Below are 52746 nucleotides of genomic sequence, written 5' to 3'. Positions count from 1 at the left end.
AGATCGATGAAGGTGTTGCCGTCGGCGTCCCGCAGCGTCGCCCCGCGTCCCTCCTCGAAGGCCAGCGGCATGTCGTTGGGGTAGGCGACGGCGCTGCTGTCGATCTCGCGCTGTCTCTCGACCAGCCGCCGCGACTCGGGGCCCGGCACCTCCCCGACGTCGGGCGCGTCGTCGAAGTGGAGCTCCTCGATCGGTGGTCCTGCCATGTGCCACCCCATGGCGACCACCCCTAAATAGCTTATCAACGATTACCGAAATCATCGTACACGGAATTCGATCCTCGACCCGCCGCCATGCCGGATACATCGGGAGAATCGTATCCGAGGTCAACGGTCACTGTGTGCAGTTAAGTGGCGGGCGACGCATGCATCCCGTATGTCGACAGCCAGCACGGGCGGCGAGCGGGGTGGACGATGACGAGCGCTCCCCCGGTGTCGGTCGGGGACGTCGAGGCGGCCCGCGAGCGCCTCGGGGAGGTAGTGCATCGAACGCCGCTGGACCGATCGACGACGTTCGCGGGGATGAGCGGGGCGCGCTCGGTCGGACTCAAACTCGAGAACGTCCAGCGGACGGGTTCGTTCAAGATCCGTGGAGCGTACAACTGCATGGCCCAGCTATCCGAGGAACAGCGCGAACGGGGCGTGATCGCGGCGAGCGCGGGCAACCACGCCCAGGGGGTGGCGCTCGCCGGGCAGTTGCTGGGGGTCGAGACGACGATCGTCGTCCCCGAGATCACGCCCGCGGCGAAGATCGCGGCCACGCGGGGCTACGGCGCGGAGGTGGTCGTCGAGGGCGCGATCTACGAGCGCTCGTACGAACACGCGCTCGATCTGGCCGAGAGCGAGGGACTGGAGTTCGTCCACCCGTTCGACGACGAGCGGGTCATCGCCGGGCAGGGGACGGTCGGACTCGAACTGCTCGAACAGTACCCCGAACTCGATACCGTTCTGGTGGCGATCGGCGGGGGCGGGCTGATCGGCGGGATCGCGACCGCGCTGAAGGCCGAGGACCCCGAGATCAGGGTGATCGGCGTCCAGCCCGAGGGCGCGGCCCACGCGGGGCGCTCGCTCGCGAAGGGCGAGATCCACGAGCGCGAGTCGGTCGACACCGTCGCCGACGGGATCGCCGATACCCGACTCCTCGAAACGACGTTCGAGACGATGCGCGGGCGGGTCGACGGTGTGGTGACGGTCTCGGACGGGGAGATCGCGGCCGCGGTGGCGCTGCTGGCCGAACGGGCGAAGGCGGTCGTCGAACCGGCGGGGGCCGCACCGCTGGCCGCCCTGCTGTCGGCGGCCGACGCCGAGGACGAACACGTCGGGGTCGTGATCTCGGGGGGGAACGTCGACCTCACCGATCACGCCGACCTCGTCCGACAGGGGCTGATCGAACTCGGCCGCTACACGACCGTGTATCTGGCGCTCTCGGACCTCTCGCGGATCTCGGCGATCACGGACCGACTCGACGAACACGGGGCGGGCCTTGCCGACGTCCGCAGGGGTCGCCGCCGTTGGGGAGGCGACCCGAACCGCCGCCCGCTCGAACTCGATATCGAGGGGACCGGCCCCGACCACCTCGAGGAGGCGATCGAGGCGGTCGGGCGTATCGAGGGCGTCTCGGTGACCGGACGCGGCCGCCGTACCGACGCGAGCGACGACGGGACGGAATCGTAGCCGTCGGGGCGCACACCGGCGGCTTATCGGTGTGCATCCAGCGAGACGACGGCGCCAGCGGCCGCGGCGATCCACTCCGTCTCGACCGTCCGGGGGTTGAACAGCACCACGTCGTCCGGCGCGAACGGCCCCGGGAGCCCGGTATCGGAGCCGAGCGCCGAGACGAGCGGGTCCACGGGCGGTTCGGTCGGCCGTTCGGGTTCGGCTGGCGGTTCGATTCCCGAGAGCAGTTCGATCGCCTCCTGTATCGCCGCCTCGGTCTCCGGGGGGAGGGGGCGCTCGCGGACGTACGTTTCGAGCAGTCTGGTCGCCGCCGTGATACGGTCGTCGGTGGTCATCAGGGGTTCGCCGGTGTCGGCTGAACACCCGTACGTAGGGCGCACAGGGCTATAGCGGTTTTCCGAACTCCAACCGAACTCCCGCCACAACGCTTAGCACGTCGGATGCCGTTCCGCCGGTATGGCCGAGACCGCCGGCCGTCCCTGTCCGCTCTGCGGAGCGTCGATGTACCGCCGCCACTGCAAGTACGTCTGTCCGAACCACGGCGTCGTCTACGACTGCTCCGATACATTCTACTGAGGCCGTCGCTCGCTGGCATCCCTCTAGCACCGATACGGGCAGCCGGTCGCCACGATAGCGCGATCCGTCCCGATCGAGCGCCGCGCCGTGTGAGAAGTGCTTTGTGGCCCGCCTCGATACTGGTGGTGATGAGCGACCCGGTCGAGGTGGGCTGTGAACTCCTCGAGAAGTGCGAGGAGGAGTCCCTCTCGCTCTCGGAGGCGGTCGACCGGATCGAGACGGTCACGACCGACCCGCACCTCACCCGCGAGATTCTCGACACCGCCGAAAAGCGCGGGATCATCGCCCGCGAGGACGGCCTGATCCGCCCGCAGAGCGGTGCGTTCGTCCGTTTCGAGAGCGAGGTCGTCACGAAGGAGGGGGATTTCACCTGTCGGCGCTGCGGGGCCGGCCTCTCGACGGGCCACTTCATCCGGTTCGAGTCGGGCGAACTCGGGCCCTTCGGCTCGTCGTGTATCCGGAAGGTCACCGGTCGGGAGTGATCGCCTCGCGCAGGCGGTCGAGTTCGCGGCGCTGGCGGTCGAGGAGGTCCTGTTGGGCGTCGATGGCGTCGCCGAGCGCGTCGAGGCGTGCGAGCGTCGACGGGTCGTCCCCTCCCTCCCCGAGTTCGTGGAGCGAGACGGCCCCTCGGGAAGCGTCCGCCCCCTCGATCGACCCCGAGAACGCCGCGTCGTCGGTTTCGGCGTCGGGAGCGTCCCGTTCCTCGGACTCGTCGGGAGCGGGGAGGTCCGCGAGCGTCTCGACCCCGTGATGGGCCAGCAGGGCGCTTTCGAGGCGCTCGCGGACGGCACGGGCGCGCTCGTTGGGGACCTTGAGCCGTTCGGCCCGCCCCGAGACGGTGAGGACGAACCCCGTCGTGACCCGGCCCTCCTCGGTAGCGAACCCCTCCACGTCGGCGAACCGGAACTGCTCGAACTCCTCGTCCCAGACCGCCCGACCCACGTGTTTGATCAGGCGGTCGTCGGTGACGACGAGCGTGAGTTCGCTGAATCGAAACGGTTCGTGGACCGTCTCGTCGGGGTCGATCACGCCCGCCGCGGACAGCACCCCCGCGAGTACCGGGTGGAGAACGGCGTCGAGGCGGTCGTTCGGCACCGTGAGTTTCCGGGTGCCGTCGAGCCCGTAGTCGAGTTCGATCGCCGTCTTCCGGCGGCCCGACGAGAGCGAGAGGCGCTCCGCGGAGTGGGGGAACTCGTCGACCGCCTCGTCGCTGAGGAGGCTCTGGGAACGGTACAGGAGGGTTCGCGTGGGCGAGACGAACAGCGCGTCGTCGTCGCGAAGCCCGACGTGCGCGACGACCGACTCCCCGTCGAGGACCGACTGGACGAGCTCGGGCGGTGACATACGGTCGAATTACTCTCAGAATTAATAACTATTCCGGCGGGGGCGGGCCGAGATGAGAACCTTAAAGGTCGCAAGCCGACAACCGACGGACGCGCCCGGGTGGCTTAGCTGGACATAGCGCCGCACTCATAGGGTTTCGGAGTCGAGGCGGCTGCCTTGGAAGCCTCCCATGCCCGCGCCGTGCCACGGCTCGAATCTGGGTCATGCGGAGATCGAGGGTTCGGAGCCCTCCCCGGGCACTGGCTTTCTACGCGAGTCACGAACGCCGGTGAGTGACGAGTCCCGTTCACGGCGTTCGCGGCGCTTTGCGGTCCGACGAGCACGCGAACCGACGGACATCCGTTTCGGCCGTCGTCGCCGACGTGACTGGTGGGCCGACGCCGTTCGGCGTAGCGTCGGACCTGGGTCCGGCCACGAGCACCGACGACCCGCGCCACGGACCGGGTGACGCGATCCCCGACGCCGCTGCCGACGAGGATGGACGTGTCGCGACCGAAGCCCGTCCTCGCGTCGGCGACGTCTCGGAGGTACTCGTGGTCTACAGAGGCTCCTCGCCCGTGACGGGGGCGGCGGCTGTTGGCCGGGGTGGCGCCCGACCGATACGGGGAGGGATATAAAGACGATAGATGACGAAGTGGAGCGCTTACCGGAATCGATGGCGGACCACCTGTTGATGAACTATCACCATCAGCGAGCGAGGGTCGAGATCCCCGACGCGCTCGACTCCGCCGGTGTGAAACTCGTCTACCTCTCGCTCCGGATCGAGGGGGAAGCGACGATCGACGAACTCCAGGCGGCCCTCGGACTGAAGAGAATCACGCTCTACCCCCTGTTGAAGACGCTTACGACGACCGATCTCGTCGAACGGTCGGGGGTCACGTACCGCTGTCGAGAGCCGGCCAGTCACGAGGACGACCGATGACGACGAACGACGCCCGTGTGACCCTGCGGTTTCGCACGTTGGGACCCGGCGGGATCAACCCGGTCCAGTCGAGGGTCATCGATCGCCTCCAGACGCTCGGCGAGACCGAATCGGTCGCCGAACTCGATATCGACGTCTGGGGGCCCTCGATGGGGGGCTGGTCGCCGGCCGATCGGGATCCGACCGGAACGCGCGAAACGGTCGCCGAGTTCGAGCAATGGGCGAACGACCACGGCTGTACGCTCCGTCCGGCCCTCGATCGACGTGGTGCGGGGTCGGGAAGCGACGACGGGGGGACACGGGGTGGGGACGTCGTTTTGCCGTTGCTCTGTCTCGCCATCTACGACGGCGAGACCCTCCGAGCGGTCTATCCTCACGTGGACGGTGAGGAGGTGCATACGATCCACGACGGGATCGAGGTGCTCGAATCGCTGGCCGCTCGAGATGAGTCAGACCGGGAAGCGGTGGCTTCCCTTTCGTGAGGCGCGTCGCCGGGGATGACCGAGTCGGTCGAGGGGTCGATATCGCGTCTCGCCTCCGGTACACTTCTCGCAACGACGCTTTTTGTCACTCCAGAGACCGTCGGATGGATCCGAAAACGCGGTCGCGTGGGATCGGATCCGCGTCACTCCGAAGCGGATCGCATCCCCTGGTGAGCGAGCACGACCCCGACGACGAACACGACCGTCGCCAGGTAGATCGGGCCGAGGTGCGTCACCCAGTCGTGGGCGAACCCGCCGGTGTAGTGCATCGGCAGGGCGATCGCCAGACCGACGACCGCGACCACGACGGCGGTGGCCCACGCCCACCGCAGCCGTTGGCGGACGCCGTACCAGGAGAGCGCGGTGACCGCGATCCCCGTGGAGACGATGAACGCCGCCGTGGCGACGTGCAGGTGGCTGATGTAGTACGCGACGGTGGGATTCAACTCCGCCGGGGTCAGTCCATCGAGGTGGCTGACCCCGAGTTCGAAGCCGCCGCCCACGAAGTTCAGGACCAGGAAGACGATCCCGTAGCCGACGAACGCGACGCCCGCGAGCGCCATCAGCAACGATCCGTTTCGCAGCTTCGTATCGAGTTCGAGCTGTTCTACCTGTTCGCCTGCAGTCGGTCGTTTCGTTGCTCCCATGGTCACTTCCGAGCGCCGAGCGAGACGCTCTTCACGCCGTACTTCCGACACGCGTTCGCCGCCTGATCGGAGACGAACTCGTACTTGGTGTTCTCCCGGACGTCCAGCACCTCGAACCCGGCGGTCTCGACCATCGTCGTATAGCGGTCGATCTGTTCGGCCCCGCCGATACAGGCCGCCCAGAGGTCCGCGTCGGTCTTGATGGACTCGGGCATCCGTTTCTCGCTGATGATGTCCGAGAGCGCGAGCCGTCCCCCCGAGACGAGGACCCGGTTCGCCTCCTCGAACACCCGTCTTTTCTCGGCGGAGAGGTTGATGACGCCGTTCGAGATCACGACGTCGAACGACCCGTCCTCGAACGGGAGATCCTCGATGTAGCCCTTCTCGAAGGAGACGGCGTCCAGCCCCGCCTCGTCTCGCAGTCCTCGGGCCTTCCGGAGCTGTTCGTCGGTCATGTCCAGCCCGGTGACGCTCCCGGCCTCGCCGACGTGGAGCGCCGCGACGAAGGCGTCCGTGCCCGATCCGCTGCCCAGGTCGAGCACGTCCTCGCCCTCCTCGATGGCGGCGAGGTCGAAGTGGTATCCCACGCCCGCGAACGACTCCAGGGCGGCCCCGGGGATCCGGTCGAGGTCCTCGGACGGGTAGCCGAGGCGTTCGGCCAGCGGTCGGCCCATCTCGAAGTGATACTCCTCGGTCGGCGCCTCCGCGACGTCGCGATAGACGTTCTTGACCGCCCGTTCGAGCCGCTCTACGTCGAGTGAGTTCGCCATACTCCATCACCTCAGTCGTCGGCCCGCACCTCTGCGGGGGCGTTGACCGTGAGTTCGAGGTCCTGTGCGAGCGAGACGAGCGTGTAGACCGGCGCCCGACGGGCCCACTCGTCGACGAGGTCCTCGTCGAGGCCCTCGCCCTCGATCTCGATCTCGGCGGTCATGTTCCCGTAGACGCCGTCGGCCTCGTCGAGGTCCTCTAGGCTGAAGAGGACCCTCGGATCGAAATCGGCCCGGACGCGGGTCTGGAGATGCTCGACGTCCACGCCGTTCGCGACGGCGTTGATGGTGATGCCGACGTTGATGCACGAGGCGAGCGCGGAGAGCGCGGCCTCGATCGGCTCCAGCCGGTCGGTCGGGCCGACCCAGCCGCCCGCGTCCAGCACTTCCTTCCAGGCCCCGTAGGGGATCGTGTACTCGCGCGTCTCGCGGGCGATCGTCTCCCCGCCGAGTTCGTAGCTGTCCACTTTCGCCAGGCTGTGGGCGCACGTCCCCTCGTAGGTCGAGCGGGCCCCGAGCCCGAGCTGTACCTCGTCGGGGTTTTCGGCCGCGTAGTCCGCGAACCCCCCGAACTTCTCGGTGTCCACCCCGTGTGTGACTTGCTGATCGTTCGTCATGATTTCGTTTCGCCTCCCGGCGGGAGACGCTACGAGTACGAGGGTTAGGTAGCTATCTGGTGCCGAGCCGGCAGCCGCTGCCGTCCGTGCAGACGATGGAAAGCGGTCATCACCTGGGGGCGAGCGCCCCCGCCGTGCGGGGCGTCGCTTCGGCGGAGCGGGTCGCCACCCCCTCGCCGTCGGTACGATGTGTTTGTGGCCCCGTCCGTGGCGCCGGTCACTCCACGATCGTCTCCAGCGGGATCGTCGGCGTCGTGCGTCGGTACGACTCGTACACCGAGTTCGCCCACTCCCGCGCCCCCGGGTCGTCGGTATCGATCAGCACCCGGACCGTCACGCCGTCGGGGTCGTAGCCGCTGATCGCGATTCGACGATCGAAGAGGCCGACGCCGTAGGGTGGTAACTCGTCGTGCAACCGGACCGTGAGGTTGCCGCTCGCCAGGGTCTCGGAGAAGAGCTCCGGACAGGTCGAGCGGATGTAGTTCGCGACGCGTGGCGGATCGATGATCTCCGTCCGCATGCCGTCGGTGACCCGCCGACAGAGCTCCTCCTTACACGGCTCGAACAGGGCCACGTCGAACCCGACGAACCGAAACCGGTCGGTCCCTTCGAGCAAGGAGGCAAAGCGGCTCACCGGCCGGTACGGGTCGTCGGCGTCGGCGACGGTCACGACCGCGTCGGCACACATATCGATCGTGAAGCCGCTGTCCTCGCCCGGAAGCCAGTGCCAGACGTCCCGGAGCTTCCGTTCGGTTTCGAGCCGCTCGATCAGGTTCGCCATCGCGGAGGCGGCGTACGCGCCCAGCCGCGTCGCCTCGTACTGATAGCCGTTCCTGCGGATCCAGCGGCGGTCCTCGAACTCGCGCAGCGTCCGTCGGATCGTCGACGAGGAAACCCCGGTCATCTCCCAGAGCTCGGCCCGACTCCGGGGGCGGACCGTCAGCGCGACGAGCATCGGAACACGGTGGTCCGACCGCGCGAGATACGCGATATCGTCGATCGGTGACCCTGTCGCGCTCGGGGTCGTGCTGTTTCGACTCATGGTAGAAGTACTCACGGTGGTGCTATAACTATTCGCTCGCGTGGAACGCGCGGCGCGTAGCGGACGGCAAAAGGGAGCGGATCACGCGGGCGACTACACGATCTCCAGGTGTTCGTCTCGGAGTTCGTCGTCCGTGTAGTCCCGCCCGTGGACGTCCCGCATGTGGTTTCTGGCCAACTCCAGCGCTTCCCCCTCGTTTTCCGACTGGACGATGAACCGACAATCGGCGGCTTCCCTCTCACAGTCGAGTCGATGAGCTTGTGCCATGACGTATCTCCTCCCCGCGAGGATACGGGCACGGGGATTAGATAGCTATCTGGTGCCGTTCCGGCAGCCACTGCCGCCCGTGCAACCCGTGACGGAGGGTCACTAATCGCACGCGACCCCCGTCGAATCCCGCCAGCCACCGCGAGACGCTCACCAGAGCCGTCGCCTGCGAAGCCTGAGATACCACGACGCGGCGACTTCCGCGAGCATCAACCCGGCGACCAGCGGGACCAACGTCGTCATCGTCTGTGTGGGGATCATCGTTCGCCTCCATAATATTATGTATTCGACTAGAATAAAAATATTGTGTTTCATCGGAGAAGTAAGCCGGGCGGTCCGCCCCGTTCCGGAACGGACGCGACGGCCGCGGCGAGCGGCGAGAGGGGCGTGTTCGACGGCTGATAGTGGACTGGCAGTCGCAGGGGGAACACCGAGGCTCACGGAGGGAGAACGAACGGACATGATCGCCGAGGCGCCGACGACACCGGGCGAGTGGAGGTGGAAGCGAACGGAAACCGACCGGATCGAACTCGGCCGGGACGGCGGCCCGACCCTGTTCGGCGAGCACACGGGTCGGGACGGGTGGCGACTCGGCTATCGGGTCGAGCGCGAGGGAGCCGTGTTCGTCGACGCGCTCGGAAACCTCTCGAATCGGGACGACCCACGAGCGGTCCTCGCCGAGACCGCCCGCTACATCGAGGACCACGACCTCCCGGAGGAGCACGCCGGCGAGTTGCTGGCCGTCGAGGACGGCTCGATCCGGTGTCGCCGGTGGCGGATCCAGTGATCCGATCCCGCGGTCGGGCGAGGCGTTTTTAGGCGGCGGGAGCACAGGGTTCGGTATGGACGTCGGCATCGTCGCCCAGAAGGACAACGCCCGCGCGGCGAACCTGGCCGACGAACTCAGGGAGACGCTCCGCGAGGAGGGCGTGGCGGTACAGGTCGACTGTGCGACCGCGAGCGCCCTCTCGATGGCGGGCGTCGACCCGGGCGAGATGCGCGACTGCGACCTCGTGGTGAGCATCGGGGGCGACGGCACCTTCCTCTTCACCGCCCGCGGGGTGGGCGCGACCCCGATTTTGGGCGTGAATCTGGGCGAGGTCGGCTTCCTGAATGCCGTCTCGCCCGACAGCGCCGTCAGCGCGGTCCGGGAGGAACTCGAGTACGCCCGCCGGACCGGGACCGTCCGCTCGCGGTCGGTCCCCCGGATCGAGGCCCGCGGCGAGGACTGGACGCTCATGCCCGCGGTCAACGAGGTCGTCGTCCAGGGCCCCCAGCGGGGCCACGGACAGGGCTGTACGGTCGAGGTCCGCGTCGACGGCTCGCTGTACACGGGCGGGCACGCCGACGGCGTGTTGCTCTCGACGCCGACCGGCAGCACCGCCTACAACCTGAGCGAGGGCGGCCCGCTGGTCCACCCCGGGGTCTCGGGGATCGTCATCACCGAGATGTGTGCCACCGAGGCGATGCCGTCGCTGGTCGTCGGCGACGATCACACGCTGACGGTGCGGGTCGACGACGCCGACCTCGCGTACGTCATCAGCGACGGCAAGGAACAGCGGGCCATCGAACCGCCGGCACAGGTCGAGATCGGCCTCGCCGAGGAACCGGCCCGCCTCGCCGGTCCCCCCGTCGACTTCTTCGAGGCGCTGGGCAAACTCGACTGATCGACCGAGATGGAAACGTTGAATCGCCGTCGGCCCTAGCGCCCATATAATGAGCAGGCAACTGCCGGACGTCCAGGCCGATCGACCCGACGTGACCGTCGGACTGAGCCAGGTCGGCGTCACCGGCGTCGAGAAACTCGTCAAGATCGCCCGCCCGGACGAGCGCCCCATCGTCCTCATGGCCGACTTCGAGGTGTTCGTCGACCTCCCGAGTTGGCGGAAGGGCGCGGACATGAGCCGGAACATGGAGGTCATCAACGAGGTCCTCGAGGAGGCCGTCAGCGAGCCGAGCTACCGGGTCGAGGACGTCTGTGGCGACGCCGCCGAGCGCCTGCTGGCCAAACACGACTACACGACGCGCGCGGAGGTCTCGATGGAGGCGGAGTACATGATCCGCGACCGGACCCCTGAATCCGAGCGCGAGACGCAGGGCACCGCCGACATCATCGCCGGGGCCACTGCCACCGAGGAGGGCACCCGCGAGGAGATCGGCGCACGGGTGACGGGCATGACCGTCTGCCCGTGTTCGCAGGGGATGTCCGCCGCCCGCGCACGACGGACCCTCGAGGACCTCGACGTCGACGACGGGACCATCACGGAGTTCCTCGATCGGGTGCCCCAGGCGGGCCACTCCCAGCGCGGCCACGCCACGCTGACCGTCGAGAGCGAGGGCGCCCCCGAGGTCGACCTGAACGACCTGATCGACGTCGCGCGCGACTCGATGAGCGCGCGGATCTACAACCTCGCGAAACGGCCCGACGAGGACCACATGACCTACGAGTCCCACGCCGACGCGAAGTTCGTCGAGGACTGCGTGCGCGCGATGGCCGAGGGCGTCATCCGGGAGTTCCCCGACCTGCCAGAGGACGCGGTGGTGACGATGAAACAGTCCAACGACGAGTCGATCCACCAGCACAACGCTCATGCAGAACGTGTCGCGGAACTGGAGACGCTCAAAGCCGAGTTCAACGGCGACTGAACGGACCAGGCGAAAGAAACCTAGAGGCTGTTCTGCCAGGACGAATCCTTAAATGGGTTGCATACATATCTGTATGCATGGGGAGTACGTCGATCCGGGTGTCCGAGCGAACGAAGTCCCAGCTCGCGTTGCTCAAGCGCGAGGGTGAGAGCTTCGATGACGTCATCGCTCGACTCGCCAAGAGAGAAGGGAAATGGACGGGGTTCGGCGTTCTCGCGGACGACGGTCGCGATACGCGGGAAGGACTGCAGAGAGTGCGCGAGGAGATACGCGATGGGTTATACAGTGATCTCGAGGGGATGGAAGACCGGTGACGCTCTGTCTGGATAACACGGTTCTCAGCGATTATCTCGACGGAAAGGAGGAGGCGAGGCGATTCTTACGGCGATACGAGGATCGCCGGTGGACCGTCTCGACGGTCGTCGTCTACGAGGCGTTCATGGGATCGCTGTACGGATATATCGGCGGGGACGTACCGACCATCGAGTCCGCCATCACCGCTTCGATGGACGTCCTGCCGGTGACGATCGAAACGGCGCGCGAAGCCGGCGAGCTACAGCGCGAGTTGCTCGATCTCGGCGTCCCCACCCACCTGCCTGACGGGCTGATCGCCGCGAACGCGCGGGAGCACGGGGCAGCGTTCGTTACCGGCGACGAGCACTTCTGGAAGGAGGGAGTGCGAGAGGTGCTGGACGTTATCGAGTACGAAATCTGAGTGGGAGATCCGTCTCCACGTCCGCTTTGAAGCGGCTGACTGTACGGATATCGGTCTTCGACCCCACAAGGATTCGTCTGAAACCGCGCCAGTCGACACTGAGCCACTCCTCGGCATCGCTTCAACCCCACAAGGGTTCGTCTGAAACCATTCGTCGGGGCTGGCGTCCGCGCCGAACTCGTCGCTTCAACCCCACAAGGGTTCGTCTGAAACCACTATCAATAGTGGTGGTTCGGAGGGATGGGAAGAAGCTTCAACCCCACAAGGGTTCGTCTGAAACGAGGATATCAATCAATTTGTTGTCGAGCCACAGAAAGCTTCAACCCCACAAGGGTTCGTCTGAAACGACGGACGACATCTCGCTCGTCATCTTCGTCGAGTCGCTTCAACCCCACAAGGGTTCGTCTGAAACCGTCCGGCTTGATTGTAACGACCAATTCGCTGTCGGCTTCAACCCCACAAGGGTTCGTCTGAAACCGTATACTCGCCGGACGTCAGCCGATCGTAGAAGTTGCTTCAACCCCACAAGGGTTCGTCTGAAACGATATACCCCGGATACTCGTCGTTATCCCAGTTGTTGCTTCAACCCCACAAGGGTTCGTCTGAAACCTTCGATACCCATCTCCGTGTCCTCGCCCCGGTCGAGCTTCAACCCCACAAGGGTTCGTCTGAAACCCGTGCCCGATTCGCGGGCGACAGCGTCCACAACACGCAGCTACGACTTAGTATTTCCGTCGACCGTCAGTAGTCGACGAACCCCCGGGGGTCGACGACGAGCCGAACCCGTTTAGGCACCTCGTCGACAATCCCGGCCATGACCTTACGCGTGACCTTTCTGGGAACCAGCGGCGCGGTTCCCACCGCCCAGCGGAACCCGAGCGCGATCCACGTCAACCGCGAGGGCGAGGAGTTGCTCTTCGACTGCGGGGAGGGCACCCAGCGCCAGATGATGCGCTTTCGGACGGGGTTCTCGATCTCGGCGATCTTCCTCACCCATGTCCACGGCGATCACGTCCTCGGGCTGCCGGGACTCCTCCAGACGCTCGATTTCAACGACCGGGCCGAGCCGCTCGCCATTCATACCCCTCGTGGGACCCGCCATACGGTCGAGGACCTGGTGGGCGCGCTCGACACCCGCCTGGGCTACCCCGTCGAGGTCCGCGAGGTCGCCCCCGGCGAGGTCGTTCACAAACGCGAGGAGTACGAGATTCGGGCGTTCCGCACCGAACACCGCACCCGGTCGGTGGGCTACGCGCTCGTCGAGGCCGATCGGAAGGGCCGGTTCGACCGCGAGCGCGCCGAGGCGTTGGGCGTGCCCGTCGGCCCGAAGTTCAGCGCGCTGCACTCCGGGGAATCGGTCGAACTCGACGACGGCACCGTGATCGATCCCGAACAGGTCGTCGGCCCGCCGCGGTCGGGCCGCAAGGTGGTCTACACGGGCGACACTCGCCCGAGCGAGGCGGTCCGCGAGGTCGCCGATCGCGCGGACCTGCTGATCCACGACGCGACGTTCGGCGACGACTGGGCGGGTCGCGCCCGCGAGACGGGCCACGCGACCGCGCGCGAGGCCGGCGAACTCGCCGCAGGCGCCGGTGTGAAACGGCTCGCGCTGACGCACGTCTCCTCGCGGTACGCGGGCGACGCCTCCCGACTCGCCCGCGAGGCGCGCGAGGAGTGCGAAGGGGCGTTCGTCGCCGAGGACGGGATGGAGATCGAGGTCTCGTTCCCCGATTAGCACCGAAACCGGTCCCCGGTCGGCGTATCGTTAATATATCTCGCTTCCCTACCGACGGTCGTGAGTGCGCGAACGAGTGCCCTCGATACGCTGATTTTCGGCGTCGACATCCAGAGCGGCGACGTCCGGGGCGACGCACCCTCGTACGCCGTCGTCGCGTTCGATGGCGAACACGTCGATCGTGACGTGGTCTCCTACCGGAAGCTCTGCCGGCTGATCGAGCGCGAGAAACCGGACATCCTCGCGACCGACAACGTCTACGAACTCGCTGCCGACAAGGACGCCCTCGTGGGCCTCCTCCGGGACCTGCCGAGCGGGACGACACTGGTGCAGGTCACCGGTGCCGAGCGACCCGAACCCCTCTCGCGGGTGGCCTCGCGCCACGGCGTCCCCTACGGGAAGAAGCCGATGAAGGAGGCCGAGGCCGCCGCCCGACTCGCGGCGGGCAACGTCGGCCACGAGGTCAGGGCCTTCACCAACACCACCCGGATCAAGGTCTCGCGTGGCCGCTCGACCGGCAAGGGGGGCTGGAGCGCCGACCGCTACACCCGCCGGATCCACGGCGCGGTGAAGAAGCGCTCGCGCGAGATCGAATCGGAGCTCAAGGGGGCGGGCCTCGACTACGAGGTGAACCCGACCGAGAAGTACGGCGGCTACTCGAAGGCCGTCTTCGTCGTCAAGGCCGAACCGGGCGAGATCCCGGTCTCGACGGGGCGGGCCGGCGACGTCCGCGTCGAGATGGAGCGCGAACGGACCGACGGAATCGAGTTCGAACCGCTCGCGAAACGCCGCGATTACGTGCTCGTCGGGATCGATCCCGGTACGACGACGGCCGTTGCCATCGTCGGCATCGACGGGGGGGTCCTCGACGTGCTCTCGACGCGAACCGCCGACACCGCCGCGGTCATCGAGTGGATCGTCGAGCGCGGCCGGCCCTTCCTCGTCGCGGCGGACGTCCGGCCGATGCCCAACACCGTCGAGAAGATCCGCCGGAGCTTCGACGCGGCGAGTTGGATCCCCGGGACGGACCTGCCGGTCGACGAGAAACAACACCGCACTCGAAACGAGGGCTACGACAACGACCACGAGCGCGACGCGATCGCGGCGGCGCTGTTCGCCCACGACGACCACGCGGAGCAGTTCGAGCGGGTCGCACGGAAGACACCTGCACGAATCGATACCGGCGAGGTGATCGCCCGCGTCGTCGGCGGCGAGAGCGTCGAGGCGGTCCTCGACTCCCACCGGGAGGACGAGAGCGACGACGAGGAGGCCACCGCCCACGCCCAACCCGAGCGGAGCCCCGAGCAAAAGCGCATCGCGGACCTCGAACGGCAGGTCGACCGGCTCAAGGCCCACGTGAGCGACCTGAAGGACACCGTCGAGGAGCGCGACGAACGGATCGACGACCTCGAAGCCGACCTCACCGAGCGCCGCAGCGAGGAGCGAAAGGAGGTCCGGCGGAAACGCGAGATCACGCGCCTCGAACGCGAGACCGACCGCCTCGAGCGCGAGCGCGACGAGGCCCGCGAGGAACGCGACGCGCTTTCGGAGAAGCTCGACCGGCTCAAGGAGCTCTGGAAGCTCGATCACTCGAACTTCGCGGATGTCGAGGGCGAGGAGCGCGATCTGGTCCCCGTAAAGCCGATCGAGAAGTTCACCCTCGACGCGATCGAGGCCGCCGAGGAGGCCTACGGCCTCTCGAAGGGCGACGTAATCTTGCTTCGGGACGCGAGCGGCGCGGGACCGCGAACCGCGGAGCGCCTCGCCGCGGTCTCCCCGCGGGTCGTCCTCAAGAACGGCGGCCTCTCCGAGAGCGCCGACGAGGTCCTCTTCGAGGAGGGGATTCCCGTAGGAGCCGCGAGCGAGGTGGCGATCCGGGAGGTCGACGAACTCGCCGTCGCCCGCGAGAGCGAGGTCGAGGCGGTCGTCGAGGGCTGGCACGAACGGGCCGAGCAGCGCCGGCGCGAGCGGAACGCCTCGATGGTCGATCAGCTCATCAGCGAACACCGCGCCGAGAGCCGCTGACCGGATCGATGGCTACACCATCCTGTCCCGAACCGACGAGCATCCCCGAGAGCAGCGCTTTCACCGCGAGGCCGACCCACGAGGACGGGCGCGAGGCCACCGGCGAGGCAGAAACGATATCGGGGGTGGGCAAGCGGGCGGTGTACACCCCTGACGCGTGCCTCCGGCGGATTTAAACCGCGTCCTATCGAATCCAGAGACATGAGCGACGACGGCAACGGGGGACGAAACGACCTCCGGATGCCCGACGAGGGCGAGGTGTTCGCCACGGTAACGGAGATGCTCGGCGCGAACAGGATCAAGGTCCGGTGTGCCGACGGACGGGAGCGAACCGCACGGATCCCCGGCCGGATGCGAAAGCGGATCTGGATCCGCGAGAACGACGTCGTGCTCGTCGAGCCGTGGGACTGGCAGGACGAGAAGGCCGACGTGACCTGGCGCTACGAGAAGGGCGAGGCCGACCAGCTCCGGCGCGAAGGCCACATCCAGTGACCGGACTCGGACTTTTATCGCTGGCACCTGTAGTGGGGACATGAGCAACACGGAGGGCGAGTTCGGGCTGCTCGATCCCGAGGGCGCGGAGGGCGTCGGCGACGAGTGGGAGGAGATCGACGTCTCGGACACCGAGGCCGACCGCGTCGCCCGAAAACGCGACCGGGAGTTCGACCAGTTCAGAAAGCGCATCAAGGACGCGGACCAGTTCAAGGTCGAGGCGTCGGTGTTCGACGACGCCACCCTGGGGGCGCTCTATCAGCTGGTCCAACACGGCCACATCCGGGCGTTCGGCGGGCCGATCTCGACGGGCAAGGAGGCGAACGTCTACGAGGCGCTGGGCGAGGACGAACAGGTCGCGGTGAAGGTCTACCGGATCAACGCCAGCGACTTCCGGGACATGCGCGAGTACCTCATCGGCGACCCCCGGTTCGAGGAACTCGGCGGCGACAAGAAGCGGGTGGTGCTGGCGTGGACCCGAAAGGAGTACGCCAACTTGGAGCGCGCCCGCAAGGCGGGCGTCAGGGTGCCGACGCCGATCGCCGTCGAGCGAAACGTGCTGGTGATGGAGTACATCGCGACCGACGGCGAGCGCGCGAAGCGGCTCAACGAGGTCAGGATAGAGAACCCCGAAACCGCGTACAACGTCGTCCGGGAGTACATGCACCGGCTCAACGAAGCGGGACTGATCCACGGCGACCTCTCGGAGTACAACATCGTCTTCCACGACGGCCAACTCGTCTTCCTCGACATGGGCCAGGCCGTCACCGTCCACCACCCCAACTCGGAGGCGTTCCTCCGGCGGGACTGTGAGAACGTCGCGAACTTCTTCGCCCGACAGGGCCTCGAAACCGACGCGGACGACCTCTACGCGTTCGTCACCGGCGAGCCGTAGGTCCGGTCGAAGCGACCCGACGCGTCACGAAGCCCCGCTCACCGGTCGCCGAACCGCTCGGGCCACGATTCGAGCGCGCCCGCCGCGGCGGCGGTCGTCGAGCCCGTGTGCAGGATCTGGTAGCCCTCATCGATCTTCTCGGCGACGTCCTCCTCGCCGAAGCCGAGGCCACCGATCGCGACGTCGGCCTCGCGGGCGGCCGAGACGACCGTCTCGACGGCCTCCTCGACCTCGGGGTGGTCGATCTCGCCCGGGTGGCCCGTCGCCACCGCCAGGTCGAGCGGGCCGACGAAGATGAACCCCAGTTCGGGGACGTCGAGGATCTCGTCGATCCGCTCGACGGCCGTCGGCTCCTCGACCGTGACGCCGACCATCGTCTCGCGGTCCTCGACTTCGACGTAGTCCTTCGTCCGGCCCCACCGGCTCGCACGCGGGTTCGCGAAGCCCCGCTTGCCGGGCTCGCCGTCGTACTCGAAGCGGGCCGCCTCGACCGCCGCTCGGACCTCCTCGGCGGATTCGACGTGTGAGACGAACAGGTTTCTCACCCCTGTGTCGAGCGCCTTGCGGATCGTCGCCGGGTCCGGCGAGGGGACCCGGACGAGGAGTTCGGTCCCCGTGAGTTCCGCGGCCCGGAGCAGGCCCGCGAGCGCGTCGGCGTCGCGGGGCGATGGGCCGGCGTGTTCGAGGTCGTGCCAGACGAAGTCGAAGCCCAACTCGCCGTAGATCTCGACCATTTCCGGACTGTAGAGGTCGTCGAGCACCCCCAGCGCGACGCCGCCGTCCTCGACGGTGGCCCGGAGGGAGTTCCGTCGCACGCGGTCGTCGCCGGCGTCGGGATCGGGTGTCATGGTTCGTTCCCACTACGCGTAGGTGGCGGATAAGTGCGGGGACGGTTCGCGCCTCGTGGGCGTCCCGCCTTCGACGGCCCGATGGATCCGTCGAGCGATGGCCGAACGCTTAACCTAACCGAGCTAGTAGCACCTCCATGAACCACGTGAAGATTCCGCAGGACCGCGTCGGCGCGCTCATCGGCGCCGGCGGCGAGACGCTCCGCGAGATCGAGGAGCGCGCGGAGGTCCGCCTCGACGTCGACTCGGAGAACGGGGCGGTGCAGGTCGAGAGCGTCGGCGACCCCGTGACGGGGCTGAAGGGGCCGGAGATCGTCCGGGCGATCGGGCGCGGGTTCGCGCCCGAGGACGCGATGGAACTCCTCGAGGACGACGTGATGCTGTTCGACCTGATCGACATCGACGCCGCCGCCCGCAACAAGAAGGACCTCCAGCGAAAGAAGGGGCGCCTGATCGGCGAGGGCGGGCGCACCCGCCAGATCATGGAGGAACTCTCGGGGGCGAACGTCGTGATCTACGGCTCGACGATGGGCGTCATCGGCCGGCCCGAGCAGGTCTCGATGGTCCGCGAGGCGGCGGAGATGCTCTTAGAAGGTGCGCCACACGGTGCGGCCTACTCCTTCCTGGAGCGCAAACACAACGAGCAGAAGCGCGACGACCTGAGCTACCACCGCTTCCCCGGCGGGGAGTCGGCGTAGCATATAAATCCCGCCACGAACACCTGTCACACCCCAGGTAGGCAGAGGTTCTCACGGTTTCGTTCGACAGGTTCCGGTGCTTTTATATAGAATGGCAAACAATCCCTCTCCTGACCATGGCTCAGCAGATGGGTAACCAGCCCCTCATCGTACTCTCGGACGACAGCCAGCGCACGTCCGGGCGCGACGCACAGTCGATGAACATCACGGCCGGGAAGGCCGTCGCGGAGGCCGTCCGCACCACGCTCGGCCCGAAAGGGATGGACAAGATGCTCGTCGACTCCTCGGGCGGGGTCGTCGTCACGAACGACGGGGTGACCATCCTCAAGGAGATGGACATCGAGCACCCCGCCGCGAACATGATCGTCGAGGTCGCCCAGACCCAGGAGGAGGAGGTCGCCGACGGCACCACCTCCGCGGTCGTCGTCGCGGGCGAACTCCTGAAGCAGGCCGAGGATCTGCTCGAACAGGACATCCACGCGACCACGCTCGCGCAGGGCTACCGACAGGCCGCCGAGAAGGCAAAGGAGGTCCTCGAGGAGATCGCGATCGACGTCGACGAGAGCGACACCGAGATCCTGACCCAGATCGCCGCGACCGCGATGACGGGCAAGGGCGCGGAGAACGCCCGCGACGTCCTCGCGGAGCTCGTCGTCGACGCCGTCCAGTCGGTGGCCGACGACGAGGGCATCGACACCGAGAACGTCAAGATCGAGAAGGTCGTCGGCGGCGCGACCACGGAGTCCGAACTCATCGAGGGCGTCATCGTCGACAAGGAGCGCGTCCACGACAACATGCCCTACTTCGCCGAGGACGCGAAGATCGCGCTGCTCGACGGCGCGCTCGAGGTCAAGGAGACCGAGATCGACGCCGAGGTCAACGTCACCGATCCCGACCAGCTCCAGCAGTTCCTCGACCAGGAGGAATCCCAGCTTGAGGAGATGGTCCAGCACATCAAGGACGTCGGCGCGGACGTCGTCTTCGTCGGCAGCGGCATCGACGATATGGCCCAGCACTTCCTCGCACAGGAGGGCATCATCGCGGTGCGCCGCGCGAAGGACTCGGACCTCTCGCGGCTCGCCCGTGCGACGGGCGGCCACGTCGTCTCGAGCGTCGACGACCTCGAGGAGGACGATCTGGGCTTCGCCGGCTCGGTCGCCCAGAAGGACATCGCCGGCGACCAGCGCATCTTCGTCGAGGACGTCGAGGAGGCGAAATCCGTCACGCTGATCCTGCGGGGCGGCACCGAGCACGTCGTCGACGAGGTCGAGCGCGCCATCGAGGACTCCCTCGGCGTCGTGCGCGTCACCCTCGAGGACGGCAAGGTCCTGCCCGGCGGCGGCGCGCCCGAGGTCGAACTCGCACTCCAGCTCCGTGACTTCGCCGACAGCGTCGGCGGGCGCGAACAGCTCGCGGTCGAGGCCTTCTCGGAGGCCCTCGAGGTCAACCCGCGCACGCTCGCGGAGAACGCCGGTCTCGACAGCATCGACTCGCTGGTCGAACTGCGCAGCCAGCACGACGGCGGCGCGACCGCCGCGGGGCTGGACGCCTACACCGGTGACGTCATCGACATGGAAGCCGAGGGCGTCGTCGAGCCCCTCCGAGTCAAGACGCAGGCCATCGAGTCCGCCACCGAGGCGGCCGTGATGATCCTGCGTATCGACGACGTCATCGCCGCGGGCGACCTCTCCGGCGGGAAGGTCGACGGCGACGACGGCGGCGACGACGAGATGCCCCCGGGCGGCGGTATGGGCGGCATGGGCGGCGGCATGGGTGGCATGGGCGGCATGGGCGGCATGGGCGGCGCGATGTGAGGTAGGCCCGACGCCCACTCCACCATCGACGACCGGAACGACCAAGAACCGACTTCTTCCCGTTTCCGATCGATCAGCGGCGCGGCTCGTCACTCAGAAACAGGCTGTCCTCGTTCTCGCCGAAATAGACGTCGAGCGCCCGCAGTACGCCGACGTAGACCGCACTGGCCAGCAGCACGAACCCGATCAGCCCCCAGAAGATCACGCCGATCATACGCTGACGTACCGCTCGTCCGATATATCCGTCGTGGCCGTTCTGGAACCGATCCGGTAATCAGTTCCGCCCGACCAGCGAGACGGCCACCAGCACGCCGCCGAGCGCCAGAAGCGAGAACGGGAGTCCCGGGACGGCGACGTGGGTCGAACACTCGAGACCGCCATCGGGTGTATAGCGGAGTTCGGTTCCGTCGAGTCCGTACAGCGCCGGCCCGCCCGCCGGTCGATCGACCTCGACGACCGGGACACACTCGGAGAACGGAAGCGGCGGCGACAGCGCGAGCAGAGCGAGCAGTCCCGCGCACGCGAACAACAGCGCGGTGATCCCCGCCTGGAACGCCAGTCCTCTCATGGTTCGGGCGAAGGAACCGGACGGACATGTAGGTGGGGGGCCGGTTGCGAAACGCAACGTTCCGGCGGAAATCGGTTCTACTCCTCGATGTCGAGGGGGAACTGGCGGTTCTCGACGGGGGCGTTCAGCACGACGCTGGTGTTCGATTCGCGGATGTCGGGGTCGACCAGGAGGGACTTGATCCCGTCGTTCATCGCGTCGGTGTCCTCGAACTTCGCGATCGCGATGATGTCGTGATCGCCGGTGACCTCGTAGACGCTGATCATCCGGTCGGACTCCTCGAGGCGGTCGGTCACGTCCGGCAGCGCGTTGCCCTCGACCTTGAGTTGGAGGATCGCGGTGACGTCGTAGCCGAGCATCCCGTAGTCGATCTTCGGGGTGTAGCCGGTGATCGCGCCCTCCTCCTCGAGGTCCGAGAGGTGATTGGAGATGGTCGTCACCGAGACGTCGAGGTCCTCCGCGAGGCTCCGCAGGCTCGCCCGGCCGTCGTCCAGCAGCGCGTTCACCAACTTCGAGTCTAGATTTTCGTACGTCATCGTACTCACACACCCACCCCACGCATTAGAAGTTTACGAATATCCAGTTCTATTTCCGAAACGGAATACTTGCGCAGAGCGATAGTGTTTTGGTGGCAACTGTGTTCAGGGAGAGTGACGAGAACGATGGCAAACGGAAACATTACATCTGAAGAACAATCGGTGCTCGAGCGCATCGACGAGGAGGACGTCAAGTTCCTCCGCCTGCAGTTCACGGACATCACCGGCACGGTCAAGAACGTCGCGATCCCCGCGAGCCAGGCCGAGAAGGCCTTCGACGAGGGGATCTGGTTCGACGGCTCCTCGATCGAGGGATTCGTCCGGATCCAGGAGTCGGACATGCGCCTCGAACCCGACCCGGCGACGTTCGAGGTCCTCCCGTGGCGGTCGAACGGCGACGACGACTACGCCAGCGCGCGCCTGATCTGTGACGTCGTCAACACCGACGGCACCCGCTTTGCGGGCGGCCCGCGTCAGGTCCTCAAGCGCGTCCTCGACAGGGCGAACGACATGGGCTACACCGTCTCGATCGGCCCCGAACCCGAGTTCTTCCTCTTCAAGACCGACGAGGAGGGCAACGCGACGACGGTGCCCCACGACTCGGGCGGGTACTTCGACCTCGCGCCGAAGGACCTCGCGAGCGACGTGCGCCGGGACATCATCTTCGCGCTGGAGGAGATGGGCTTCGAGATCGAAGCCAGCCACCACGAGGTCGCGGAGGGCCAACACGAGATCAACTTCAAGTACGAGGACGCGCTCGCGGCGGCGGACAACATCGCCACGTTCTGCACCGTGGTCCGTGCGGTCGCCGCACAGAACGACCTGCACGCGACGTTCATGCCCAAGCCGATCGCCGAGATCAACGGCTCGGGGATGCACACCCATATCTCGCTGTTCGACGAGGACGGCAACGCCTTCGCCGACGACGACGACGAGTTCAACCTCTCGGAGGTCGCCTACCAGTTCATGGGCGGCATCCTGAACCACGCGGAGGCGTTCGCCGCGGTCACCAACCCGACGGTGAACTCCTACAAGCGCCTCGTCCCCGGCTACGAGGCCCCCGTCTACATCGCGTGGTCGGACGTCAACCGCTCTGCGCTCATCCGCGTGCCCGACGCCGCGGGCGCGAGTTCGCGCTTCGAAGTCCGCAACCCCGACCCGTCGTGTAACCCCTACCTGGCGCTCGCGGCGATCATCGGTTCGGGCCTCCACGGCATCGAGACCAACGCGGACCCCGGCTCCCCAGTGAGGGAAGACATCTACGAGTTCGACGACGCCAAACGCGAGGAGTACGGCATCACGACGCTGCCGCCGGACCTCGAGGCCGCGGTCGACGCGCTCGAAGCCGACGAGGTCGTCACCGACGCGCTCGGCGAGCACGTCACCGGGAAGTTCATCGAGGCCAAACGCGCCGACTACGCCGACTACCGAACCCACGTCAGCAGTTGGGAGATCGAGAAGTACCTCGAGAAGTTCTAGACCGTCTCAGCACGTCTTTTCTCAGTCCCCGCGCCAGTTGCGGATGGCGTCGTTGACCCGGCCGGGGAAGCCGAGCACGCCGAGTCCGGTGCCGACCAGCACCATCAGCACGTACAACCCGAGCGTCGAGAGCCAGAGGACGAGCATGGCGGCGATGGCCCACCCGCCGGTGAGGAAGATGAAGGCCCCGATGGTCATCGCGGTCCCGTACAGCAGGACGAGATACGGCCCCCAGCCGGTGGCGTGACCCCGACGGATCCGCTTTCTGACGTACTTCTTCAGGTCGGATTCGACCGCGTCCTTGTCGACGGTGCGGTCCTCGACGTCGGCCCGAAAGCTGTCGAGGTCCGTTCTCAGGGAACGGATCTCGTCCTGGAGGCCGACGACGTCGGGTGCGGGCCCGCGTTTTCCGGTTCCGGCCTCGTCGTGGGCCGTCCGCGTCGAGTCGGTCGCCTCCTCGGCGTCCGCCCCGATGTCGGGGCTGGGTTCTCGGGGGGAGTCGCTCGCCGCACGCGCCTCCTCCGTCTCCGAGCGCTCGCCCGACAGCGGCCCGGTGGTTTCGCCTGTCTCTTCGCCTCCGTCGTCCGTGTCGTTGTCGCGGGTCATGAGTACTGAGTTGAGTACCGCACCGAGGATGATGAGAACGCCGCCGATGTAGAGCCACGTGAGCAACAGCAGGATCCCGCCGACCACGCCGTAGGCCTCGTACTGGCCGGCGTTCGAGGCGTACAGCCCGAACAGCGAGTGCAGCGCCGCCCAGCCCGTACCGGCGAGGACGGCACCCGGGATCGCGTCGCGGATCGTCAGTTCGTCGACGTCGGGCATGAAGTAGTACATCGGGAGGAAGACGACCGAGAGGGCGACGAGGACGAACAACGGGGTGACGTAGCCGACGAAGGGGATCGCGGGGAGGAGCGCGAAGAGGGTCCCGAGGACGAGCATCCCCACCACCGCCAGCAGGATCGAGAGGAAGACGATCAGCGCGTTGACGATCTGGGCGACGATCGACTTGTCGAGCCCCGAGTCGTAGACGATCGAGAAGGCCGTATCGAGGCCCCGAAAGAGCTTCAGCGCGCTCCACAGCAGGACGACCGAGCCGGCGAGCGTCGCCCCGCCGCGGCCGGCCTCGCCGGTGATCGCCCCCTCGATCGCCTCCTGACCCGCGGGGGCGAGGAAGTCGCTCGTCCGGCCGACGATCTGGTTGGCGAGTTCCTGCCCGCCGATCGCGCTCACGGCGACGAAGCTGAACAGCAACAGCGGGATGAGCGAAACGAACGCGTAGTACGCGATACTCGCCGCCAGGAACGTCGCTTCGTTCTCCTGCACCTCCGCGACGACGTCGCGGCCGACACCGATGGCGCTCCCCATGCGGCGATTCACACCGGGATTGGGACGGGCAGATACAAATACTCGGGGGATGTCATTCGCAAGCCCCCACCACCGCGTCGCGGATCTCCGCGACCGTCGCCCCCGTCTTGAACGCCGTCCCGTGGTAGTGCGCCCGTGAGGCATCGAATCCCGCCTCGCGGAGCGCGTCGAGAAACTCCTCCATCGACTCGGCGGGCCGGCCCCACTCCTTGCAGAGGCGATGCTGGTCGTAGTGCGTCGGGTACTCGAGTTCCCCCCCGAGGGTGTCGACCAACCGGCGGGCGCGCTTCGCGCTGCCCCACCCCTCGTCGATCCCGTCACCCACTCGTTCGGTGAACGCGCGGTCCCGGATTGGCCCGAGCCAGACCGGCCCCGCCGTCAGCACTCGGTTCGAACCACACAGCGGGCAGGCGTCCCACGGGTCGGCGATCAATCCCTCACTGTGCTCGCGATGGAGGCAGTCCTCGCAGTGATCGAGGTAGCCCAACTGCTCGATCGCCTCGTTGCCGTCGGTCGCGCTGTGTTCGAGGTCGAGGTAGGTGCGGACGTAGTGGCGCGTCACGTGGCTGAAGATCGGGACGATCCCGACGTCGTAGCGCGCGGCGGTGCGTGCGAGCGCCGACAGCAGGATCCGCAGGCCCATCTCGGGGTGGTAGTCGGTCTTTCGGGGAACGGCGCCGTACTTCCTGACCCCGCTCTCGAAATGTGCGCCACACAGCGGGGCGGTGTCGGTCGCGGTGACGCAGACGAGGTTGCGGGCGTTGGCGAAGGCGGCGTCCGCGAAGGGGATCGGCGTGCCGTAGGGGTCGAGATCCACGACGTCGAACAGCCCCTCGTGGAGCAGGGCGTTGGCGTCCCGATTCACCACGTCGCCCTCGAGCCCGTTCCGTTCGAGGTTCTCCCGACAGAGCGCGGCGTTCGCCTCCTTGTAATCACACAGCGTCGCCTCCCAGCCGTCGGCGGCGGCCCGCACCCCCCTGATCCCCGAGGCGCTCATCGCGTCGAGATACCGCTCGGCCCGCGGTTCGCGCTCGCGGTACGCCCGGAGGACGGCGATCGTGAGGTCGCGGTTCAGCTCCTGATCGGGGTTGTAAAAGGCCTCGCCCGTCTCGATCCGGACCCCGCCCTCGCGTACGCGCATGGGTGTAGTCGGCGGCGAGCGGGGGAAAAGCCATGCGATCCACACGGGAGAACCGAACCGGTTTAGCCACCCCCTCCCCAAGGGCGGGTGTGTCCGACCCGGTCACGGCCTGGCGGGACGACCTCGCGAGCGCCGGCGCGATCACCGGCCCCGTAGCCGAGCGGATCATCGAGGTCCACGGCGATCGAGGGGTTCGGGCGATCGAGGCCGTCACCGAGGGCCGGGTCAAACGCTACCGGGATTTCACCGTCGTGGTCGGTCACGACGAGGAGTACGTCGTCGAGGGGCGGGGCTGTACGTGCAAGGACAGCGAGTACAACCTCGATCCCGACGATCCGGCCGAGCGCTGCTGGCACGCGCTCGCCGTCCTGATCGCCGAGGCCACGGGACGGGTCGACGAACACGACATGTGGTACTCCGAGGTCCGCAGCTTCCTCTAAAGAAAGCCCTCGGCGGCCCTTGGCAGGGCCGCCTCGCCCTTTTCATTTCCACCAGGACCAGCAAGGCCGCGGCGCGCGATCGCGCGCCGCTTCCGGGAACCAGCCTTTCCCCGCTCCGCTCACGGAGCCGTCGGACGTGACGGCTCCGCTCGCGCCGGCCACCGCACCGCGATTCGGTCCACGGAAGGGAGCGAGCCGAGTAACGACGCAGACGGAACGACAGCACCGGTCGATCCGCACTCGATCTCATAGGGATCATCGTAGAAGTCCAGAGAGTTCCTGCCCGGGGACCGAACCACGGTGTCGGCTCTCGGGAATCGACGTATCCGGATGGCTCCGATACTCCCTCTCAGAGGACGACCGACCACAGCACCACACCGGCGAGAAACGAGACGACGATAGCCAGCGCGATCCCGACTAACCGGGCGCTCGACGGCTCTGCGTCGATATCGACGTGACGGCCGTCGCAGGCGACCTGCACGCCGAACCACACGAGCGACCCGCCGCCGATGACGGCCGCGCCGGCCATCACCCACGCGGTCGCCCCGCCGTCGAGCGACGAGGCATCGAAAACGGCGAGGACGAAGGTGGCCGCCAACAGTACGTAGGCCGCGCCGACGAGGACGTTCCACCCTATCGTCCGCGAGCCCACGTGAATCGACTCTCGCATCCCGCCGACGAGCAGGAGGACCGCGGCGAGGACCATCCCACCCACCGAGGCGACGATGCCGGGATCGGTGAACGCCTCGGCACCGAAGGCGACGACGTAGATACCGACGACCGCGAGCAGGAGAACGCCGAGCCACGGCGCGAACCGCTTTATCATGCTCGGGCTACTGTCGGAACGAAATTATATCTACCGCTCGGCGCAGATCCCGACGAAGTTCCGCAGGATCGAAAGTCCCGTCTCGCCCGACTTCTCGGGGTGGAACTGCGTCCCGAAGACGTTGCCCTCGGCGTTGGCGACGATCGCGGGGAACTCGATCTCGTAGTCGGTGGTGGCGACGATCGTTCGAGAGTCCTCGGGTTCGGCGTAGTACGAGTGGACGAAGTAGGCGTACTCGCCGTCGACGCCCTCGACGAGGGGGTGCTCCCGTTCGACCGAGAGTTCGTTCCAGCCCATGTGGGGCACCTTCTGGCCCTGCGAGAACCGGAGGTTCGTCCCGGGGATCAGGTCCAGCCCCCGGACGTCGCCCTCGCCGTCGTGGGCGGCTTCTTCACTCTCCGTCAGCAGCATCTGCATCCCGAGGCAGATGCCGAAGACGGGTTGGCCCCGCTCGGCCGCTTCGAGGAGCGGTTCGCGGTACGGTCCGGCGTTCTCGACGCCCTCGCGGAACGCGCCCACCCCCGGCAGGACGATCCCGTCGGCCTCGGAGAAGGCACCGGGATCGTCGGTGATCTCGACTGCGGCCCCGGCCCGTTCCAGTCCCCGCGTGACGCTCCGGAGGTTGCCAAGCCCGTAGTCGACGACGACGACCTCCGCGAGCGTCTCGGGCGCCCGCGGGGCCTGCGTGTTCGTGCTCATACGACGGGGTACGTCCCCGTCGGGTAAAGGCGCTTTCCGTCGACGGTTCATACCGTCGATCATAGTCGACGGCGTGTGCCTGCGGTGACGGGCCACCGCGCGAGCGGGTCCCGCCCTGCCGGTAGTCGATGCACGGGAGTATGACCGACGGTATCAAAACGAGTCGAGTCGGGACTGGTCGCCCCCTCCCGCGCCGATCAGCGCCGCCGCCTCCTCGACCGTCGCGTCGAACGTCTCCTCCTGCGAGCGGTCGTACAGCATCGCCGCCGGGTGGACGCTGACGAGGATCTTTCGAGGCGCGTCCCCGATCCGGTGTTCTACGACATCCCCAGCCTCCTTCGTCACCGCGACGTCGCGTTCGAGGAGGTGTTCGGTCGGCACCTTCCCGACGGTCATGATCAGGTCGGGGTCGATCAGTTCGATCTCGCGTTCGAGGTAGCCCCGGCAGTTCTCGAGTTCTTTCTTGCTCGGGTCGCGGTTCTCCGGCGGTCGACAGCGCACGCAGTTGGTGATCCGCACCGCCTCGCGGTCGATGCCGTGATCCCGGAGTTTCTCGTCGAGCTGCGCGCCGCTTCGCCCGACGAACGGCTCGCCCTCCGCGTCCTCCCGTTCGCCCGGGGCCTCCCCGACGATCAGGAGGGCGGCGTCCTCCGGACCCGTTCCGTTGACGATCCGCGAACGCGACTCGACGAGCGCGGGACAGCGCTCGCATTCCGTGACTCGGGGCCCGTCCATGTTCTCCATGGACGGGCTTCGACTGCGGGCTACAAATCCCCTCGGAACCGGTCGGCCGCCCGCGCGGCGAGTCGCGCCACCCTGAGCGGTTCGGGCCGCCCGCCCCCGGGCGTGGTAGCCGAGAGCAGGTCGCGGGCCTCCCCGCGGTCGAGGCCGACGCCCCGCCAGTACAGCGTGTGGCCGTCGAGGTCGAGTTCCCGTCGGGGCGGGAGGCGGTCGTAGAGCGCGAGCCGTCGGGCGAGTTCCTCGCCCGAAAAGGCCTCCCGGAGGGGGGCTTCGAGACCCGCGCTCTCCTCGAAGCTCACCGCACAGACGGGCCTGTCGACGACCGTCGCCAGTTCACGCAGATCGAGAAGGTTGTACCACGCGGGGGCGATCCCCGCTACCAAAAGGTACCGGACGTCCTCGCGGTCCAGTTCGGAGAACAGTTCGGCGACGGCAGCGGTTCCATCGAGTCCGCCGACGGTGAGCGACCCGAAGGCGAAGCCGTCGACGCTCCGGTCGGGCCGAACGACCGCCCCGGCCAGCGTGCTCGGCTCACCCGGGGATCGGTCGCCGCGATAGGACTCGGCAACGCCCAGCACCCGGGTTCCGGCTTTCACTCCTCTTTGATCTCTTCGAGCTGGGAGAGGAGTTCGTCGTTCGACGCGCCGTTGTCGAACGTGATCGCACCGTCGTGGGTGTTCTCGTTCGTGTCGACACCGCCGTCGTTCTCGAAGTCGGTGTCGTAGTCCTGATTCTCCTGTTCGGATTCATCGTAGCTCCCGAAGCCCATACACGAGGAAACAGTGGAGCCAGCCACTAAAAATCCACGGCGCCCGGTTTTATGCGAGCGCCACCCGAGACGCCGATATGGACGTGTACAACCTGACCGCCGAGGCGGAGACGTTCACCTGTAACGTCTTTCTCGTCACCGGCGAGGAGACGACGCTCGTCGACGCCGGCGCCATGCCGGGGGTCGTCGACGCCATCGAGGAGCACGTCGACGACCTCGATCGCGTGGTACTGACCCACCAGCACGGCGACCACGTCGAGCGACTCGACGCCGTCATGGAGGCGTTCGATCCCGCGCTCTACGCCTACGCCGACCATCCCCGGCGAACCCACGAACTGGCCGACGGCGACACCCTCGCGATCGGCGAGGAGACCTGCGAGGCGATCCACTCGCCGGGTCACGCCGACGACCACCTCGCGTTCGTGAGCGAGACGACGATCTACAGCGGCGACGTCGTGGTCCACGACGACGGCGCGTTCGAGGGCGGTAGCTTCGGGCGGACGGACATGGCCGGCCAGTCGCGCGAGGAACTGATCGGGAGCATCCGCCGGATCCTCGACCGACTCCCCGACGGCGTCGAACACATGTACGCGGGCCACGGCGGGGAGTTCCACGGCGACGTCCGCGGCGTGGTCGAGACGGCGCTCGAACGCGCCGAACGCCGGGAACCCAAGTACCCCGAGGGCTAGTCGAACCCGGCCCAGACCTCGTTTACCGTCCCGATGACGCGTTCGACCTGCTCGGCGTCGAGGCGGGCGTGGATCGGGAGGTTGATCACCCGCCCGGAGGCGCGGTAGGCGTTCGGACACTCCCCGGGCGGGCCGAGGACGTACGAGTAGGACTTCGAACAGCCGATCCCGCGGCGCTGGAGGGCGTTCGCCATCGGCTCGCGCCGAGAGCGTGGCACCTGGATCGGGTACCGGAAGTAGGCGTGGTCCTCGGCGGCCGGGGGGCGCTCGATGGCGTCGACGAGGCCGCGCCGATAGCGCTCGGCGTGTCGGCGTCTGGTCTCGACGGCGCTCGACAGCTCCCGGAACTGCGCGGCCAACATCGCGTGCTGGCGGTCGGTGAAGCGCCGGGGGGTCACGTCGTCCAGGAAACCCGCGCTCGTCCGGAAGTACGGGTCGAGCACCGTCGACCGGAGCGCGCTGTAGACCGGCCCCGGCAGGCTCCGCATGGCGGTCTCGCCGACCGCGACCCCACAGAGGGCGGCGACGGTGCGCAGGTCGGACTGCGGGGGAGCCATCCGGGCCGGATCGGCCCCCAGCAACAGCCCACCCTTGTAGATCGTCGCCTCCTTCGTGAACCGGAAGCTGAACAGGCAGTAGTCGCTGTACTCGCCGATCGCCCCGTTCACGTGCATCGCCCCGAGCGCGTGGGCCGCGTCCTCGATCACCGCCAGGTCGTGTTCGGCGGCGAGTTCCGCGACCCGCTCCATGTCGCAGGGCTCGCCGAAGAGGTGGGTCGGGACGATCGCCCTCGTTCGGTCGGTGATCCGTTCTTCGGCGCGGTCGAGGTCCATCGTGTAGCCCGTCCCGACGTCGACGTGGATCGGCGTGGCGACGCTCTCGACGACCCGGTCGACCGAGAGGTCCGAGTACGAGGGGGTGAGGACCTCGTCGTCGGGGCCGAGCCCCGCGTCGCGGAGCGCGTACGCCAGCGCCGCCCGCCCCGAGGGGAACCCGGCCCACCGATCGAAGCGGGTCCGTTCGAGCAACCGGGCGGGGAAGGGCGACCCCGTCGCCGGGAACAGGACGTCGTACAGGTCGGCCGAAACGCTCTCCGTCATCGCGAACATGTCTGATCCTCGAAATACCTCCCGGCAGAGTAGTACCGGATCAATAATATACTTACTGATACGTGCGTTCGGCGATACGGCCGGGGTGCCGGGTGGCCTTTTATCCGGTCGGGCGTCGAACGGCGGGTATGGAGATCACGGACGCCACCCCCGAGGACGCAGAGACCATCAGGGACGTCGCCGGACGCTCGATGGAGGCCTCCTACGCGGTCAGCCCCGACACGCTGGAGGCGATCCTGAACGAGCAGTTCGATCCCGACCGCCTGAGCGACGCCATCGACTCGGAGGGGAGCGTGCTGCTCGTCGCACGCGAGGACGGCGAGGTCGGCGGCTTCGTCGAGGCCGAGATCGACGACGGGACGGGGACGCTGACGTGGCTCCACGTCGCCACCGAGTTCCGCGGGATGGGCATGGGGTCGGGGCTGTTCGAGGCCGCCCGCGAACGCCTCCACGACGAGGGCGTCTCGAGCGTCCGCGCGCGCGAACTGGCCGACAACGCCGAGGGCCAGGGCTTTTTCGAGTACTTCGGCTTCGAGAAGGCGGACCAACAGCGCATCGAGATCGCGGGCGAGGACCTCGTCGTCGAGATCTACGCCGAGAGCGAGTCCGAGGTCGCCGGCGAGGACGAGACCGACAGCGCGCCCCAGGAGACCGTCGAGACCGACGACGGGACCGTCTACGTCGATCGGAGCGAGGAACTCGCCGGCGAGGACGGCCCCTTCTTCGTCGCCTACTCCGACGAGAGCTACGAGGACCCCTACGGCTACTACTGCGGCAACTGCGAGTCGCTGGTCGAGGCCGTCGACAGCATGGACCGTATCGAGTGTGGCACCTGTGGCAACCTGAACAAACCCGACGAGTGGGACGGCGGCTACCTCTGAGCGGCCGGTCCCGCCGTCGAGCCGCTGACCCACGAAACCCGGCAAGCGCAAGCATCGGACTCTCGTCGCCGTGCGACCACCCGTTCGATGGACGCGAGACTACACGGGAGTAGCGAATCGCGTCCCGCCCGGGATCGGTGTGAAGTGCCTCTGACAGCGTCACTCGCTCCCGGCGAACTTCTCCGGCGACCGGCACCGATCGGCAGTCACCCCACTACATCCCACACTCGGATCGCTATATACCATCCGTGTCGGATCGTTGTTCGATTATGCGGAGCGTCCGGTCGTCGACGTGTCGCCGTTGCACGACCTGGAGGCTGTAGAAACTCCTATCTAATCTAAGGCCTTTTGGCATACTATGGCGACGATCACGGATTTCCAGGTCCCTATAGAGCAGTTCGCGCTGGCAGACACCTTCGCTCGGATCCCCGATCTCTACGTCGAGATCGAACGGTTCGCCGCCCAGGAGTCCGCGTCGGCGATCCCGTTCGTCTGGGTCACGTCCGACGATTTCGAGGCGTTCGAGGCGGCGCTCTCGGATGACCCCTCGGTCGATAGCTACACAGCGCTCGCGGAGTTCGACGACGAGCGCTTCTATCGCATGAACTGGGTCGACGAGGTCGAACTCGTCGTCCACCTCCTGCTCGAGGAAGAGGGCGCGATCACGCAGGCGCGCTCAAACGGCGACACGTGGAGCCTGCAGGTCATGTTCCCCGATCACGACTCGCTGTCTCGGACCTACGAGTTCTGCGAGGAGAACGGGTTGGCGCTCACGGTCGACTCGATCTACAGGCTCGACAACGAGGACAAAACCCAGTTCGGCCTGACCGAATCGCAGTATCGGACCCTCGCGGAGGCCAAGGACATGGGCTACTACGACGTGCCACGCGAGGCGACGATGTCGGAACTCGCGGACAGCCTCGACGTCTCCCATCAGGCGCTGTCCGAGCGCCTCCGACGGGCCCACGGGAACCTGGTCGACCGGGCGCTCTCCGCGTCGAACGCGAAACAGGAGGAGCGCGGGGAACGACAGTCGGTCCGAAAGCCCGACTGACGACGCGCTACCAGTCGACGCTCAGGGTGCCGTCGCCGTGGGGGTTCGGCGCGATCTCCTCGTCCGTGCGCCGGTCGACGACGTGGATCACGCCCCGGTCCTTCTTCGCGGGACAGAGTTCGGCCGCCCGGACGTTCTCCTCTAACTCCTCCTCGGTGATGAAATAGGAGCGGGGTTTCGCGATCCCCGTCTCGAAGTCGAGTTCCCAGTTTCGCGACGCTTCGGCGCACTTCCCCGCTCCAAAACACTTGTTCGCCTCGAAGACGATCTTGTAGGGTTTCTCCTCGACCGGCGGGGCGTCCGACTCGCCGATCTCGCTCGGACGAGGGGTCGAATCGCTCATATCCGGAAGAGGGGACGGACGGGCTTTCGGGTTACGGTTTCGGGGCCGGTAGCGATATGCTGGTCCGTAGAGAATTTCGGATATGTCGCTCGTGCTCGCGGTCGTCCTCTGGATCAGCGGGTTCGCGACGATCGGACTCGGGCTGCTGATCCGCGACGGCCATCCCGAACTGATCTCGGGCTACGATCCCGAAACCGTGAGCGATCCAGAGGGACTGACGGCCTTCGTCGGCCGGTGGACGGTCGTACTGGGAATCGTCCTCGTCGCGAGCGGATTCGTCCCCGAGGCCCGCTGGGAGGGGCCGTTCGCCGCCGTGTTCGTCGGGCTGACGCTTGCGATTTCGGTGTGGATGCTCGTCGGCGCGCGTCGGTACGCGTAGTTACTCGCGCTCGACCGTGACCGACTCGATCTCGATGGTCGTCGTCGGCTTGTCCTGCCCGTCGGTCTCGACGCTCCCGATCGCCTCGACGACGTCCATTCCCTCGACGACCTCCCCGAAGACGGCGTGGCGGTCGTCGAGGTGCGGCGTCGGGGCGAGCGTGATGAAGAACTGCGAGCCGTTGGTGTTGGGACCGCTGTTGGCCATCGAGACCGTCCCCGCCGAGTCGTGGCGCAGCTCGTCGTGGAACTCGTCGTCGAAACTGTAGCCGGGGCCGCCCCGACCCGTTCCGGTGGGGTCGCCGGTCTGGATCATGAACTCGTCGATCACGCGGTGGAACTCGACGCCGTTGTACAGGCCGTCGCCCCGAACCTCGCCGGATTCGGGGTCCTCCCACGTCGTGGTATCGGGCGCGGGCTCGTCGTTCGCGGCCGGGTCGTGTTCCGCGAGGTTGAGGAAGTTCTCGACCGTTCGGGGCGCGCGCTCGTCGAACAGTTCGATCTCGATGTCGCCTTTCGTCGTGTGCAGCGTCGCGGTAGCCATGGCTGGTCAGTCGTCGAGGCCGCGTAAAACGCTGGTGATCGCCGCTCAACTCGGACGCGGCGGGTTCAGCGCGACCGCGTCCGCGACGGCCAGCGCGCCGACGAGGGCGGCCCCGACGAGCGCCGTTTGGACGCCGATCGCGAGCGCGTTGCTCGCGACGAACGCCAGCAGGAACGCCGCCGGGATCGCCCACAGCACGAGGTCGTACCGCGAGAGCGAGGCGAGGACCATGAACCGTTCGATCGAACACCACGTCCGTTGGTGATGTGTCTGCCGGGTCATCGAACTCACCCCGTCGTATTATTCGAAACGGATTCACAAAAATCCTGCCCGGGATTGATGAGGGATCCGCTCCCAGAGCCGTCATGGCGACCCACACCGCAGAGCGGATCGTCCTCGCCCGCCTCCCCTCCGGGATCGACGTCGAGACGACGGTCCACCGCTATCGGGGCTCCGACGGCCCCACGCTCTACGTCCAGGCCGCCCAGCACGGCCGCGAAGTGAACGGAACCGAGGTGCTGCGACGGCTCCACGACCGGCTCGTCGCCGCCGACCTCGCGGGCGAGGTGATCGCCGTCCCCGTCGCCGATCCCCTCACCTTCGATCGGGTCTCCTATACCACGCCCGAGGAACTCGACAGCATCAACGCGAACATGAACCGGGCGTGGCCCGGCGACGACGAGGGAACGCTCCACGAGCGCATGGCCGCGACCCTCTGGGAGTACGTACGGGAGGCCGACGCCGTCGTCGACCTCCACACCGGAAGCCCCGGGATGTTGACCCACGTCGTCTTCACGGCCGGCGACGACGGTTCGAGGAACCTCGCCGGTGCGTTCGGGACCGACCTGCTGCTGGCCGAACGCGCCGGCGAGGCGGCCAACGAGGAGTGGGGCCAGCGCGGCTTCGACGGCAAACTCCGGGTCGCGGCGTCGCGGGCGGGGATCCCCACGATCACGCCCGAACTCGCACACAACAAGCAGATCGTCGAGGAGGCGGTCGAAACCGGCGTCGACGGCATGGTGACCGTCCTTCGCGATCGGGGGGTCCTGGAAGGCGATCCCGAACCCACCGGGAGGCGTCGGCTCGCACGCAACCACCTCGGGCGCGTGACGGCGACCGACTCGGGGATCTTTCGTGCCGACCCCGAGCGCGAACTGGGCGAGGAGGTCACGGCCGGCACCCGGCTGGGAACGCTCTACGATCCGACGAGCTACGAGGTCCTCCAGACCGCACAGGCGGATCGGGACGGCATCCTCTATGCGCTGACGAAGGAGGCGACCGTCACCGGCGGGGAGAAACTCGCGAACGTCGCCCTCCTGATCGAGGAGGATTAGAGGGAGGCGACGTCGTCGCGCAGTCGTGTGGCGTACTCGAGGCGAAGTTCGCGGGCGCGCTCGTGGTCGATCCGCTCGCCCGCCGTGATCTCCTCGGAGAGCGGCGAGTACCCGCCGGAATCGATCCCCATCGCGTCGAGATACGCCTCGACGGCGGGGGTCCGTCCGTCGACGATCGCCTCGCGGGTGAGATCACGCAGGTCGTCGAAGGCGGGGATCGTCACCGCCCGCCCGTCGATTCCGGGATCCCCACCGATCTCGAGGGATCGCCTCTCGAGGGCGGACACCGCCGTCGTCACGTCCTCGAGGAGCGCGAGCAGTTGGCTCGGGAGGGCGGCATCGGGCGCGCGCCACTCGACGGTCGGCGAGCCGAGTCGGAGGCGGACGGGCGTGAGGACGCTGTTCTCGGGTTCGATGTGCCTCTCGAACGTGGCGTCGTCGATCCCGCGGTCGGCCGCGAGCGCGCGCAACTCCTCGTAGGCCGCGTCGAGGCGGGCGTTCCACTCGTTCATCGAGTCGGTGTACTCCCAGAGGTCGCGATACCGCGAGAACGCTCTTCCCGTCTCGTAGCGATAGACGTACGCCCGCGAGGAGTGGGCGAGGCGACGCCCGTCGTAGTACGGCGAGGAGGCCACCAGCGCGAGCGTCGGGTCGAGCGCCGTCAGCAGGTTGAGCTGGTCGGGCACCGCCCGCTTGTCGAAGTGGACGTGCGTGCCCGCACAGTGTTTCGCGTGCTCGATCCCCTCGCCGTAGAGGCGTTCGAGCAGCCGGCCGCGCTCGCTGATCGCGGGCATCGTCTCGGCGACCAGCGGCGTCCCGAGGGGGACGAGTCCCTTGCCCGCGTCCTCGGCGGCCGAAAGCCCCGCTTCGAGGACCTCGCGCAGGTCCTCTCGCACCCGGTCGAGGTCCTCTCTGGGGGGCGTCTCGAACTCGATCATCGGCGCGACGAACTCGTGGTCGATCCGGTCGTGGGCGGCGACGACCTCCTCGCCGGCGCACAGTCGTCCTTCCCCGTCGATCACCCAGTACTCCACTTCGAGCCCCAGATCCATTCCCCCCATCCGTCGGTAGAGGCCGGAGACGAGCAAGAAGGTTCCGTCGGTCCGTCGAAACGCCCGAGTGCGGTGTCGCGTTCACCGATCCACGAGCCGCCGAGAACGGCGAACGACTCGTCCGGAATCGACGCCCGACACCGTCTCGGGTCTTCGTGGCGTACCCGCCGGGTGACGGCGAAAAACACACGGTATGGTGTTCATACCGATATCACGTCGGGTGGTACGAACCCCATGCAGAAGCGATCCGTCGGGAGTGAGAGGAGTCGCACGTCGGCACCTGGACCGTCGCTCTATCGACGACGGTTCGTCGGCACGGCCGGGATGGTCTGTCTGGTCGGCCTCGCAGGCTGTATGGGAGACAGGCCGGACGACGAGTCGGCCGATTCCGGCGGAGAATCCGACGGGAGCGAGGGCGGACAGTCCAGCGGCGGAAACGAAAGCGGGGGCGACGGGGAAAGCGGCGGATCGAACCGGAGCGACGAAATGGAGACCGGCGGCACCGGGTCGGGACCCTACACGCTGACCGTGACCGTCGAGGACGAGGCGGGCGAGCCGATCCCCGGCGCGAGGGTCGAGGTCGACCCGTTCGACGAACCCGACGAGACGGCCGACTCGGACGGTCGGATCGTGTTCGAACTCCGGAACGGCGAGTACCTCGTCGAGGCGGAGGCCGAGGGCTTCGAGAGCGCCGAAACCACCGTGACGATCGACGGCGCCGACGAGGCGGTCACGCTGACCCTGCCCGCGGACGACTGATTATCGAGGGATCGCCCGTCAGAACGCCTGCAGGTCCTCGAGGACGGCCTCGGCGCTCCCGTCGGCGATCGACTCGCGAGCGAGTTCGAGACCCTCCTCGATCGACGCGCAGTCTCCGCGGGCGTAGATACGGAGCGCGGCGTTGAGCGAGACGGCGTCGGCGAATCGATCCTCGCGCTCGCCCGCGAGGACCTCGCGGGTGATGCGCGCCGAGTCGCCCGCGACGTCGGCCACCTCGAGGTCCTCGCCCTCGAAGTCCATGCCGTACTCCCCGGTTTGGATCTCGAAGTCCGAGAACTCCCCGTCTCGCGGTTCGTTACCGCTCGACCGTTCCGAGGCGCGTGGCGCCTCGCGCCACTCGGCGACCTTCGTCAGCCCGGGTCGGACGTCGTCGTAGCCCTCCATCCCCTGGAACATGAGCACGCGCGAGAGGTCCTGCTCGCTGCGTCCGAACGTGTCGACGATCCGCTTCGCGAACGGTAGGTGGTAGAAGCTCCCGAGGTGGACGTCGGCGTTCGCGGGGTTCGCGAGCGTCTCGATCGTGTTGACGAACGTGCGAACGCCCATCGCGTCACGGCGCTCGAACAGCCCGTCGATCCGGGGGTTGAACGCGGGCTGGTAGTAGAAGCCGAAGCCCGTCGCGTCGACCATCTCGGCGCTCTCTTCGGGGTCGATCTCGGTCCTGACGTCGAGCGCGTCGAGGACGTGTTTGTAGGCGGTCGCCTTCTGGGTCGGGACCCGGTCGCCCGAGTGGGCGACGACGGGCGTGCCCGCGCCGGCGGCGACACAGCCCGCGGCGACGCCCAAGAGCGCCGAGGTGTGCTTGCCGTCGTAGTTCGCCCCGCAGTCGACTGGGTCGGAGTCGGGTTCGGCCGTCCGCACGGACTCGCGCATCACGTCGGTGAAGGCCGCGAGTTCCTCGGCGGTGTTTCGCTTCCAGCGGTTCGCCAGCCAGAAGGCACCGAGGGTGGTGTGGTCGGGTTCGCCGTCGAGGATCCGACGGAAGGCCTCGCTCGCTTGCTCGTAGTCCATGTCGTCGGCGGACTTGTGTCCCGATCCGACGACCTCGCTCATCAGCCGTTTCAGCGGCCACTCGCCGTACTCCCGGGTCGCTTGTGCCATACCGGAGGTTGGAACGGCGGGCGCAAAAACGCTCGCCTTCGCTCCGAAAAGCGGGGCATCTATACCGGCGCAGTCCCTTCCGTCGGACGATGAGCACGCTGGAGGACGACTGGCGGGCCGACCTCGACGCGGTCGACGTCGCCCTCATCGACGACTACCAGAGCGGGTTCCCCGTCGAGGCCCGGCCCTTCCGGCGGGTCGGCGCGGCGCTCGACATCGGCGAGGACGAGGCGCTCGAACGCGTTCGAGCCCTCAGGGAACGCGGGATCGTCCGGCGGTTCGGCGCGGTTCTCAACCCGCCGGTGATCGGCTCCTCGACGCTCGCGGCGGTGCGCGCCCCCGAGGAGCGCTTCGAGGAGGTCGCCGCCGTGATCAACTCCTACCGGCAGGTCAACCACAACTACCGGCGGGACCACGAGTGGAACACCTGGTTCGTCGTCACCGCCGGGTCCCGCGAGACCCGCGACCGGATCCTCGCGGAGATCGAGGAGCGAACGGGCTGTTCTGTACTGTGCCTCCCGATGCTGACGGACTTCTACATCGACCTGGAGTTTCCCGTCGTGAACGCGGATCGCTTCGCCCGCGAGTCGAGTTCGGAGAGCGAGCGCGTCGAGGCGACGGCGATCAGCGAGGAGGCGACCGGCGACCTCTCGGCGCTCGACGTCGCCGTGTTGCTCGAAATCCAGGAGGGGCTGCCGCTCTCTCGCACCCCGTACGCCGACGTGGCGCGGGCGGTCGGATACGGGACCGACGCGGTGATCGATTCGATTTCTCGGCTGCTCGAAAACGGCTGTATCAAGCGGATCGGCTGCGTGATCAACCACGTCGCCACCGGGTTCGACGCCAACTGCATGGTGGTCTGGGACGTCCCCGACGGGGAGTTGGCGGAGCGCGGTCGGACCGTCGGGGCGCTGCCCGCCGTCACCCTCTGTTATCACCGCCCCCGCCGGAGCGAGCTGGGCTGGGAGTACAACCTCTTTACGATGATCCACGGCCGGGACCCCGAGGCGGTCGACGCCCGGATCGACGAACTCTACGGGGAGCACCTCCCCTACGAGCACGAACGGCTCTACTCGACGGAGACGTTGAAACAGACGGGCGCGCGCTACGACGAACTCCTCTCCGGGTGAGTCGCGTGCGGTTTTTTCGGAGGAGAGGTCAGTTAGTCGCGCGCGGTCGTATAGAGGACCGGGCCGATGGCGACGAGCGCCACGCCCAGTAGCTTGTACTCGATCGACGAGACGGTGTCGGGAACGAGCAGGAACAACAGCCCGAAGAGGATGATGTTCAGCGACATCACCTTCTTCGAGAGGGCGAGGGATCCGAGTACCGAGAGGACGAACGCGACGACGAGCATCTGGGCGAGGTTGTAGCTCTGGATGAAGTCGTCCAGCAACTCAAGTGGGACGAACTCAAGCATTCTACCCGGAACTGTGTAGGATTCAGTCTTTAACCTTCCGTTCCGCCTCCTCGGGGTCGCGTTCGGGACCCGTGAGGTCGAGCGGCCGGATCCAGCCGTACCAGATCACGGCGATCATCAGCGTGTAGCCGAGCGCCCAGACGAGCCGGCCCAGCATCTGCTGGCCCAGCACCACCGAGAGGACGAAGTTCATCACGCCGGGGACGACGATACCCGTCACCAACACGAGGACGAACGCCGCCCTGCCCGAGAGCGCTACCATACCCACGGTTCGGGCCGCGTCCCCCTCAATCGCTCGCTTTCACGCCGCCCCGATCGACGCGCCTCGCAGGGTATATCCCGCTCGGGGCCGAACCGTCGGCGAATGTCGGTCCGCACCGTCGTCGGCTTCTATCGCGCCCACTGGCTGTCGCTGACGCTGATGGGGGGGATCATGGCGCTGTACTTCGCGAGCGCGCTCGTCCACGAGGACTACTGGCACGTGCTGGCGGGCGTGCTCGCGCTCGCGCTCGTCGTGGGGTGGCTGTGGAGCCGGTACGATCCGCCGACGGCGACGTAGCTGTTTTGTAGCCGGTGGCTGAATACCCGCCATGCGCTCGGCAGCAACCGTCCGGGAACGCGTCGCGGAACTCGAATCGATCTACGACGACCAGGACCCGCCCTCCTCGCCGCTGGAGGACGAACAGGAGGCGGTGGTGCTGCGCGCGATCGAGGAACTCGAGTGGGTCCTCGAGGAGCGCGAGACCCCGCCGCGTCACTGACCGTCGAACTCGAGGGCGACGGAGTTGATGCAGTAGCGTTCCCCCGTGGGCTCGGGTCCGTCCTCGAAGACGTGGCCCAGATGGCCGCCACACTCCGCACAGACGACTTCTACCCGCTCCATCCCGTGGCTGTGGTCCTCGCGGAACTCGACGGCGCCCTCATCGGCGTCGTAGAAGCTCGGCCAGCCACAGCCGTGTTCGAACTTCGTCCCCGAGTCGAACAGCTCGTTGCCACAGCCCGCACACCGGTAGGTGCCGTCCTCGAAGCGGTCGACGTACTCGCCCGAGAAGGGGCATTCGGTCCCCGCCTCGCGCAGGACGCGGTACTGCTCGTCGCTCAGTCGCTCGCGCCACTCGGCGTCGCTCGCGGGCATCGACTGGTCGCTCATACCCGCACTAGCGGCCGAAGGGGAAAAACCCCGTCGGCGTCGGCGCTCCGTCGGCCGGGTGTCGGACGCGACACGGCGAACGACCGGAAGCGGATACTCGCCGCCCGACGCCGTCGCAAATCCCTATTTCGTTGGATAAACCCTTCGGAATTTCAGCGAACGTGGATTGGAGGATGAAAGACATAAGTGCCAGTCCGTCGATTCGGTGATATATGGATACGTTGCCTGCAGTCGTGCTCGCCGCCGGGGAGGGGAAACGACTGCGCCCCCTGACGCGCCACCGGCCCAAACCGATGCTGCCCGCGGCGAACAAGCCGATCCTCGCGTACGTCTTCGACGGGTTGATCGAGGCCGGCGTCAGCGAGATCACGGTCGTCGTCGGCTACGGACGGAGCCGCGTCCAGGACCACTTCGGGCCGACCTACCGGAACGTCCCGCTGACCTACGTCGTCCAGGAGAAGCAACTGGGCTCGGGCCACGCGCTGCTCTCGGTCGAGAACCGGTTCGACGAGCCGTTCCTCGTCGTCTACGGCGACCAGATCCTCGACGCGGGGATCATCGAGGACGTGATCGGGACGACAGGGGAGGGGGCGGCCACGCTGGGCGTGCTCGATCACAACCGCGTCGAACACTACGGCGGCGTGATCATGCACGGCGACCGGGTGGTCGAACTCGTCGAGCGGCCGACCGACGAGCGAAAGTACCGGCTCAACGCCGGCGTCTACGGCCTCGGCCCGCGGATCTTCGAGGCGATCCGGAACGCCGAACCGCGCGACGGCGAACACTCGCTGATCGACGCGCTGTCGTGGCTGGTCGACTCCGAGGCCGAAGTGAGGGGGACGGTCACCGACGGGCTGTGGGTCGATGCGACCTACCCGTGGGACCTGCTGGAGGTCACGCGGGACCTGACGGAGGCGGGTCTCGTCGGGGGGACGCGCGAGGCCCGCATCGACGACAGCGCGATCGTCCACGAGACGGCGACCATCCGCGACCCGGTCGTGATCGGGGCCGACGCCGAGGTCGGGGCCGGGACCGTCCTCGGGCCGTACACCTGTCTGGGCGAGAACGTCACCGTCGAGTCGAGCGCGGTCGTCGAGGGGTCGCTGCTGGATTCCGATACCAGAGTCGGGCCGAACGCGACGCTCGTCGACTGCGTCACCGGGCAGGGGGTTCACATCGGCGCGGGCGTGACCGTGCCGGGCGGGCCGGGCGACGTCCGCGTCGGCGACCGGGTGTTCGAACGCGAGCGCCTCGGCGCGCTGTTCGCCGACCGGGTCGAGATCGGCGGGGCGTCGTCGTTCGCCCCCGGGACGATGGTCGGGCCGGACGCGACCGTGCGGACGGGCGCGCACGTCGACGGACCGATCGCCGAGGAGACGGAGGTACGATAACCCATGTGTGGAATCATCGGCTACGCCGGCAACGGACGCGACAGGGAGGTGCTCGACGTCCTGCTGACGGGGCTGTCGGGGCTGGAGTATCGGGGCTACGACTCGGCGGGGATCGCGCTCGCCGACGAGGCGATCTCGGTCTACAAGAGCGAGGGCGAACTCGAGGAACTCGAGGCGGTCCTCGACGGTCAGGACGTCCCGACCGTCCCCGTGGGGATCGGCCACACCCGCTGGAGCACCCACGGCCCGCCCTCCGATCGCAACGCCCACCCCCACGCCGACTGCGACTCACAGGTGGCGATCGTCCACAACGGCATCATCGAGAACTACGAACCGCTGCGCGAGGAACTGGCGGCCGACGGCCACACCTTCTACAGCGAGACCGACACCGAGGTCGTCCCGCACCTGATCGAACGCTACCTCGACGAGGGGCTGGACCACGAATCGGCGTTCCGAACGGCCGTCTCCCGGCTGGAGGGGAGCTACGCGCTCGCGGCCGTCTTCGAGGGCTCGGAGACGATCTACGCCACCCGACAGGACTCCCCGCTCGTGTTGGGCCTCTCCGAGGAGGGGACCTACCTCGCGAGCGACGTCCCCGCGTTCATCCAGTACACGGATCAGGTGATCTACCTCGAGGACGGCCAGTTCGCCGCGCTCCGAGACGACGACATCGTCGTCACCGACGCCGAGGGACGGGTGGTGGAACCGCCGGTCGAGACCATCGAGTGGGACGCCGAGGACGCCGGCAAGAGCGGCTACGACCACTACATGCTCAAGGAGATCAACGAACAACCCCGCTCGCTGCGCCAGTGTCTACGCGGCCGGGTCGACGAACTCGAGGGGAGCGTGACCATCGAGGAACTCGACGGCCTGGCGACCCCCGAGCGGGTGCAGTTCGTCGCCTGTGGCACCTCGTATCACGCCGCGCTCTACGGCGAACTCACGCTGCGCGAACGGGGCGTCCAGGCCCAGACGTTCATGGCCAGCGAGTACGACCGCTCGTCGGTACCGATCGACGACGACACCCTGGTGATCGGCGTCACCCAGAGCGGCGAGACCGCCGATACGTTGAGAGCGCTCAGACAGGCCGGACGGGCGGGCGCGACGACCCTCGCGGTGACGAACGTCGTCGGCTCCTCGGCCGCCCGCGAGTGCGATTACACGATGTACATCCGGGCGGGCCCCGAGATCGGCGTCGCCGCCACCAAGACCTTCGCGAGCCAGCAGACCGCGCTGACCCTGCTCGCCGACGTCATCGAGGACGGCGAGCGCCGCGACCTGCTGGGGGCGCTGCGGGACCTGCCCGATGACGTCCAGGCCATCCTCGACAACTCGGGGGCCCGAAAGATCGCCGCCGAGTACGAGGACGCCGGGGCGTACTTCTTCATCGGTCGGGGGTACAACTACCCGGTCGCGCTCGAGGGCGCGCTGAAGATGAAGGAGATCACGTACAAACACGCCGAGGGGTTCGCGGCGGGCGAACTCAAACACGGCCCGCTCGCGCTCGTGACGGGGGAGACGCCGATCTTCGCCGTAGTGACCGGCGACGACGAGCGCGCGACCAAGACCATCGGCAACGTCAAGGAGGTCGAGGCCCGCGGCGCGCCCGTGATCGCCGTGACCGACGGCCAGTCCGACGTCGAGCGCTACGCCGATCACGTCCTCTCGATCCCCCGGACCCACGGCCGGGTCGGCCCGATCCTCGCGAACGTCCAACTCCAACTGGTGTCGTACTGGCTCGCCAACCGCCTCGACAGGTCGATCGACAAACCGCGCAACCTCGCCAAGAGCGTCACCGTCGAGTAGCCCGGTTCAGTCGTTTCGTGTTTCGTTCTTCGAGCGCCACCCGAACAGCGCGAGCAGCACGTAGCACGCGCCGATCACGCGCGTCGCCGGGACGACCCACGGCTTCCACTCGGGGCGCCCGTCCTCGTAGATCAGCGGCGTCCAGTACTCCAGATACCCATCAGGCGAGAGCGCGGCCATCAATCCGTAACAGCCCAGCACCGCCCGGATCGGCCTCGAGAACGCCCGCGGTTTGGCGAGCACCGCGAGAAAGAGCAGTCCTTCGAGGCGGGCGACGGGAATCACCCACGGTTTGAGCGAACAGTCCTCGGGATTCTCGAGGGCGTACCCCTCCCAGAACTCGATGAATCGACGGGGAACGAGCAGTTCGACGAGGCCGAGGACGACGAGCAGTCGTCTTATCATGTGAGTTACTACCACGTAGGACGACAAGAAACTACGGCCGTTTCTCACCACCTGGAAGCACCCATAGAAACCGCGCCGCGTGTTTCCACGGCATACAGACTCCCCGGAATTTTCGTTCCGGCCGCGGTAATTATCACACCAGCAACACTAAGCGCGCGGGGCGGGTAGGCGGAGGTGATGTGGCCGTGGGAACACGCGGCGCTCGCGTACGTCCTGTACTCGGCGCTGACGCGGCGTCGGGGCCGGTCGCCGGGCGACGTCGCGACGCTCTGGGTGCTGGTGGCGAGTCAGTTGCCGGACCTGATCGACAAGCCGCTGGCGTGGACCTTCGGGGTCGTCCACTCGGGGCGGATGCTCGCCCACGCGCCGGTCGTCGCGGTGCCGCTCTGTGTACTCGTCTACTGGTACTTCTCGCGGCGCTCGACGCCGGAGTACGGCGTCGCTTTCGGCGTGGGCTACCTCTCGCACGTCGCGGGCGACGCCGTCGGATCGGCGCTGGTCGGCGAGTACGCCTACGCGCGATTCCTGCTCTGGCCGCTGGTGTCGGTTCCCGTCGACGACCAGGAGAGCGTCCTCGGCGAGGTGGTCGACGGCCTCTCGCCGTCGCCGTGGCTGCTGGTCTCAGGGCTCGTCGGGGTGGCGGTCGTCGGCCTGTGGATCGCGGACGGCAAACCCGGCCTCGGCACCTTTCGGCGGGAACGGTCGGGTTCGTGGCGACGGGACGGGTGAAGAACCGGCGAACTACGCCCATCGGTCCGCGACGACCGGCGAGAACAGCGAGACGACCGACAGCAGCAGGATCGCCACGGCGATCGGACTGGTGTAGATGATATCGAGCGAGCCGTTGGAGATCTCGAGCGAGCGCCGGAGGTTGGCCTCGGCGATCGGCCCGAGGATCAGCCCGAGCACCATCGGGGCGAGCGGGTAGCCGTCGAGTCGCAATACGTACCCGAGCACGCCCGCGGCGACCATCGCCCAGACGTCGAAGATCCCGCCCCGGACGGCAAAGGCCCCGACGACACAGAGGACGAAGATCGACGGCCAGAGGTACTTCGCGGGGACGTTGATCAGGCGGACCCAGAGGTGCGCGCCGAGCAGGCCCGCGAGGAGGATCACCACGTAGACGACGAAGAAGCCGACGAAGATCGAGAACACGAGCCCCGGTTCGTTCTCGAAGAGGCCGGGGCCGGGCCGGATGCCGTGGACGAGCAACGCCCCGATCAGGATCGCGGTCACCGAGTCGCCGGGGATCCCCAGCGTGAGCGTCGGGACGAGCGCGCCGGCGGTGCTGGCGTTGTTGCCCGCCTCCGCGGCGGCGACGCCCCTGACGTTGCCCTCGCCGAACGCCGGGACGGCGTCGGTCACCCAGCGTTTGGCCTCGTTGTAGGTGACGAACGCCGCGATGTCGCCGCCCGCGCCGGGGATCGCGCCGATGAACGCGCCCGCGAGGCTCGACCCGAGGGTGACGTTCCTGATCGCCCGGAGGTCCTCGAGGCTCGGGGTGATGCCCCTGACCGTCTGGGTGACCGAGACGGTGTCGATTCCCTCGCGATACCGGTCGAACCCCTCGGCGAGGCCGAACAGGCCGATCATCACGGCGATGAACTCGATGCCCGCGGTCAGCGCCGTGACCTCGAAGGTGAAGCGGGGATAGCCCATGTTGGGGTCGAGCCCGACGGTCGCGATCAGCATCCCCAACAGCCCCGAGAGCATCCCCTTGACGATCGAGCCGTCGCTGACGCTGGCGATGATCGTCAGCCCGAAGAACGCCAGCGCGAAGTACTCCGGCGAGCCAAAGGCCAGCGCGACGTCTGCGATCTGGGGCGAGAGGAACGTGATGAGGAGCACGCTGACCGCCCCGCCGACGAACGAGGCGACCGTCGCGATCCCGATGGCGTTGCCCGCCTTCCCCCGCTCGGCGAGGGGGAAGCCGTCGAAGATCGTCGCCGCGGCGCTCGGCGTTCCGGGCGTGCGGATCAGGATCGCCGGGATCGACCCCGCATACAGCGCCCCGCCGTAGATCCCGAGCAGGAGCATCATCCCCTCGGTCGGGCTCATGCCGAAGGTAAAGGAGACGAGCACCGCGACGGTCATCGTGGCGGTCATCCCCGGGATCGACCCCATCACGATGCCGACGAACACGCCGAGCAGGATCAGCGCGAACGCCAGCGGCTGGAAGACGAGCGACGCCCCCTCGATCAGTCCGTCGAGCATCTCAGAACGCCCCCACGAGCGCGGGCAACAGCCGCGCCACCGAGTAGAACGGGCTCTCGGGCAGCGGGATCCGCAGGAAGACGCCGAAGACGTAGTGGAGCCCCAGCGTCAGGCCGACGGCGACGACGCCGATCCGGAGCGGCGAGTCGACCCCCGAGTAGCGCATACCGACGACGAGAAACAGGGCCGTCGCGACGACGAACCCCAGCCACGGCAGCAGGAGGACGTACGCGAGCACCCCCACCGCCACGCCCACCACGCGTCTCGTCGACCCGAGCGTGATCTCGTGCGCCCGCGGGTCGCCGGCGAGGCTCCGAACCAGTTGGACGACGGCGAACAGCGCGATCAGGCCCGCGATCACGCGGGGGTAGAACGCGGGGCCCGTCTCGCCGGGCCCGGCGGGGAACCCCGCCGACAGGGCGAAGACGGCCCCCGCGAGCAGCAACCACAGGCCGGCTCCGAGCGCGTCGGTGTGGCGTAGCTCGACGCCCATCTCACGCCCCGCGTCGGCCGGTCGAGATGTCGTCCATGGGTTACCCGCTCAGCCCGAGGTCGTCGATGAGGGCGCCGAAGCGGTCGTACTCCTCGCGCATGAACGCCTCGAACTCCTCGGTGTCGCGGTACACCATGCCGAACCCGTTGTCGTCCATGAACTGCGAGAACTCCTCGGACTCGTAGACCGCGCGGTAGGCGTCGTGGATCTGCTGGACGACCGCGTCGTCGACGCCGGTCGGGACGCCGAGGCCGCGCCACGCGCCCATCGTGAAGTCGTAGCCCGACTCCACCAGCGTCGGCACGTCCTCGAACAGCGGGTGGCGCTCCTCGCCGAAGAAGGCGAGCATCTCGAGGGGGCCGTCCTGGACCTGCGGGGCGACCTCCGCCGCGCTCGAGGTCGTCGCGGCGGCCTCGCCGCCGAGCACCGCCTCGGTCGCCGGGGCCGCGCCGTCGTAGCCGACGTGGTCGAGTTCGATCCCCGCCTCGCGCGCGAACCCGGCGGCCGAGAGGTGCCAGATCGCGCCCGTTCCCGAGTTCGAGACGGCGATCTCGCCGGGGTTGTCCCGGGCGTAGTCGACGAACTCCTCCAGGGTCCCGTAGGGCGCGTCCTGGTGGACCGTCAGCGCCGCCGGGTCGAAGTTGTACTGCATCACCGATCCGACGTCCTCGTGGCTGACGTCCGCGACCCCCAGGTGCTCGATCGTCGCGATCTCGACGGTGAGGACGCCGACCGTGTGGCCGTCCGCGTCGGCGGTGGCGATCGCGTTGAAGCCGACGCTGCCCGATCCGCCCGTCTGGTTGGTGACGTACGCCGACGCGTCGAGTTCGTCCTGGACCAGATCCGCTAGCATCCGCGCGGTCCGGTCGGTCCCGCCGCCCTCGGCCCACGGACAGATCATCTCGACGTCCTGCGTCGGGAACTCCGTCGATCCGTTCGAGTCGCCGCCCGTCCCCTCGTCGGGCGTGAGCGACGAACACCCCGCGAGCCCGATCGCCGCCCCCGCCCCCGCTACCTTCAGAAACGAACGCCTGCCGGTGTCGGTGTCGTGTGTCATCCTCTCCCAGTAACCTCCCCGAACGATGACGATATACCTTACGGTAAGGTCGACGATCGCTGAACGATAGCCGGCCGACCGGCGACCAGCGACCGGCGGGAGGGTCGCGCCCGTCGAGAGACGGAAGGCCGGGACGCGATCCGCTCACGCCCCGAGAACAACTCCGGTTGCGGAACGTAAATCGTGGTTTGTTACCAGTTGACAAGATTGAACTACTCGGTGGGCGTAGGGCGTTCGAGAACCCATGGCCACGACACCGCCCGAGCGGGAGTTCGACTCCCTTCGAAGCCTGTTGGCGAAGGCCAACGAGCGAAAGACCGGCGACGAACTCGCCGGGATCGCCGCCGACTCCGACGCCGAGCGGGTCGCCGCGAAGCGGGCGTTGAGCCGGGTGACGCTCCGCGAACTGCGGGAGAACCCGGTCGTCCCGTACGAGGACGACGAGGTGACGCGGGTCATTCAGGACGCCGTCCGCGAGCCGATCTACGAGCGAATCGCCGAGTGGTCCGTCGGGGAGCTCCGGGAGTTCCTCGTCGATTCATCCACCACCGACCGCGAGATCCGGGCGATACGGGAGGGACTGACCAGCGAGATGATCGCCGCGGTGACGAAGCTCATGTCGAACATGGACCTGGCGCTCGTCTCCTCGCGCATGACGATCACCGCGCACTGTAACACGACCATCGGCGAGCCCGGCACCCTCTCCTTTCGATTGCAGCCCAACGACCCCGCCGACGACGTCGAGAATGTCCTCGATTCGACCCGCGAGGGGCTCTCGTACGGCGCGGGCGACGCGGTGATCGGCGTCAACCCCGTCGTCGACAGCGCCGAGAACACGGCGGCGATCCTCGAAGCGACCCACGAGTTCATCGAGGAGTGGGAGGTCCCGACGCAGAACTGCTGTCTCTCGCACGTCACCACGCAGATGGAGGCCGTTCGGAAAGGGGCGCCCGCCGACATGCTGTTCCAGAGCCTCGCGGGCACCGAGTCCGGAAACGAGGAGTTCGGGATCGACGTGTCGCTGCTCGGCGAGGCCGACGACCTCGCCCGGCGGCGCTGTCGCTCCTCGGGACCGAACGTCTGGTACTTCGAGACCGGCCAGGGCGCGGAGCTCTCGGGCGACGCCCACGAGGGGGTCGATCAGCTCACGCTGGAATCGCGGTGTTACGGGCTCGCGAAGCGCTACGACCCGTTCCTCCTCAACACCGTGGTGGGCTTCATCGGCCCCGAGTACCTCTACGACGGCCGGCAGGTGATCCGCGCGGGCCTGGAGGACGTGTTCATGGGCAAGCTACACGGGATCCCGATGGGGATCGACGCCTGCTACACCAACCACATGGAGGCCGACCAGAACGACGTCGAGACCCTCTCGATCCTGCTCGCCGCGGCCGGCTCGAACTACTTCATCACCGTGCCGATGGGCGACGACGTCATGCTCAACTACCAATCGAACAGCTACCACGACGCGGCGGCGCTCCGGGAGCTGTTCGGCCTCGACCCGATCGAACCCTTCGGGGAGTGGCTCCGCGAGATGGGCATCACCGAGAACGGACGGCTGACCGAGCGGGCCGGCGACCCGACGGTGTTCGCGTGACCATGAGTAGAGAAACGAAGGAAGGGGGGATCGACGGACCGCGGGATGCCGAGTTGCTCGACCGGATCAGGGAGCGAAACCCCTCGCGGCTGGGGGTCGGGCGGGCCGGATCGCGCCCGCGGACCGACACGCTGCTCGACTTTCGGGCCGACCACGGAATCGCCCGCGATGCGGTACTCACGAGCGTCGACGAGGGGTTCATCGAGGAGATGGGGCTGGTGAAGATCGGCACGTTGGTCGAGGACACCGAGGAGTACCTCGCGCGACCGGATCGGGGCCGGGAGATCTCCGCGGAAACCGCGGAATACCTCCGCGAGCACTGCGAGGAAGGCCCCGAGGTTCAGGTGATCGTCGCCGACGGACTGAGTTCGAGCGCCGTCGAGGCGAACGTTCCCGAACTGTTGCCGATCCTGCTCGACGGCCTCGTGGACCGCGACCTGCGGGTCGGGACCCCCGTGTTCGTCGAGTACGGCCGCGTCGACGTGATGGACGCGATCGGCGAGGAGCTAGAGGCAGAGTGCTGCGTGATCCTCATCGGCGAGCGTCCCGGCCTCGCGAGCGCCGAGAGCCTGAGCGCGTACCTGGTCTACGGGCCCGAACGTGGCGGGCCGACCGCGAAGAAGTCCGTGATCTCGAACATCCATCGGGGAGGGCTGCCGCCGGTCGAGGCCGGGGCCCAACTCGTCGACCTGATCGCGGAGATGTGCGAGCGCGAGCGAAGCGGGATCGACCTCCGGGAGGACGACCGGGAGTTCGTCGCCGAGTGAGCATGAGAGGAGCCACACGCGACCCCGGACGATGAGCGAGGAACTGACGAGCGTCGGGATCGACGTCGGGACCACGACGACGCAGGTCGTCGTGAGCGACCTGCGGATCGGGGTCCCGGTCGGCGAGGGAAAACTGGAGATCGTCTCGCGCGAGATCAGATATCGGGGGGCGATCCGCGAGACGCCGCTTTCCGGGCCGGAGACGGTCGACATCGACGCGGTCGCCCGGATCGTCGAGGAGGAACTCGCCGCGGCCGGCGTGGAGTCGAGCGGGATCGAGACGGGGGCGGTGATCGTCACCGGCGAAACCGCTCGGAAGGACAACGCCGAGGCGCTGGTCCACCGGATCGCGAGCGAGGGCGGCGAGTTCGTCGCCGCGGCGGCCGGCCCCGCGCTCGAAGCGATCCTCGCGGGGCGGGGCTCGGGGGCGGCGACGCGGGCGGTCGAGAGCGGGGGGACCGTCGCGAACGCGGACGTGGGCGGCGGGACGACCAACGTCGCGCTGTTCGACGCCGACGGCGTTCGCGACACGCGCTGTCTCGACGTCGGCGGACGGCTCGTCCGGTTCGATTCGGAGGGAGCGATCACGGGCGTCTCGGAGCCGATACGGGGACTGGTCGCCGGGCTGGGGGTCGACCTCGAACCCGGCACGGAGCCCTTGAGCGAGGATCTCGACCGGCTGACGGGCGCGATGGCCGACTGCGTGATCGACGCGGTAACGGGCCCGCCGTTCGCGGATCGCACCGCCAGCCTCTCGATCGGATCGCTCCCGACGGAGCCGATCGAGGTCGACGGGGTCGGGTTCACCGGCGGGGTCGGTCGGCTCGTCCACGGGGGGTCGAGCGATCCCTTCGCGTACGACGATCTCGGGCCGACGCTCGCGGCGGCGATCCGCGAACGGGCGGCCGAACTCCCGCTTCTCGACCTCGACGAGACGATCCGGGCCACCGTCGTCGGGGCGGGAACGCGGACGACGGAACTCAGCGGCCGGACGGTCGAGGTCGACGAGTCGCTGCTCCCGCTTCGGAATCTCCCGGTGACGGGCGTCGGCGACCTCCCCGAGGAGGGCCTCGGAACGCGCTTCGAGGGGGTGCTCCGGGAGGCGGCCGACCGGTACAGACCGGACGAACCCGTCGTGATCGCGATCGACGACGTCGGCCCGCTGACCTACGACCGGCTCACGCGGGTCGCGGCGGCGGTCGTGACGGCGTGGGCCACGGCCGGCGGCGATCGGCCGCATCTGGTTCTCACCCGGCAGAACTGCGCGAAGGCGCTCGGGCAGGCGCTCCGGCGGCGATCCGACGGCCGGCCGCTCGCCGTCATCGACGAGGTCGGCGTCGCCGACGGCGAGTACCTCGACGTCGGGCGCCCCCTCGGCGGCGGCGAAACGGTTCCCGTCGTGGTGAAGACGCTGGCGTTCTGAAACGCCGTATCGCATCGCAGGGAGTAGTTATTACTGCTGTCACGAGAGATACGGAGACATGGTTCGTGTTTCGTCACTGGTGATGCTCGCTGGCGTCGTCCTCCTGTTCGTCCCGATCCCGCCAATCGCGACGGTCGCCGGGGTACTCGTGATCCTCGCGGGGGCGCTGTTGCGGCTGTTGACCGACAAGTAGCCGCGTCGAAGCGCAGCGCCCCCGAGCGATCCGTCTCGGCGCAGTAACGGAGGGACAGCGTCCGACCCGGGACGAGAGATCGAACCCGCTCTCGAAACCGCCGAGCGGCTCAGTACTCGAAGACGGTGTAGCGACTGTTCCCGCTGACGCTCAGATCGTCGGTCTCGACCGAGCCCGCCCCGCCCGTGATCGACACCCCGTCGCGCACCGCACTCGAGAGGTCCATCTCCACGTCGTGGATACTCGCCGAGTCGACGCCGCTCATCACGCGGATCGCCTCGGTCTGGTCGATGCTCATCTCGATGGTCACGTCGCTGACCTCAAGGCCGGAGCCGCCGTCCAGCCGAATCGGGCGCTGCCCGCCGAAGCCGTCGATGTCCTCGTCGTAGACGAACGTCGACCCCTCGATCGAACTCCCGTCGCCGCACAGTCTGACGCCAGCGACGTTCGTGTTCTCGAACCGGCCGCCCTCGACGTGGACGGTCCCCTCCGAGTTCGAGCAGTAGATGCCGTTGTCGGGGAACGGCCCGACCTCGATGTTCCGCAGGGTGAGCTCGCCCTCGTGGTAGTTGCTCACGAGCAGGCCCGTCCCGCCGCGTCCACCCGAGACTTCCTCGCCGCCATCGGAGAGGTCGACGTCCTCGACGAGACCCTCGCCGCCGCTGGATCCGAGACCGGCGAGCACCGGGCCCTTGCTTGGGGTGTCGTGTTTGCCGTCGACGGTGATGTCGCCCGCGTAGAGGCTGTCGCCGGCCTGGAGTTCGAAGACCCGTCCACCGGTGTCGTCGCC

Annotated in this window: 68 protein-coding genes, 1 tRNA gene and 1 CRISPR repeat array (1 of these 70 only partly in view); of the genes, 36 read left to right on the top strand and 33 right to left on the bottom strand. The window is 67.7% G+C overall.

Translation table 11 applies throughout. The features are described 5' to 3' along the window. Nucleotides 1-206, bottom strand: the start of a protein-coding gene (locus QRT08_RS09655; RefSeq protein WP_286045737.1) for an aspartate aminotransferase family protein. 1168 nt of this gene lie to the left of the window's left edge; only the first 206 of its 1374 coding nucleotides appear in the window; its start codon is at nt 204-206; its stop codon lies beyond the left edge, outside the window. A gap of 207 nt (nt 207-413) precedes the next feature. Between QRT08_RS09655 and ilvA the strand changes: the two genes are divergently transcribed. Further along, complete coding sequence (gene ilvA / locus QRT08_RS09650) at nt 414-1673, top strand: threonine ammonia-lyase (RefSeq protein ID WP_286045736.1); 1260 nt, start codon at nt 414-416, stop codon at nt 1671-1673. Between the two features lie 23 nt (nt 1674-1696). Here ilvA and QRT08_RS09645 read toward each other — a convergent pair whose 3' ends face one another. After that, the gene (locus QRT08_RS09645) at nt 1697-2011 is read right to left on the bottom strand and encodes a hypothetical protein (RefSeq protein WP_286045735.1); all 315 of its coding nucleotides are present in this window, start codon (nt 2009-2011) and stop codon (nt 1697-1699) included. Between the two features lie 121 nt (nt 2012-2132). Between QRT08_RS09645 and QRT08_RS18655 the strand changes: the two genes are divergently transcribed. Together QRT08_RS18655 and QRT08_RS09640 are read left to right on the top strand one after the other, a co-directional pair. Continuing rightward, nucleotides 2133-2252, top strand: a complete 120-nt coding sequence (locus QRT08_RS18655; protein ID WP_303650282.1) for an HVO_2523 family zinc finger protein — start codon at nt 2133-2135, stop codon at nt 2250-2252. Nucleotides 2253-2380: 128 nt separating this feature from the next. Next, on the top strand, nt 2381-2734 hold the full coding sequence (locus tag QRT08_RS09640) for a DUF5830 family protein (protein ID WP_286045734.1): 354 nt from the start codon (nt 2381-2383) through the stop codon (nt 2732-2734). Here QRT08_RS09640 and QRT08_RS09635 read toward each other — a convergent pair. Beyond that, the gene (locus QRT08_RS09635; protein ID WP_286045733.1) at nt 2718-3596 is read right to left on the bottom strand and encodes a DUF7115 domain-containing protein; all 879 of its coding nucleotides are present in this window, start codon (nt 3594-3596) and stop codon (nt 2718-2720) included. The genes QRT08_RS09640 and QRT08_RS09635 overlap by 17 nt on opposite strands. Nucleotides 3597-3689: 93 nt before the next feature. On the opposite strand from QRT08_RS09635, the gene QRT08_RS09630 reads away from it, so the two are divergent. The 3 genes from QRT08_RS09630 to QRT08_RS09620 all read left to right on the top strand — a co-directional run bounded on the left by QRT08_RS09630 (nt 3690) and on the right by QRT08_RS09620 (nt 5000). After that, a tRNA-Met gene (locus QRT08_RS09630) sits at nt 3690-3835 on the top strand. Nucleotides 3836-4269: 434 nt separating this feature from the next. Beyond that, the gene (locus tag QRT08_RS09625; protein ID WP_286045732.1) at nt 4270-4518 is read left to right on the top strand and encodes a TrmB family transcriptional regulator; all 249 of its coding nucleotides are present in this window, start codon (nt 4270-4272) and stop codon (nt 4516-4518) included. Next, entirely contained in the window at nt 4515-5000 is a 486-nt protein-coding gene (locus tag QRT08_RS09620) for an HTH domain-containing protein (protein ID WP_286045731.1), read from the top strand. The genes QRT08_RS09625 and QRT08_RS09620 overlap by 4 nt, the downstream gene beginning before the upstream one ends. A gap of 143 nt (nt 5001-5143) precedes the next feature. Here QRT08_RS09620 and QRT08_RS09615 read toward each other — a convergent pair whose 3' ends face one another. The 5 genes from QRT08_RS09615 to QRT08_RS09595 form a co-directional block, all read right to left on the bottom strand. Beyond that, nucleotides 5144-5647 carry a hypothetical protein gene (locus QRT08_RS09615; RefSeq protein WP_286045730.1) on the bottom strand — a complete coding sequence of 168 codons (504 nt, stop codon included), beginning with the start codon at nt 5645-5647 and terminating at the stop codon, nt 5144-5146. A 2-nt stretch (nt 5648-5649) separates the two neighbouring features. Continuing rightward, on the bottom strand, nt 5650-6417 hold the full coding sequence (locus QRT08_RS09610) for a methyltransferase domain-containing protein (RefSeq protein ID WP_286045729.1): 768 nt from the start codon (nt 6415-6417) through the stop codon (nt 5650-5652). An 11-nt stretch (nt 6418-6428) separates the two neighbouring features. Next, nucleotides 6429-7034, bottom strand: coding sequence for an OsmC family protein (locus QRT08_RS09605; RefSeq protein WP_286045728.1), 606 nt, complete (start codon nt 7032-7034; stop codon nt 6429-6431). 217 nt (nt 7035-7251) lie between these two features. Continuing rightward, nucleotides 7252-8076, bottom strand: coding sequence for a helix-turn-helix transcriptional regulator (locus tag QRT08_RS09600; protein WP_286045727.1), 825 nt, complete (start codon nt 8074-8076; stop codon nt 7252-7254). A 93-nt stretch (nt 8077-8169) separates the two neighbouring features. Further along, the gene (locus QRT08_RS09595; protein WP_286045726.1) at nt 8170-8343 is read right to left on the bottom strand and encodes a DUF1059 domain-containing protein; all 174 of its coding nucleotides are present in this window, start codon (nt 8341-8343) and stop codon (nt 8170-8172) included. A gap of 460 nt (nt 8344-8803) precedes the next feature. Here QRT08_RS09595 and QRT08_RS09590 point away from each other — a divergent pair, with 460 nt between their 5' ends. The 10 genes from QRT08_RS09590 (at nt 8804) to rio1 (ending at nt 16851) form a co-directional block, all read left to right on the top strand. Continuing rightward, a complete protein-coding gene (locus QRT08_RS09590; protein WP_286045725.1) occupies nt 8804-9130 on the top strand; it encodes a hypothetical protein in 327 nt (108 codons plus the stop codon). A gap of 55 nt (nt 9131-9185) precedes the next feature. After that, nucleotides 9186-10010 carry an NAD(+)/NADH kinase gene (locus QRT08_RS09585; protein WP_286045724.1) on the top strand — a complete coding sequence of 275 codons (825 nt, stop codon included), beginning with the start codon at nt 9186-9188 and terminating at the stop codon, nt 10008-10010. A 49-nt stretch (nt 10011-10059) separates the two neighbouring features. After that, complete coding sequence (gene mptA, locus QRT08_RS09580) at nt 10060-10989, top strand: GTP cyclohydrolase MptA (protein WP_286045723.1); 930 nt, start codon at nt 10060-10062, stop codon at nt 10987-10989. Between the two features lie 77 nt (nt 10990-11066). Further along, on the top strand, nt 11067-11303 hold the full coding sequence (locus QRT08_RS09575) for an antitoxin VapB family protein (RefSeq protein WP_286045722.1): 237 nt from the start codon (nt 11067-11069) through the stop codon (nt 11301-11303). Beyond that, nucleotides 11300-11704 (top strand): PIN domain-containing protein, encoded by a 405-nt coding sequence (locus tag QRT08_RS09570; protein WP_286045721.1) that lies wholly within the window; start codon nt 11300-11302, stop codon nt 11702-11704. Before QRT08_RS09575 ends, QRT08_RS09570 begins: the two co-directional genes overlap by 4 nt. A 54-nt stretch (nt 11705-11758) precedes the next feature. Next, nucleotides 11759-12379: direct repeats of the CRISPR family, unit length 30 nt; unit sequence GCTTCAACCCCACAAGGGTTCGTCTGAAAC. 139 nt (nt 12380-12518) lie between these two features. Continuing rightward, complete coding sequence (rnz, locus tag QRT08_RS09565) at nt 12519-13439, top strand: ribonuclease Z (RefSeq protein ID WP_286045720.1); 921 nt, start codon at nt 12519-12521, stop codon at nt 13437-13439. Nucleotides 13440-13499: 60 nt separating this feature from the next. Next, a complete protein-coding gene (locus tag QRT08_RS09560; protein ID WP_286045719.1) occupies nt 13500-15464 on the top strand; it encodes a DUF460 domain-containing protein in 1965 nt (654 codons plus the stop codon). A gap of 8 nt (nt 15465-15472) precedes the next feature. Next, the gene (locus QRT08_RS09555) at nt 15473-15640 is read left to right on the top strand and encodes a hypothetical protein (protein ID WP_286045718.1); all 168 of its coding nucleotides are present in this window, start codon (nt 15473-15475) and stop codon (nt 15638-15640) included. A gap of 25 nt (nt 15641-15665) precedes the next feature. Next, complete coding sequence (gene eif1A / locus QRT08_RS09550) at nt 15666-15956, top strand: translation initiation factor eIF-1A (RefSeq protein ID WP_286045717.1); 291 nt, start codon at nt 15666-15668, stop codon at nt 15954-15956. A gap of 40 nt (nt 15957-15996) precedes the next feature. Continuing rightward, the gene (gene rio1, locus QRT08_RS09545) at nt 15997-16851 is read left to right on the top strand and encodes a serine/threonine-protein kinase Rio1 (RefSeq protein WP_286045716.1); all 855 of its coding nucleotides are present in this window, start codon (nt 15997-15999) and stop codon (nt 16849-16851) included. 38 nt (nt 16852-16889) lie between these two features. Here the strand turns inward: rio1 and QRT08_RS09540 are convergent, their stop codons facing one another. Then, nucleotides 16890-17699, bottom strand: a complete 810-nt coding sequence (locus QRT08_RS09540; RefSeq protein WP_286045715.1) for an HpcH/HpaI aldolase family protein — start codon at nt 17697-17699, stop codon at nt 16890-16892. Between the two features lie 137 nt (nt 17700-17836). Between QRT08_RS09540 and QRT08_RS09535 the strand changes: the two genes are divergently transcribed. After that, a complete protein-coding gene (locus tag QRT08_RS09535; RefSeq protein ID WP_286045714.1) occupies nt 17837-18397 on the top strand; it encodes a KH domain-containing protein in 561 nt (186 codons plus the stop codon). Nucleotides 18398-18525: 128 nt separating this feature from the next. Beyond that, a complete protein-coding gene (thsA, locus tag QRT08_RS09530; protein WP_286046226.1) occupies nt 18526-20211 on the top strand; it encodes a thermosome subunit alpha in 1686 nt (561 codons plus the stop codon). Between the two features lie 73 nt (nt 20212-20284). Here the strand turns inward: thsA and QRT08_RS09525 are convergent, their stop codons facing one another. The 3 genes from QRT08_RS09525 to lrp all read right to left on the bottom strand — a co-directional run bounded on the left by QRT08_RS09525 (nt 20285) and on the right by lrp (nt 21315). Next, a complete protein-coding gene (locus QRT08_RS09525) occupies nt 20285-20425 on the bottom strand; it encodes a hypothetical protein (RefSeq protein WP_286045713.1) in 141 nt (46 codons plus the stop codon). Between the two features lie 60 nt (nt 20426-20485). Next, a complete protein-coding gene (locus QRT08_RS09520) occupies nt 20486-20779 on the bottom strand; it encodes a hypothetical protein (RefSeq protein WP_286045712.1) in 294 nt (97 codons plus the stop codon). Between the two features lie 77 nt (nt 20780-20856). Further along, nucleotides 20857-21315, bottom strand: a complete 459-nt coding sequence (lrp, locus tag QRT08_RS09515; RefSeq protein WP_286045711.1) for an HTH-type transcriptional regulator Lrp — start codon at nt 21313-21315, stop codon at nt 20857-20859. Nucleotides 21316-21441: 126 nt separating this feature from the next. On the opposite strand from lrp, the gene glnA reads away from it, so the two are divergent. Next, nucleotides 21442-22794, top strand: a complete 1353-nt coding sequence (glnA, locus tag QRT08_RS09510; protein ID WP_286045710.1) for a type I glutamate--ammonia ligase — start codon at nt 21442-21444, stop codon at nt 22792-22794. A gap of 21 nt (nt 22795-22815) precedes the next feature. Here the strand turns inward: glnA and QRT08_RS09505 are convergent, their stop codons facing one another. Further along, entirely contained in the window at nt 22816-24174 is a 1359-nt protein-coding gene (locus QRT08_RS09505; RefSeq protein WP_286045709.1) for a YihY/virulence factor BrkB family protein, read from the bottom strand. Between the two features lie 40 nt (nt 24175-24214). After that, nucleotides 24215-25303, bottom strand: a complete 1089-nt coding sequence (locus tag QRT08_RS09500) for a tRNA (guanine(26)-N(2))-dimethyltransferase (RefSeq protein WP_286045708.1) — start codon at nt 25301-25303, stop codon at nt 24215-24217. Nucleotides 25304-25335: 32 nt separating this feature from the next. On the opposite strand from QRT08_RS09500, the gene QRT08_RS09495 reads away from it, so the two are divergent. Then, the gene (locus QRT08_RS09495; RefSeq protein WP_483299944.1) at nt 25336-25743 is read left to right on the top strand and encodes a hypothetical protein; all 408 of its coding nucleotides are present in this window, start codon (nt 25336-25338) and stop codon (nt 25741-25743) included. A gap of 349 nt (nt 25744-26092) precedes the next feature. Here the strand turns inward: QRT08_RS09495 and QRT08_RS09490 are convergent, their stop codons facing one another. From QRT08_RS09490 to QRT08_RS09470, 5 genes are all read right to left on the bottom strand, one after another. Further along, nucleotides 26093-26569, bottom strand: coding sequence for a DUF7994 family protein (locus QRT08_RS09490; protein ID WP_286045707.1), 477 nt, complete (start codon nt 26567-26569; stop codon nt 26093-26095). 30 nt (nt 26570-26599) lie between these two features. After that, complete coding sequence (hisH, locus tag QRT08_RS09485) at nt 26600-27268, bottom strand: imidazole glycerol phosphate synthase subunit HisH (protein ID WP_286045706.1); 669 nt, start codon at nt 27266-27268, stop codon at nt 26600-26602. A gap of 153 nt (nt 27269-27421) precedes the next feature. Beyond that, a complete protein-coding gene (locus QRT08_RS09480; protein WP_286045705.1) occupies nt 27422-28012 on the bottom strand; it encodes a uracil-DNA glycosylase in 591 nt (196 codons plus the stop codon). Nucleotides 28013-28032: 20 nt separating this feature from the next. Continuing rightward, entirely contained in the window at nt 28033-28605 is a 573-nt protein-coding gene (locus tag QRT08_RS09475; protein ID WP_286045704.1) for an endonuclease dU, read from the bottom strand. Further along, nucleotides 28602-28778, bottom strand: a complete 177-nt coding sequence (locus QRT08_RS09470) for a DUF5786 family protein (RefSeq protein WP_286046224.1) — start codon at nt 28776-28778, stop codon at nt 28602-28604. The genes QRT08_RS09475 and QRT08_RS09470 overlap by 4 nt, the downstream gene beginning before the upstream one ends. A 77-nt stretch (nt 28779-28855) precedes the next feature. On the opposite strand from QRT08_RS09470, the gene QRT08_RS09465 reads away from it, so the two are divergent. Next, nucleotides 28856-29467: an MBL fold metallo-hydrolase gene (locus tag QRT08_RS09465; protein WP_286045703.1), complete on the top strand. Its 612-nt coding sequence runs from the start codon at nt 28856-28858 to the stop codon at nt 29465-29467. On the opposite strand, the gene QRT08_RS09460 is transcribed toward QRT08_RS09465, so the two are convergent. Continuing rightward, nucleotides 29464-30576 (bottom strand): DegT/DnrJ/EryC1/StrS family aminotransferase, encoded by a 1113-nt coding sequence (locus QRT08_RS09460; RefSeq protein WP_286045702.1) that lies wholly within the window; start codon nt 30574-30576, stop codon nt 29464-29466. The genes QRT08_RS09465 and QRT08_RS09460 overlap by 4 nt on opposite strands. 128 nt (nt 30577-30704) lie before the next feature. Here QRT08_RS09460 and QRT08_RS09455 point away from each other — a divergent pair, with 128 nt between their 5' ends. Beyond that, complete coding sequence (locus QRT08_RS09455; protein WP_286045701.1) at nt 30705-31457, top strand: GNAT family N-acetyltransferase; 753 nt, start codon at nt 30705-30707, stop codon at nt 31455-31457. A 358-nt stretch (nt 31458-31815) separates the two neighbouring features. Continuing rightward, entirely contained in the window at nt 31816-32511 is a 696-nt protein-coding gene (locus tag QRT08_RS09450) for a helix-turn-helix domain-containing protein (protein ID WP_286045700.1), read from the top strand. A 7-nt stretch (nt 32512-32518) separates the two neighbouring features. On the opposite strand, the gene QRT08_RS09445 is transcribed toward QRT08_RS09450, so the two are convergent. Next, entirely contained in the window at nt 32519-32854 is a 336-nt protein-coding gene (locus tag QRT08_RS09445) for a ferredoxin (RefSeq protein ID WP_286045699.1), read from the bottom strand. A gap of 82 nt (nt 32855-32936) precedes the next feature. On the opposite strand from QRT08_RS09445, the gene QRT08_RS09440 reads away from it, so the two are divergent. Further along, nucleotides 32937-33233: a DUF3784 domain-containing protein gene (locus QRT08_RS09440; protein ID WP_286045698.1), complete on the top strand. Its 297-nt coding sequence runs from the start codon at nt 32937-32939 to the stop codon at nt 33231-33233. Here the strand turns inward: QRT08_RS09440 and QRT08_RS09435 are convergent, their stop codons facing one another. Beyond that, nucleotides 33234-33776 (bottom strand): peptidylprolyl isomerase, encoded by a 543-nt coding sequence (locus QRT08_RS09435; protein ID WP_286045697.1) that lies wholly within the window; start codon nt 33774-33776, stop codon nt 33234-33236. It lies immediately after the preceding gene. Between the two features lie 45 nt (nt 33777-33821). Further along, nucleotides 33822-34058 (bottom strand): DUF8015 family protein, encoded by a 237-nt coding sequence (locus QRT08_RS09430; protein WP_286045696.1) that lies wholly within the window; start codon nt 34056-34058, stop codon nt 33822-33824. An 83-nt stretch (nt 34059-34141) separates the two neighbouring features. On the opposite strand from QRT08_RS09430, the gene QRT08_RS09425 reads away from it, so the two are divergent. Then, nucleotides 34142-35110 (top strand): succinylglutamate desuccinylase/aspartoacylase family protein, encoded by a 969-nt coding sequence (locus QRT08_RS09425; RefSeq protein WP_286045695.1) that lies wholly within the window; start codon nt 34142-34144, stop codon nt 35108-35110. On the opposite strand, the gene QRT08_RS09420 is transcribed toward QRT08_RS09425, so the two are convergent. Further along, entirely contained in the window at nt 35107-36171 is a 1065-nt protein-coding gene (locus QRT08_RS09420; RefSeq protein ID WP_286045694.1) for a glutamate-cysteine ligase family protein, read from the bottom strand. The genes QRT08_RS09425 and QRT08_RS09420 overlap by 4 nt on opposite strands. A gap of 225 nt (nt 36172-36396) precedes the next feature. Between QRT08_RS09420 and QRT08_RS09415 the strand changes: the two genes are divergently transcribed. Then, nucleotides 36397-36921, top strand: a complete 525-nt coding sequence (locus QRT08_RS09415) for a carboxypeptidase-like regulatory domain-containing protein (protein WP_286045693.1) — start codon at nt 36397-36399, stop codon at nt 36919-36921. Nucleotides 36922-36939: 18 nt separating this feature from the next. Here QRT08_RS09415 and QRT08_RS09410 read toward each other — a convergent pair whose 3' ends face one another. After that, nucleotides 36940-38043 carry an anthranilate phosphoribosyltransferase gene (locus tag QRT08_RS09410; RefSeq protein WP_286045692.1) on the bottom strand — a complete coding sequence of 368 codons (1104 nt, stop codon included), beginning with the start codon at nt 38041-38043 and terminating at the stop codon, nt 36940-36942. Between the two features lie 89 nt (nt 38044-38132). Between QRT08_RS09410 and ahbB the strand changes: the two genes are divergently transcribed. After that, nucleotides 38133-39173: a siroheme decarboxylase subunit beta gene (gene ahbB, locus QRT08_RS09405; RefSeq protein ID WP_286045691.1), complete on the top strand. Its 1041-nt coding sequence runs from the start codon at nt 38133-38135 to the stop codon at nt 39171-39173. A gap of 32 nt (nt 39174-39205) precedes the next feature. On the opposite strand, the gene QRT08_RS09400 is transcribed toward ahbB, so the two are convergent. Together QRT08_RS09400 and QRT08_RS09395 are read right to left on the bottom strand one after the other, a co-directional pair. Continuing rightward, nucleotides 39206-39463 (bottom strand): DUF8006 family protein, encoded by a 258-nt coding sequence (locus QRT08_RS09400; RefSeq protein WP_286045690.1) that lies wholly within the window; start codon nt 39461-39463, stop codon nt 39206-39208. Nucleotides 39464-39485: 22 nt separating this feature from the next. Further along, nucleotides 39486-39725 (bottom strand): DUF7996 family protein, encoded by a 240-nt coding sequence (locus tag QRT08_RS09395; protein ID WP_286045689.1) that lies wholly within the window; start codon nt 39723-39725, stop codon nt 39486-39488. 102 nt (nt 39726-39827) lie between these two features. On the opposite strand from QRT08_RS09395, the gene QRT08_RS09390 reads away from it, so the two are divergent. After that, nucleotides 39828-40022 carry a hypothetical protein gene (locus tag QRT08_RS09390; RefSeq protein ID WP_286045688.1) on the top strand — a complete coding sequence of 65 codons (195 nt, stop codon included), beginning with the start codon at nt 39828-39830 and terminating at the stop codon, nt 40020-40022. Between the two features lie 31 nt (nt 40023-40053). After that, nucleotides 40054-40224, top strand: coding sequence for a hypothetical protein (locus tag QRT08_RS09385; protein WP_286045687.1), 171 nt, complete (start codon nt 40054-40056; stop codon nt 40222-40224). On the opposite strand, the gene msrB is transcribed toward QRT08_RS09385, so the two are convergent. Continuing rightward, nucleotides 40218-40613 (bottom strand): peptide-methionine (R)-S-oxide reductase MsrB, encoded by a 396-nt coding sequence (msrB, locus tag QRT08_RS09380; RefSeq protein ID WP_286045686.1) that lies wholly within the window; start codon nt 40611-40613, stop codon nt 40218-40220. The two genes, QRT08_RS09385 and msrB, sit on opposite strands and share 7 nt — an antisense overlap. Nucleotides 40614-40825: 212 nt before the next feature. On the opposite strand from msrB, the gene QRT08_RS09375 reads away from it, so the two are divergent. After that, entirely contained in the window at nt 40826-42004 is a 1179-nt protein-coding gene (locus QRT08_RS09375) for a sugar phosphate nucleotidyltransferase (RefSeq protein WP_286045685.1), read from the top strand. Nucleotides 42005-42007: 3 nt separating this feature from the next. Next, nucleotides 42008-43810: a glutamine--fructose-6-phosphate transaminase (isomerizing) gene (glmS, locus tag QRT08_RS09370; protein ID WP_286045684.1), complete on the top strand. Its 1803-nt coding sequence runs from the start codon at nt 42008-42010 to the stop codon at nt 43808-43810. Between the two features lie 6 nt (nt 43811-43816). Here the strand turns inward: glmS and QRT08_RS09365 are convergent, their stop codons facing one another. After that, entirely contained in the window at nt 43817-44215 is a 399-nt protein-coding gene (locus tag QRT08_RS09365; RefSeq protein ID WP_286045683.1) for a hypothetical protein, read from the bottom strand. A 177-nt stretch (nt 44216-44392) separates the two neighbouring features. Between QRT08_RS09365 and QRT08_RS09360 the strand changes: the two genes are divergently transcribed. After that, on the top strand, nt 44393-44944 hold the full coding sequence (locus tag QRT08_RS09360) for a metal-dependent hydrolase (protein ID WP_286045682.1): 552 nt from the start codon (nt 44393-44395) through the stop codon (nt 44942-44944). Between the two features lie 12 nt (nt 44945-44956). Here the strand turns inward: QRT08_RS09360 and QRT08_RS09355 are convergent, their stop codons facing one another. From QRT08_RS09355 to QRT08_RS09345, 3 genes are read right to left on the bottom strand one after another with little or no spacing between them, the layout of a single operon-like run. Further along, the gene (locus QRT08_RS09355; RefSeq protein ID WP_286045681.1) at nt 44957-46429 is read right to left on the bottom strand and encodes a tripartite tricarboxylate transporter permease; all 1473 of its coding nucleotides are present in this window, start codon (nt 46427-46429) and stop codon (nt 44957-44959) included. 1 nt (nt 46430) lies between these two features. Then, nucleotides 46431-46922, bottom strand: coding sequence for a tripartite tricarboxylate transporter TctB family protein (locus QRT08_RS09350; RefSeq protein ID WP_286045680.1), 492 nt, complete (start codon nt 46920-46922; stop codon nt 46431-46433). Between the two features lie 40 nt (nt 46923-46962). Further along, complete coding sequence (locus QRT08_RS09345; RefSeq protein WP_286045679.1) at nt 46963-47979, bottom strand: tripartite tricarboxylate transporter substrate binding protein; 1017 nt, start codon at nt 47977-47979, stop codon at nt 46963-46965. A 244-nt stretch (nt 47980-48223) separates the two neighbouring features. Between QRT08_RS09345 and QRT08_RS09340 the strand changes: the two genes are divergently transcribed. From QRT08_RS09340 to QRT08_RS09325, 4 genes are read left to right on the top strand one after another with little or no spacing between them, the layout of a single operon-like run. Further along, on the top strand, nt 48224-49573 hold the full coding sequence (locus QRT08_RS09340) for an ethanolamine ammonia-lyase subunit EutB (protein WP_286045678.1): 1350 nt from the start codon (nt 48224-48226) through the stop codon (nt 49571-49573). A gap of 2 nt (nt 49574-49575) precedes the next feature. Then, nucleotides 49576-50340: an ethanolamine ammonia-lyase subunit EutC gene (eutC, locus tag QRT08_RS09335; RefSeq protein WP_286045677.1), complete on the top strand. Its 765-nt coding sequence runs from the start codon at nt 49576-49578 to the stop codon at nt 50338-50340. A gap of 31 nt (nt 50341-50371) precedes the next feature. Continuing rightward, complete coding sequence (locus tag QRT08_RS09330; RefSeq protein ID WP_286045676.1) at nt 50372-51763, top strand: ethanolamine ammonia-lyase reactivating factor EutA; 1392 nt, start codon at nt 50372-50374, stop codon at nt 51761-51763. Between the two features lie 58 nt (nt 51764-51821). Then, complete coding sequence (locus QRT08_RS09325; RefSeq protein WP_286045675.1) at nt 51822-51956, top strand: transporter; 135 nt, start codon at nt 51822-51824, stop codon at nt 51954-51956. A gap of 109 nt (nt 51957-52065) precedes the next feature. Here QRT08_RS09325 and QRT08_RS09320 read toward each other — a convergent pair. Continuing rightward, the coding region (locus tag QRT08_RS09320; protein WP_286045674.1) for a hypothetical protein at nt 52066-52746 on the bottom strand (681 nt) is incomplete at its 5' end.

This window comes from Halalkalicoccus sp. NIPERK01 (genome assembly GCF_030287405.1).
Taxonomy (GTDB): domain Archaea; phylum Halobacteriota; class Halobacteria; order Halobacteriales; family Halalkalicoccaceae; genus Halalkalicoccus.
Note: the sequence above shows the minus strand (reverse complement) of the source record. Positions and strands in the feature narration are given on the sequence as shown.

Bases quoted from the DNA above. Each gene is read 5' to 3' on its own strand.
- ilvA (WP_286045736.1), top strand. From the start codon at position 414: ATGACGAGCGCTCCCCCGGTGTCGGTCGGGGACGTCGAGGCGGCCCGC.
- QRT08_RS09645 (WP_286045735.1), bottom strand. From the start codon at position 2,011: ATGACCACCGACGACCGTATCACGGCGGCGACCAGACTGCTCGAAACG.
- QRT08_RS18655 (WP_303650282.1), top strand. From the start codon at position 2,133: ATGGCCGAGACCGCCGGCCGTCCCTGTCCGCTCTGCGGAGCGTCGATG.
- QRT08_RS09640 (WP_286045734.1), top strand. From the start codon at position 2,381: ATGAGCGACCCGGTCGAGGTGGGCTGTGAACTCCTCGAGAAGTGCGAG.
- QRT08_RS09635 (WP_286045733.1), bottom strand. From the start codon at position 3,596: ATGTCACCGCCCGAGCTCGTCCAGTCGGTCCTCGACGGGGAGTCGGTC.
- QRT08_RS09625 (WP_286045732.1), top strand. From the start codon at position 4,270: ATGAACTATCACCATCAGCGAGCGAGGGTCGAGATCCCCGACGCGCTC.
- QRT08_RS09620 (WP_286045731.1), top strand. From the start codon at position 4,515: ATGACGACGAACGACGCCCGTGTGACCCTGCGGTTTCGCACGTTGGGA.
- QRT08_RS09615 (WP_286045730.1), bottom strand. From the start codon at position 5,647: ATGGGAGCAACGAAACGACCGACTGCAGGCGAACAGGTAGAACAGCTC.
- QRT08_RS09610 (WP_286045729.1), bottom strand. From the start codon at position 6,417: ATGGCGAACTCACTCGACGTAGAGCGGCTCGAACGGGCGGTCAAGAAC.
- QRT08_RS09605 (WP_286045728.1), bottom strand. From the start codon at position 7,034: ATGACGAACGATCAGCAAGTCACACACGGGGTGGACACCGAGAAGTTC.
- QRT08_RS09600 (WP_286045727.1), bottom strand. From the start codon at position 8,076: ATGAGTCGAAACAGCACGACCCCGAGCGCGACAGGGTCACCGATCGAC.
- QRT08_RS09595 (WP_286045726.1), bottom strand. From the start codon at position 8,343: ATGGCACAAGCTCATCGACTCGACTGTGAGAGGGAAGCCGCCGATTGT.
- QRT08_RS09590 (WP_286045725.1), top strand. From the start codon at position 8,804: ATGATCGCCGAGGCGCCGACGACACCGGGCGAGTGGAGGTGGAAGCGA.
- QRT08_RS09585 (WP_286045724.1), top strand. From the start codon at position 9,186: ATGGACGTCGGCATCGTCGCCCAGAAGGACAACGCCCGCGCGGCGAAC.
- mptA (WP_286045723.1), top strand. From the start codon at position 10,060: ATGAGCAGGCAACTGCCGGACGTCCAGGCCGATCGACCCGACGTGACC.
- QRT08_RS09575 (WP_286045722.1), top strand. From the start codon at position 11,067: ATGGGGAGTACGTCGATCCGGGTGTCCGAGCGAACGAAGTCCCAGCTC.
- rnz (WP_286045720.1), top strand. From the start codon at position 12,519: ATGACCTTACGCGTGACCTTTCTGGGAACCAGCGGCGCGGTTCCCACC.
- QRT08_RS09555 (WP_286045718.1), top strand. From the start codon at position 15,473: ATGGCTACACCATCCTGTCCCGAACCGACGAGCATCCCCGAGAGCAGC.
- eif1A (WP_286045717.1), top strand. From the start codon at position 15,666: ATGAGCGACGACGGCAACGGGGGACGAAACGACCTCCGGATGCCCGAC.
- rio1 (WP_286045716.1), top strand. From the start codon at position 15,997: ATGAGCAACACGGAGGGCGAGTTCGGGCTGCTCGATCCCGAGGGCGCG.
- QRT08_RS09540 (WP_286045715.1), bottom strand. From the start codon at position 17,699: ATGACACCCGATCCCGACGCCGGCGACGACCGCGTGCGACGGAACTCC.
- QRT08_RS09535 (WP_286045714.1), top strand. From the start codon at position 17,837: ATGAACCACGTGAAGATTCCGCAGGACCGCGTCGGCGCGCTCATCGGC.
- thsA (WP_286046226.1), top strand. From the start codon at position 18,526: ATGGGTAACCAGCCCCTCATCGTACTCTCGGACGACAGCCAGCGCACG.
- QRT08_RS09525 (WP_286045713.1), bottom strand. From the start codon at position 20,425: ATGATCGGCGTGATCTTCTGGGGGCTGATCGGGTTCGTGCTGCTGGCC.
- QRT08_RS09520 (WP_286045712.1), bottom strand. From the start codon at position 20,779: ATGAGAGGACTGGCGTTCCAGGCGGGGATCACCGCGCTGTTGTTCGCG.
- lrp (WP_286045711.1), bottom strand. From the start codon at position 21,315: ATGACGTACGAAAATCTAGACTCGAAGTTGGTGAACGCGCTGCTGGAC.
- glnA (WP_286045710.1), top strand. From the start codon at position 21,442: ATGGCAAACGGAAACATTACATCTGAAGAACAATCGGTGCTCGAGCGC.
- QRT08_RS09500 (WP_286045708.1), bottom strand. From the start codon at position 25,303: ATGCGCGTACGCGAGGGCGGGGTCCGGATCGAGACGGGCGAGGCCTTT.
- QRT08_RS09495 (WP_483299944.1), top strand. From the start codon at position 25,336: ATGCGATCCACACGGGAGAACCGAACCGGTTTAGCCACCCCCTCCCCA.
- QRT08_RS09490 (WP_286045707.1), bottom strand. From the start codon at position 26,569: ATGATAAAGCGGTTCGCGCCGTGGCTCGGCGTTCTCCTGCTCGCGGTC.
- hisH (WP_286045706.1), bottom strand. From the start codon at position 27,268: ATGAGCACGAACACGCAGGCCCCGCGGGCGCCCGAGACGCTCGCGGAG.
- QRT08_RS09480 (WP_286045705.1), bottom strand. From the start codon at position 28,012: ATGGAGAACATGGACGGGCCCCGAGTCACGGAATGCGAGCGCTGTCCC.
- QRT08_RS09470 (WP_286046224.1), bottom strand. From the start codon at position 28,778: ATGGGCTTCGGGAGCTACGATGAATCCGAACAGGAGAATCAGGACTAC.
- QRT08_RS09465 (WP_286045703.1), top strand. From the start codon at position 28,856: ATGGACGTGTACAACCTGACCGCCGAGGCGGAGACGTTCACCTGTAAC.
- QRT08_RS09460 (WP_286045702.1), bottom strand. From the start codon at position 30,576: ATGTTCGCGATGACGGAGAGCGTTTCGGCCGACCTGTACGACGTCCTG.
- QRT08_RS09455 (WP_286045701.1), top strand. From the start codon at position 30,705: ATGGAGATCACGGACGCCACCCCCGAGGACGCAGAGACCATCAGGGAC.
- QRT08_RS09450 (WP_286045700.1), top strand. From the start codon at position 31,816: ATGGCGACGATCACGGATTTCCAGGTCCCTATAGAGCAGTTCGCGCTG.
- QRT08_RS09445 (WP_286045699.1), bottom strand. From the start codon at position 32,854: ATGAGCGATTCGACCCCTCGTCCGAGCGAGATCGGCGAGTCGGACGCC.
- QRT08_RS09440 (WP_286045698.1), top strand. From the start codon at position 32,937: ATGTCGCTCGTGCTCGCGGTCGTCCTCTGGATCAGCGGGTTCGCGACG.
- QRT08_RS09435 (WP_286045697.1), bottom strand. From the start codon at position 33,776: ATGGCTACCGCGACGCTGCACACGACGAAAGGCGACATCGAGATCGAA.
- QRT08_RS09430 (WP_286045696.1), bottom strand. From the start codon at position 34,058: ATGACCCGGCAGACACATCACCAACGGACGTGGTGTTCGATCGAACGG.
- QRT08_RS09425 (WP_286045695.1), top strand. From the start codon at position 34,142: ATGGCGACCCACACCGCAGAGCGGATCGTCCTCGCCCGCCTCCCCTCC.
- QRT08_RS09420 (WP_286045694.1), bottom strand. From the start codon at position 36,171: ATGGGGGGAATGGATCTGGGGCTCGAAGTGGAGTACTGGGTGATCGAC.
- QRT08_RS09415 (WP_286045693.1), top strand. From the start codon at position 36,397: ATGCAGAAGCGATCCGTCGGGAGTGAGAGGAGTCGCACGTCGGCACCT.
- QRT08_RS09410 (WP_286045692.1), bottom strand. From the start codon at position 38,043: ATGGCACAAGCGACCCGGGAGTACGGCGAGTGGCCGCTGAAACGGCTG.
- ahbB (WP_286045691.1), top strand. From the start codon at position 38,133: ATGAGCACGCTGGAGGACGACTGGCGGGCCGACCTCGACGCGGTCGAC.
- QRT08_RS09400 (WP_286045690.1), bottom strand. From the start codon at position 39,463: ATGCTTGAGTTCGTCCCACTTGAGTTGCTGGACGACTTCATCCAGAGC.
- QRT08_RS09395 (WP_286045689.1), bottom strand. From the start codon at position 39,725: ATGGTAGCGCTCTCGGGCAGGGCGGCGTTCGTCCTCGTGTTGGTGACG.
- QRT08_RS09390 (WP_286045688.1), top strand. From the start codon at position 39,828: ATGTCGGTCCGCACCGTCGTCGGCTTCTATCGCGCCCACTGGCTGTCG.
- QRT08_RS09385 (WP_286045687.1), top strand. From the start codon at position 40,054: ATGCGCTCGGCAGCAACCGTCCGGGAACGCGTCGCGGAACTCGAATCG.
- msrB (WP_286045686.1), bottom strand. From the start codon at position 40,613: ATGAGCGACCAGTCGATGCCCGCGAGCGACGCCGAGTGGCGCGAGCGA.
- QRT08_RS09375 (WP_286045685.1), top strand. From the start codon at position 40,826: ATGGATACGTTGCCTGCAGTCGTGCTCGCCGCCGGGGAGGGGAAACGA.
- glmS (WP_286045684.1), top strand. From the start codon at position 42,008: ATGTGTGGAATCATCGGCTACGCCGGCAACGGACGCGACAGGGAGGTG.
- QRT08_RS09365 (WP_286045683.1), bottom strand. From the start codon at position 44,215: ATGATAAGACGACTGCTCGTCGTCCTCGGCCTCGTCGAACTGCTCGTT.
- QRT08_RS09360 (WP_286045682.1), top strand. From the start codon at position 44,393: ATGTGGCCGTGGGAACACGCGGCGCTCGCGTACGTCCTGTACTCGGCG.
- QRT08_RS09355 (WP_286045681.1), bottom strand. From the start codon at position 46,429: ATGCTCGACGGACTGATCGAGGGGGCGTCGCTCGTCTTCCAGCCGCTG.
- QRT08_RS09350 (WP_286045680.1), bottom strand. From the start codon at position 46,922: ATGGGCGTCGAGCTACGCCACACCGACGCGCTCGGAGCCGGCCTGTGG.
- QRT08_RS09345 (WP_286045679.1), bottom strand. From the start codon at position 47,979: ATGACACACGACACCGACACCGGCAGGCGTTCGTTTCTGAAGGTAGCG.
- QRT08_RS09340 (WP_286045678.1), top strand. From the start codon at position 48,224: ATGGCCACGACACCGCCCGAGCGGGAGTTCGACTCCCTTCGAAGCCTG.
- eutC (WP_286045677.1), top strand. From the start codon at position 49,576: ATGAGTAGAGAAACGAAGGAAGGGGGGATCGACGGACCGCGGGATGCC.
- QRT08_RS09330 (WP_286045676.1), top strand. From the start codon at position 50,372: ATGAGCGAGGAACTGACGAGCGTCGGGATCGACGTCGGGACCACGACG.
- QRT08_RS09325 (WP_286045675.1), top strand. From the start codon at position 51,822: ATGGTTCGTGTTTCGTCACTGGTGATGCTCGCTGGCGTCGTCCTCCTG.